A 41767-nucleotide genomic window follows, 5' to 3' on the forward strand; every position below is an offset into this window, starting at 1 on the left:
CGCCACCCGTTACGACAAGACCGCCACGTCCTACCGCGGGATGCTCGACCTGGCCACCCTGCTCATCTGGCTTTGAGGACACTCTCTAGCGGGCCGGAAGCGCGGCGCGCACCATTGCCCAGATCTCGTCACGGGCCGTGCGGGTGACCGAGAGCGCCGGAATCGTCAGGAATCCGTGGAACAGTCCGTCGTAACGACGATGGCTCACCGCGACACCGGCTTCGCCGAGTAGTCGCGCGTAGCCGTCACCGGACGAACAGGGCGGATCGAGTTCGGCGGTGATCACCACGGCGGGCGGCAGCCCGGTCAGGGAGTCCGCCCGGGTCGGGATCAGACGCGGGTCGCCGGTGCCGTGCGGTGCGTACTGCCGCCAGTACCAGCGCATCGCCGCCGCGGTGTTGTAGTAGCCGGTACCGAAGCGGCGGTAGGACTCGGTGTCGAAATCGTCGTCTATCACCGGGTACAGCAGGAGTTGCGCGGCGATCGGGGGGCCGCCTCGATCACGGGCCGCCAGCGCCACGGTGGCGGCGAGGTTACCGCCCGCGCTGTCCCCGGCCACCACCAGGGCCGCGGGGTCGCCGCCGTACTCGGTGGCGTGCTCGGCGACCCAGACCACTGCCGCGTACATGTCCTCGTGTGCGGCGGGCGCGGGATGTTCCGGGGCGAGGCGGTAGTCCACCGACACCACGACCGCGCCGACCCCCTCGGCCATCGACCGGCAGAACTCGTCGTGACTGTCCAGATCGCAGAACACGAATCCGCCGCCGTGCGCGAACACGATCACCGGGAGCGCGGACGCGTCCCGGCGGGGCCGGTAGATCCGGATCGGCAGGGCGCCGCCCGGGCCGGCGATGGTCAGGTTGTGTACATCGCGCATGGCCGGCAGCCACTGCAGCGGGGCGCGGCGAGAGCGGACGATCGCCCGCAGCTCCGGCGCGGTCAACGTGGTGACATCGGGGAATCCGCTGTCGAGGGTGGCGAGCAGAGCGGCCACCTCGGGAAGCAGTTCGGGTTCCGCGTCGCGCACGGCTCCGGATTCCATCGGCGGCCTCCTCGATCTCGTGGCCGGCGGGGCACCGGCCGCATCCCTGGTCGGGTCACCGTAGATCCGCGAGAGCGCCGGTGGAGCCGCTCCTCCCGGAGAGTGGGCCGGTCCCGGCCGGGCGGCCCGGCCCGGCCATACCGTGGGGTGATGGGTGCACCGAAGGTCTATATCGTCGATCGGATCGAGACGATGCCCGGCCGCGCACGGGAATTCGTGGACCGCTATCTCGCGGAGTACGTACCCGGTGCGATCGGGCGCGGAATGACCTTGGCGCAGATTCTGGTCGCGCCGCCGCTGTGGTTCGACGACCGGTCCAATACGATCACCGTGACCTGGCAACTCGACGGGCCCGCCGGCTGGTGGGAGATGACCTGGCAGGGCAGACCGGATCCGGAACCGGGCCGGTGGTGGGCGGAAGTGGATCATCTGATCGCGCGACGCACGCGCGAATCGGCGGCCGCGGCCGCCGATATCGAGGTGCTCGCCGATGTATGAGGTCACCCGCCTGATCCACCTCGCGCCGGGGACCGGCGCCGACGAGATCGACACCCTGCTCGCCGAGCTGCGGGCCGTCACCGGCGCCGCGTCGCGTGCGCTGGTCGAACCGACGTTGCCCGGGGTACGCAACGGTGGCGATATCCTGCTCCGCCTGAGCTGCGCCGGAACCGGGTCGGCGCACGCGATCGGGTCCCGGGTGGCCGAGGTGTGCGACCGGCCGGAGGTCCCGCGAATCGACGGGGCCGACCACGGGCCCGGTATAGGCGGGGTGGCCGAACCCCGGCACAGCGGTGCGGTGTTCCGTACCCTGCTGTTGCGGGCGGATCCGCGGGCACCGGCGGCAGCGCTCGCCGAATTCGAGGCCGACCTGCTGCGGATGCCCCGTCATATCGACACCATCCGCGCTTGGCGGCTGAGCCGGGTGGACCGGGCCACGGGCTCAGCGGAATGGACGCACGTATGGGAGCAGGAGTTCACTGATCTCGCCGGGTTGTCGGGCGCCTATCTGGCGCATCCGGTGCACTGGGGTCTGGTCGATCGCTGGTTCGACCCCGAGTGCCCGGAATCGATCGTCCGGGACCGGGTTTGCCACAGTTTCTGTGCGAGTACCGGGCCGATCCTCACCTGATCGGCGTCAACGCCGCTGTGGGTCTTCTTCCTTGACCCGCTGCTCGACCTCACGCCACCGGCCCGGGGTCGGATGTGGGTAGTCGGCCTGGTCGTCGTGTTCGGCGGCTTTCAGCGCGGTTTCGGCCGCGTCGATATCGTCGATGAGCTGCTGGGCGAGGTCGCGTTCGGAGGCGTAGTACCGTTCGGCCCACTGCAGCACGATCTGCGAATAGGCCCAGCCCGGTTCCGATTTCGCGGCGGCCGCGTCGACGGCGGCGCTGCGTTCGAGCCGTTCGGCATCGGCGATATGGTCGCGCAGGATCTCTTTGAGCCGGTCGGGTGAGCTCAGATGCCCGAACATGATCCGCAGCATCACATGGTGCTTCAGCATGGGCGGGTCGACCGGGGCGCTGTTGGTCCAGGCGGTGACGGCGGCCCGGCCGGCCGGGGTGATCCGGTAGAGGCGGCGGCCGCGCATGGCGTTGTCGGCGTCGACCCGCGAATGCGCGAACCCGTGCCGTTCGAGCTTCTTCAGCTCCGAGTAGATCTGACTGTAGGAAGGGCTCCAGTAGAAATAGCGGATACTCCAGTCGGCCCATTTCTTCAGGTCGTACCCGGAGATCTCCTCCTCGTAGGAGAGCATGGCGAGCACCGCCCAGCTGGTCGGCGGCAGATTGATCTGCGCCTGGTCGGATTCGCTCGTCGTCATTCGCCGAATGCTATCAGTGATCATATTCCGGTCCGGCATATGACTACCGCTGAGCGGGCGGGCGCGCCACGCATTCGCCACCTCAACCCAGCAGATCGAAACCCTTGTACTCGGCGGCCGCGACCTCGGCGATGATCTCGCCGTACACCCCGAAACCGCTGACGAACGGCATGAACACTCGCGGTTTGCCCGGGATGTTGGCGCCCAGGTACCACGAGTTCGCCTGGGTCATCAGCGTCCCGGCAGCCCGGTCGGCGCATTCGGCGACCCAGGCCGCCGCGGCGTCGGCCCGGGCCTCGATCCCTTTCGCGCCGCGCCCGTCGACGAAACCGATCGCTTCCGCCACCCAATCCACGTGCAGTTCCGAATGCAGCACCATATTGGCGAGTACCGACGGGCTACCCGGCCCGGTGAGGTTGAACAGGTTCGGGAAGCCGGGGATACCGAGCCCCAGATAGGTCGCGGGGCCCTCGCGCCAGGTTTCGTTCAGCGTCCGGCCGTCGCGGCCGGTGATCGCGATCTTGGCCACCGATCCCGTCATCGCGTCGAACCCGGTGGCCAGCACCAGAGTGTCCAGTGGGAAGTACGACTCCGTGGTGTGCAGTCCACCCGCGTCGATCCGGTCGATCGGCGTGGCCCGCAGATCCACCAGCCGCACGTTCTCCCGGTTGTAGGTGCGGTAGTAGCCCGTATCGGTGCAGATGCGTTTGGTGCCGATGGGATGATCGCGAGGGATGAGCAGTTCGGCCACCCGGGGGTCGTCGATCTCGGCGCGGATCTTGTCCTCCCAGAACAACCGGGCGGTGTCATTGGCATCCGGATCGGTGAGCTGGTCGGGGAAGGTCTTGCTGAACAGCACACCGCCCAGTTGCCAGCGCTGCTCATAGGCGGCGCGCCGCTCCTGCGCACTCACCTCGAGCGCCGACTGCGGGTGGGCGCGATGCGGCGATCCGCCGCCGCTGGCCATCGACAGCCGTCGCCGCTGCGCGTAGTTCGCCTTCTGCTCACGGCGGATATCGTCGTCGAGGCGGGTGTTTCCGGCCGGCACGCTGTAGTTCGCGGTGCGCTGGAACACATGCAACTGCGCGGCCTGTTCGGCGAGGACAGGTATCGCCTGGATACCGGAGGATCCGGTACCGATCACGCCGACCCGCTGCCCGCCGAGATCGACCCCGTCGTGTGGCCAGGCCGAGGTGTGCAGCAGCTGCCCGGCGAAGGAGCCCAGACCGTCGATCGCCGGGGTGTTGGCATTCGAGAGCGGGCCGGTGGCCAGCACGACGAACCGGGCTGTGACGGCGCTCCCGGTATCGGTATCGACCTGCCAGGTCATGGTCGATTCGTCGAGGGCGATACCGGTGACGCGGGTACCGAATTCGATATCGCGGCGCAGATCGAAGCGGTCGGCGACGTGTTCGAGATAGGCCAGGATCTCCGGTTGTGCGGCGTACTTCTCGCTCCAGTTCCACTCCTGCTGGAGGTCTTCGTCGAAGGAGTACGAATAGTCCACGCTCTCCACATCGCAGCGGGCGCCGGGATAGCGGTTCCAGTACCACACCCCGCCCACGCCGTCCGCGGCCTCGAACACCCGCACCGTCAGGCCACTACCGCGGAACCGGTGCAGCGCGTACAGCCCTGCGATACCCGCGCCGACGACCGCCACATCGACTCGGGTCCGGCCGGGTGACGAGGGGTTTCCGGGGTTCACAGTGCCTCCAGCTGCTCGGGTGTCCGGGGTTCTGCTGCGACGGTAGGGAGAGCTCACCCGCGCGGGAGGCCCTTCTCCCGCTGACCGGCACATTCACCTGATTCGCGGGTTCTCCCGGTGACCGGGAGAAGCGTTCGCGCGCGCCGGATACCGGACCTACCGTCGGCCTCGGCAGGTCAGCGCGAGGAGGCGGTGGAGCAGTGGTGGACTTCGACGACGAAGTGGATGTGCTGGTGGCGGGTTCTGGTGGCGGGCTCGCCGGCGCCTACACCGCGGCGCGGGAGGGTCTGTCGGTGGCCGTGGTGGAGGCGACCGACAAATTCGGTGGTACCACTGCGTACTCGGGCGGCGGCGGGGTCTGGTTCCCGTGCAACCCGGTGCTGGAGCGTGCCGGTACCGACGACACTCTCGACGACGCGCTCACCTACTACCGCGCGGTGGTGGGGGACCGGACGCCGCCCGAACTCCAGGAAACCTATGTGCGCCGCGGCCGCGATCTCGTCGAATATCTGGAGAGCGACGCGCATTTCGAATTCCAGATGTACCCCTGGCCGGACTATTTCGGCGCGGCCCCGAAAGCGCGGCTGGACGGTCAGCGCCATATCGTCCCCGTCCCGCTACCGGCCGCCGAACTCGGTGACCTGCGCGAACACCTGCGCGGCCCGCTGGACACCGATCGGCTCGGCGCCGAGCCGCCGGAGCTCCTGATCGGCGGACAGGCGCTGATCGGTCGCTTCCTGCGCGCGCTGTCGAGCTACCCGGAGGTCCGTCTGTACCGGAACGCCGCGCTGGTGGAGTTGATCGTCGAGGCCGGGGCAGTGATCGGCGCGCGGATCGAACGACCCGAGGGCACGATCGCGATCCGGGCCCGGCGCGGTGTGGTGCTGGCGGCCGGCGGGTTCGAGGGCAACGACGAGATGCGCAGCCGCTACGGCGTCCCCGGTGCCGCCCGCGACACGATGGGTCCGCCCGGAAATCAGGGCAAGGCGCATCGGGCGGGTATCGCCGCCGGGGCCGATACCGATCTGATGGACCAGGCGTGGTGGTCGCCCGGGCTCACCCATCCGGACGGGCGGTCGGCCTTCGCGCTCTGGTTCACCGGCGGGATCTTCGTCGACCAGGACGGTAAGCGGTTCGTCAACGAATCCGCGCCCTACGACCGGCTCGGCCGGGCGGCGATCGACCGGCTGCGCGACGGCACCCTGACCCTGCCGTACTGGATGATCTACGACGACCGGGACGGCGTGCGGCCGCCGGTACAGGCCACCAACGTATCGATGGTCGAAACCGAGAAGTACGAGGCCGCCGGGCTCTGGCATACCGCCGACACACTGGAGGAGCTGGCCACCGTCATCGGCGTGCCGCCCGCGAACCTGGTCGAGACGGTGCAGCGGTACAACGCGATGGTCGCCGCCGGCGCCGATACCGATTTCGGCCGCGGCGACGAGGCCTACGACCGCGCATTCTCCGAAGGGGAACTGCCGCTGGTGCCGATCGAGCGCGGGCCCTTCCACGCCGCCGCGTTCGGCCTGTCCGATCTCGGTACCAAGGGCGGGTTGCGGACCGATACCGCGGCCCGCGTGCTCGGCCGTGACGGCGCACCGATTCCCGGTCTCTACGCCGCGGGCAACACCATGGCCGCGGTGAGCGGCACCGTGTATCCCGGCGGCGGCAACCCGATCGGCGCCTCGATGCTGTTCGGTCATCTCGCCGTACTCGACATCCTCGGCCGTTGACGCCGACCATCGCGACGCACCCACCCATGGGCGGCCCGAACCGTGTGCCCCCGACCTGAACAGGAACACCCCATGCCCGAACCCGACCGTATCCGCGCGGCCGTCCGCCGCTACCTCGACGCCGTCGCCACCGGCACGGCGGCCGATATCGCCGCCCTCTACGACGAGAACGCCACCCTGGAAGACCCGGTGGGCAGTCCGTCGCACACCGGGCGCGCGGCCATCGAGAAGTTCTACGGAAGCCTGGAATCCGCGCGCCGCAGTACCGAACTGCTCAGCCTGCGGGTCAGTGGCGACAGCGCCGCCTTCGGCTTCCGGGTGGTCACCGAAACCGGTGACCAGACCATCACCGTCGAACCCATCGACGTCATGACCTTCGACGAGGACGCGCGGATCACCAGCATGCGCGCGTTCTGGTCCTCCGAGGACATCAGCTTCGGCTGAGGTCTGCAGCTCCGCGAGAAAAGAGATATCCGTGTCCCCAACCGAACAGCACTGGGATCACGAGGTGGGATTCCTGGTCGTGGGCAGTGGCGCCGGTGGCCTCACCGGCGCCCTGGCCGCCGCCGACCGGGGTTCGGACACCCTGGTCATCGAGAAGGCCGGCTACTACGGCGGCAGTACGGCGCTGTCCGGCGGCGGGGTCTGGGTACCGAACAACCCGGTGCTGCTGCGCGAAGGGTTGGGTGACTCCCGGGCCGATGTCCGCGCCTACCTGGACGCGGTGGTCGGCGACCGGGTGCCCTCGGCCAATCTCGACGCGTTCATCGACGAGGGCCCGGCCATGCTGGACTTCCTGGAGCGCACCGGTCCGCATCTGCGGTTCCAGTGGTGCACCGGCTATTCCGACTACCACCCGGAGGCGCCCGGCGGCCGTCCCGCCGGGCGTTCGATCGAACCGTTACCGGTGGACCTGAAGAAACTGGGTGCCGATGAGGCCTACCTGCGCCCGGCTGCGCTCGCCACGCCGCCCGGGTTGTTCATCACGTCCAAGGATTTCGTCCAGCTGAACATGGTGACCCGGACCTGGAAGGCTCGGTGGACCGCGTTGCTCACCGGCTTGCGCGCGGTGAAAGCCGTGGTCCTGCGCCGGAATATGGATACGCTGGGTCGTGCCCTGATCGCCCGGCTGCGCCTGGCCCTGCGCGACGCCGGGGTGCCGCTGTGGCTGAACACCCCGATGCGCTCGCTGATCACCGACGAATCGGGCGCGGTGCTGGGGGTAGTGGCCGAACGTGACGGCCGGGAGCTGCGGATCCGGGCCCGCGACGGTGTACTGCTGGCCACCGGCGGTTTCGAATACAACCAGGCGCTGCGCAAACAGCATCTACCCAGCGGCGGTCGCGACAATTTCAGCGCCGCCTCCGCCGACAACACCGGCGACGGGATCGTCGCCGGTGAACAGGCCGGTGCCGCCGTGGATCTGATGGACGACGCGTGGTGGATGCCGTCGTTCCAGCGGCCCGACGGGATCAACCAGGTCCTGGTCTCGGAACGGTCGATCCCGCGCTCGATCATCGTCGACGGCTCCGGTGCCAGGTTCACCAACGAGGCCGCGCCCTACGTCACGTTCGTGCACGCGCAGCTGGCCGGCGGCCACGATCCCGCCTGGCTGCTGTTCGACGGAAAAGCCAAGAGCCGCTATCCGATCGGCGGGATCCTGCCCGGCCAGAAGTTCCCCGCCGAATGGCTCTCCTCGGGATTGATCCGCAGCGCGGCCACCGTCGGCGAGCTCGCCGGGCAGATCGGTGTTCCGGCCGACGCGCTCGAAGCGACGTTGCGGCGGTACAACGAGTCGGTACCGGGCGGTCGCGATACCGAGTTCGCCCGCGGCGAGAGCGCCTACGACAACTATTACGGCGACCCGTCGCTGCCGCACCCCACCCTCGATTTCCTCGACCACGCCCCGTTCTACGCCCTGCGGATCCGCATCGGTGACCTGGGCACCAAGGGCGGTCTGGTGTACAACGAAAATGCCCAGGTGCTGCGCGCGGACGGGTCCGTGATCGACGGCCTGTACGCCGCCGGCAACACCTCCGCCGCGGTCATGGGCAACGACTACGCGGGCGCCGGCGCCACCATCGGGCCCGCGATGGTGTTCGGCTATATCGCCGCCCGCCACGCCGCGACGAAGGAGTGACCCGTGCAGCCCGTACAGTGCGCCAACTGCGGAAACCGAGTGCTGGTCGAGAAGTTCAGTCCCAGTCACACCAGTGTGCAATGGCTCGACGACGCCGAATCCGCCTGCCCCGAATTCGCCCGCCGGGCGGCCCTGGGCGAGCACAGCAACTGGATCCCGACCTGTCCGGCGCTGCGTGATTCGATCGAACGCGCTGTCGCCGAGGGGGATCTGGCCACCGACGGGCTCCGCCGCGAACCCGTTCCGGGCCGCCTGGGCTGAACCGGCCGCCCGACCACTCACCGGGAACGCCCGGTGAGTGGTCGGCGTGGAACTGGCAGCCTGATCCACAGAACTACGCCGAGATGGAGGTCGACGATGACATCGGAGTCCAGTACCGCGCACGAACTGCGCGAAGTCCGCACCGACGCCGGAGTGCTGCGGTACTACGAAGCAGGCGCGGGTACACCGCTGCTGCTGTTGCACGGTTCCGGGCCCGGCGTCACGGGCTGGCGTAATTTCCGCGGCAACCTCGACTTCTTCGCCGAACGCTTCCGCACCCTGATCCTGGAGTTCCCCGGGTTCGGCGTCAGTGACGATTTCGGCGGCCATCCGATGATCACCGCCCTCGACTCGGTGGTCCGGTTCATGGACGCGCTCGGTCTCGACCAGGTCGATATCGTCGGCAATTCGATGGGCGGCGGGGTCGCGCTGAACTACGCGATCGCCCACCCCGACCGGGTCGGCAAGATCGTGACCATCGGCGGGATCGGCAAGAATCTCTTCAGCCCGGGCCCGGGCGAGGGTATCCGGCTGCTCCAGGACTTCACCGAGAACCCCACCCGGGAACGGCTCATCGCCTGGCTGCATTCGATGGTCTACGACCCGGCGCTGGTCACCGAGGAGATGATCGAGGAACGCTGGGCCCAAGCCACCGATCCGGCCACCCTCGACAGCGCCCGGCGCATGTACAGCAAGGCCGCGTTCACCGGGATGGTCCGTGCCATGGAGGCTGCCGACACCCCGCCACCGTGGGCGATGCTGCACAAGGTCAAGGCACCGACCCTGGTCACCTGGGGTCGCGACGACCGGGTGAGCCCGCTGGATATGGCCCTGATCCCGATGCGCACGATCCCGCGCGCCGAACTGCACGTGTTCCCGGATTGCGGTCACTGGGCGATGATCGAGCAGAAGGCCGCCTTCGAATCTGCGGTCATGGCCTTCCTGACCCGCAAGTCCTGATGGATTCGACTCGTCAGGCGTCGGCGCGCAGATGAGCCGTCGCCTGCTCGTACCCGCCGGAGCCGAACGACTCGGCACGGCGGTAGACCAGGTGGACTACGCCCGTGGTGAACGTGGTCGAGGAGAGCAGGCGCAACGGCAGTGTCTCGCTGTTCTCGAACAGCCGCAGACCTTTGCCGACGACGATCGGGTGGATCAGCAGATGCAGTTCGTCCAGCAGATCGGCGGCCAGCAACTGGCGCACCACGGAAACCGAGCCGCTGATCGCGATATCCGAGCCCGGTTCCTCCTTCAGGGCCGCCACCGCCTCGATCAGGTCCCCGCGCAGCGCTTCCGAATTACGCCAGGTGAACTCGCGATAATGCCGCGACCAGACGGTCGGCCGATCCGAGCACAGCTTCGTTCGCCGCTTCGTACGCTTCCCCGCTTCGTACGCTTCCCCGCCTGCCTCGTCGAAGTCCATCACCCGGACCTCGGAGGCGCGTTGCACGTGACCGGGTCCGTTCAACGGTGGACAGCGCATCATTACCTACCCGGCATGCTTCCTCCATCTCGCCCTGGATCGCGCGCGCTTCCGCCAGGCCGAGACGATCCAGCGCGGGCTATCCGTATCAACTCCAGCGCGTCGGCCGCACCGACATTGCCGTCGAGACCGAGGAGTTGTCGCGCCATACCGGCCAGCACGAATGCGCAGACCGCGGGATCATCTGCGTGGCTCGCGGCTCGGGCGAGGCACGCAGCACTGCTGTGCTGTGGCCTGCTGCCCGGAGTCCCAGCTCATCGTCGCGTCGATCTCGGCTCACTGTGCGACAGCCTGGTGAGCCGAGATGCGCTGGCCCTACCGCTGGGTGCTGCCGGCGTCGACCGGGAGGGTGATCGCGGTGATGTAGCGGGCCTCCTCGGAAGCCAGGAACAGTGACGCGTTGGCGATATCGACCGGTTCCACCCACGGGATCGGCAGCATGTTCATGGTTTTCGCGGCTTCGGCGAATTCCTCACGGGTGGGGTTCTCCCGGTCCGGGCGGAACGAGCGGCGGACCATATCGTTCTGGATCATCGGAGTGTCCACGTTCGTCGGATGCACCGAGTTGACCCGGATGCCGTGCGGGGCCAGTTCCTGGGCGAGCGACCGCATCAGTCCGACCACACCGTGTTTGGCGGCGGTGTAGTGGGCTACACCGACCAGGCCGACCAGGCCGGCGATCGAACTGGTCAGGATCATGGATCCGCTGCCGCGCGCGATGAGATGCGGCGCGGTCGCCTTGCAGGTCTGCCATACGCCGGTCAGGTTGACGTCCAGCATCGTCTGCCACTGCTGCTCGGTCAGTTGCAGACCGGGTGCGCTGGAGGTGATCCCGGCCGTCGCGCACACTACGTCCAGGCCGCCGAATTCGTCCACCGCCCGATCGGCCACCTGACGCAGCGCCGCGCCGTCGCGGACGTCGACGGTGGTGGCGATGATCCGCGCCCCGGTCTTCTCCACCGCTCGCGCGGTTCGGGCGAGGTCTTCCTCGGTGGCCGGCGGAACGACCACCGTCTCCACCGGTCCGCAGATATCGAGTGCGACGATATCGGCGCCTTCCTCGGCGAGCCGGATCGCCTGCGCTCGTCCGATTCCCCGTGCTGCGCCGGTGACCAGCGCTACTTTTCCCGAAACCCGTCCCATGTCACACCTTCTGAGTAAGTCCGGCGTCGACGACGAGCTGGATTCCGGTGACGTACCGGGACTCGTCGGACGCGAGGAACAACACGGCATTGCTGATATCCACCGGCTCCACCCAGGGCACCGGCAGGATCGTCCGCTGCGCCAGTACCGCGGCAGCGTCGTCACGGGTCGGATTCGAAGCGCCCGGTACCAATTTCGCGTAGACGTCGTCGTTGAGGATCATCGGTGTCGCGACCGAACCCGGGTGCACGGTGTTGACGCGGATGCCCTGTGGGCCGAGTTCGTTGGCGAGGGTCCGGGCCAGGCCGACCACCGCGTGTTTGCTCGACGAATAGTGCGCGGCCGCGGCACCGCCCTTGACGCCGTTCGTGGATCCGACGATCACGATCGACGCGCCGTGACCGAGATGCGGCCCGGCGGCCCGGACGGTGTGCCAGACCCCGGTCAGATTGATATCGAGGGCGCGCTGCCAGGCGGCGTCGGAGAGTTCCCAGGTCGGAGCCAGATCCGCGTAGACGCCGGCGTTCGCGACCACCACATCGAGGCGGCCCAGCTGCGTTACGCCCGTGTTCACGGCTTCTTCGACCGCGAGCGCATCGCGCACATCGGCGAAACCGGTGACACACCGGCGGCCGAGCGCCTCGACCTCTTCGGCCACGGCGACCAGCTCGGCCGCGTTCTCCTCGAGGTCGAGCGCGATGATATCGGCGCCCTCCTCGGCCAGCCGGCGGCAATGGGCGCGGCCCATCCCGCCGGCCGCCCCGGTCACCACCGCTACCCGGTTCTGCAGGCGCTTCATCGCGCGCCTCCGGCGAATACCGTATCCATGCGGGCGACGCTAGGTCCGCCGGATTTCCGGTGGTCCCGTCTCTCCCGGTCACCGGTCCGTGACCGAAACCGCTCCCGCTGGATGGGAACGGTCTTGTCTCACCGGCGTGGGCGCCTCCCGCCGATGGGCGGCGCCCGGTGCCTGCCTGTCACGATGCCGAGCGCGCGATCCGGAAACCGATATCGTCGAGCCGGACCGTGGGGTGACTGCGGCGCCGGACCGAGGCGCGGCAACTCCAATGCTCGTCGAACCAGCCGCCACCGCGTAACACCCGGTAGTCGCCGTAGACGTCCGGGTCGTATCGGTCCCAGCACCACTCCCAGACCGTGCCGAGCATGTCGTGCAATCCCCATTCGTTGGGCCGCTTGGTTCCGGCTTCGGGCAGCCGTCCTCCGGAATTCGCGCGGTACCAGGCGATCTCGTCGAGCGGCCCGTAGCGCGGGCCGGTCGTGCCCGCGCGGCAGGCGTGTTCCCATTCGGCCTCGGTCGGCAGCCGGTATCCGTCGGCCGCCGCGACCCACTCCACCCGGTCGTCGTCGACCCGGTAGGCCGGTGTCAGTCCGCCGCGCTCGGACAGGGCGTTGCAGAAACGAATCGCCGCGTACCAGGAGATGCTGTCGGCGGGCAGTGCCGCTTCCCCGGGACGGCCCGAGATCAGTGCGTACTGCGACCGGGTGACCGGTAGGGCCGCCAACCGGTACGGGCCGAGGTCCACCGGCCAGCTGCGTTGTGTCCGCCGATCCGACAGCGTCACCCGGCCCGCCGGGATATCGACGAGTTCGATCCTGTCGGTACGCGCATCCACGACAACCGAACCTACCGATCGACCGGCGGCCGGGCACCCGGCACCGCCGGTCGGTCTGTTCGACCCGGCCGCGACCTCCCGGTGGTCGACGACCTCGGCGAACCCGGCCGTTCACGACCAGGTCCTGGCGCACCGGAGTCGACGTCCCGGTGGCTCCGGGAAGCCTGTCGTGCCTACGGGACGATGACCGCGCGCCCGCGCAGCGTCCCGGCGGCCAGCCGACGATACGCCTCGGGCGCGTCGTCGAGACTGAAGCGTTCGGTGGCGATATCGAGTACTCCGTCGTGTGCGAGGTCGACGAGTTCGATCAGTTCGGCGCGGGCGCCCCAGTAGGGCGAGGTGGCGGTCGCTTCGTACGGACTGACTCCGAACCCGACCCGCGCCGCCGATCTGCCGTCTCCGATTCCGACGATGGTCACATCGGAGTCGACACCGGCCACCGCCATGGCGGTATCGATGGTCGGCTGGAAACCGACGAAGTCGAGCACCAGGCTCGCCCCGGCCGGACCGGTGATCTTGCGGACGTTGCCGGCGGCCTTGTCGTCGGAGAGCACGGCCTCGTGGGCACCGACCGAACGGGCGAAGTCCAGTTTCTCTTCGTTCACGTCGAGCGCGATGACACGGGTCGAGGACAGGTGCCGGAGCAGCTGGATGGCGACATGGCCGAGACCGCCGCTGCCGATCACCACCGTCCAGGAGCCCGGCCGCAGTTTGTCCAGCGACCGTTTGATCGCGTGATAAGGGGTCAGACCCGCGTCGGTGAGGGGGACGGTGGCCACCGGGTCGAGATCGCCGATGGGTACCAGATGGCGGGGCGAATCGACGATCAGGTACTCGGCGATCGCACCCGGCGAGCCGAGCCCGGGTGGCATGATGCCCAGCTCGGCGGCCCGCGAACAGTAGTTCTCCAGACCCTGCGCGCAGAACCAGCAGTTTCCGCAGCCCCAGGGCCCGTATACGACGACATTCGTGCCGATATCGATTCCGCGCACTCCGTCACCGACGGCGGCGACCTGTCCGGCGCCCTCGTGCCCGAGGGTCAGGGGAAGTTCGATGCCGAACTGTTCGGGCGGATTGTTCATGACGAAATCGTCGGAATGACAGACCCCTGCCGCGGTCACCCGCAGCAGGACCTCCCCGGGGCCGGGTTCGGGGGTGGGGATCTCGCGGACCTCGGGCTCCGCCCCGGCGGTCACGTACTGCAATGCCTTCATAGCGCCTGTCCTCTCCGAGCCGAGCGACTGGGTGCGTGCTGGTGGGAACGTTAGCGAATGCGCATGTACTACGCTTGCCGACCAGGCTAGTCCGGTGGCGGCCCGGGCGGTGGCATCTGCGATAGGCCGGCCGCCGGCCGTCGCGACTGTATCGCCTGCGTGCCAGGCTTTCAGTCGAGCTGTTCCGTGCGCAGCGGACCGATCGCCGCTGCGTGTCCGGACCCGTCTCGCCCGCCCTACCGATGATGCCGGAGGTCCGATCGCCCCTCCTCGGCGGTGGGGTCCGGATCAGAGTGCCGAGGGCCATGGTCGAGATCCCGGAGATCCTCGTGCCGGATCGAAATGCGCCCCGGCTACCGGAAGAGTTCGAGTTCTCCCGCTGATCGAGAACTACTACCGGGGGCTACCGTGGGCGCTTCGCAGATATCGGGACGCCGCGGTCCCCGCCCGGGTACAGCCGTACCGCGCAACCGAAGTCGTACGACGAAGGTACGGTCGTCAACGGCTGATCCATCCGCACTCACTCGAAGCGCCGGCCGAAATCTCCACCCGACTGCTCCGGATCGGTGCGATGAGATTGCTGGCCGCGTGGTTCGGGCGTCGCCTCGCCCGACACTCGTGGTGGGAGTCCGAGGGGCGAGTTTTCGATATCGATCAACCGGGCATCTTCATCGGGACCCCGGTCCGCCCTGCGCGGATCGTGGGGCAGCCCGCTATCACCCCGAACTCGATCCGGAAGTGGAATGTTGCGGGCCGACACATCCGCCCCGGTGCCCGTCGGCGGGTCAGCGGGCACCGGGTGGGCGGATACCGGTGAACCAGTCGAGCAGATCGGGATCGTCGACCGCGCTGCGCTCCACCACCCGCGCCGGATCGGCACCCTGGAACAGGCGTTTGATCGGGACTTCGAGTTTCTTACCCGTGCGGGTGTGCGGAATCGCGGGCGCGACCAGGATCTCGTCGGGGACATGACGTGGTGAGACCTCGGTGCGGATGACTTCCTTGATCCGGTCGCGCAATGCGTCGGTGAGTTCGGTGCCCGGGGCCAGCACCACGAACAGCGGCATCCAGTAGCCGCCGTCGGGTTGTTCGGCGCCGATCACCAAAGCCTCGGCGACCTCGGGCAGGCGCTCGACCGCTTGATAGATATCCGCGCTGCCCATCCGGATACCGTGCCGGTTCAGGGTGGAATCGGAACGGCCGTGCACCACCACGCTGCCCCGGCCGGTGAGGGTGATCCAGTCGCCGTGACGCCAGACGCCGGGGTAGGTATCGAAATAGGCGTCGTGGTAGCGGTTACCGTCCGGGTCACGCCAGAACTGCACCGGCATGGACGGCATGGGCGCGGTCACCACCAGTTCCCCGACCTCGCCGCGGACGGGTTGCCCCACCTCGTCGAAGGCCTCGAGGGCGACGCCCAGATACGGTGCCGACAGCTCACCCGGCCACACCGGAACCGTGCGGACGCCGCCGGCGAACGCCGACACCACATCGGTACCGCCGCTGATCGAGGACACCGGCACACCGCCGGCGTTCTCGTGCAACCACAACGCCGATGCCGGCGGTAGCGAGGAGCCGGTGATACCGATCAGCCGCAGCGCCGTGAGGTCGTGCTCGGCGGCGGGTACCGATCCGGCCTTCATGCAGCCCAGCACGTAGCCCGGACTGGTGCCCAGGACGGTGGTGCGGGTGCGGGCGGCGATCTCCCAGAGGCTGTCCGGCCGCGGATGCGCGGGACTGCCGTCGTAGCAGACGATGGTGGCGCCGGCGAGCAGACCGGCGAGCTGGAAGTTCCACATCATCCAGCTCGGGCTGGTGTACCAGAAGAACGTATCGGCCGGGCCGATATCGGATTGCAGCGCTACGGCTTTGAGATGTTCCAGGATTACTCCGCCGTGGCCGTGCACGATCCCCTTGGGCAGACCGGTCGTGCCGGAGGAGAAGACGATCCACAGCGGATGCGCGAAATTCACCGCTTCGGTGGCCGGGATCGCTGCTCCGGCCGGATCCGCTGCCGCCGCCCACGAGGTGCTCCCGGGGATCTCGATGCCCAGCCGCTCGACCACGACGGTCGCCCGCAGACTGTCCAGGCCCTCGCGCAGGTCGGCGATATCCGCGCTCTTGTCGTGCGTCTTCCCGCCGTATCGGTAGCCGTCGGCGGTGACCAGTACCACCGGTTGCAGCTGGCCCAGCCGGTCCAGTGCGGCCTTCGCCGAATAATCCTGACCACATGCGCTCCAGACCGCGCCGATCGCGGCGGTGCCGAGGAAGGCCACCACTGTTTCGGTGATATTCGGCAGATAGCCGACCACCCGGTCACCGGGCCGCACCCCGAGATCGCGCAGGGTGCGCGCGAAGGCGGCGGCTCCGGCCAGCAGATCCGTCCACGACGTCTCGGTGATCTCGGCACTGCCCTCGGTCACCTGGAGGATCGCCGGACGGTCGGTTCGCGCCTGACCGGCCACTCGATCCACATAGTTCAGCGTCGTGCCGGGGAACCAGCGGGTATTGGGCATCTCCGGGCACGGCAGTACCTCATCGGCGACGGGCCCGAGGTCGAAGTACTCCCATACGGCCAGCCAGAAATCGGATAGGTTGTCGACCGACCAGCGCCACAGCGCGTGGTAGTCCGGTAGGTCGGCTCCGGTCCGCGCGACGACGAAACGGGTGAAATCGGTGATCCGGGCGTCGGCGATATCCTGTTCGCTCGGTACCCACTGTGGTTCCACCGGGTAACCCTTTCTGTCCTGTGTTCATTCGGCGCCGTCTGTGGCGGGCGGAGTGCTGCCCTGTTGCCGAACGGGCTGTCCGGGCGGGACGCGAGATCCTGTGCCCCGTGCTCATAGCTCCGGCACTCACATCGAGTTCTCCCGCCCCTGGCATTGTTCGTGGTCTCGAACGTTCCCCCGAACAGTGCGATGAAACCCACGGCGGCGAGCCGACTCGCCGGGAACCGGCCGAGTGCGGTGCTGCTTCCGGTGAGTTCTGCTGGAATGTAACTGTTTCACAGTTTTCCGTGTCGCGCGCACCGGACGGCCGATACGGACGGCTCCGGATATCGCCGGCACCATCTCAGCGGGCGACCCGATCGTCGCCCTGGGCGCGCAGGCAGATCTGTTCGGCGTGGCGCAGCAGTGGCGCGTCCACCATCCGGCCCTCATAGGCGAAAACACCGCGATGGTTCGGCGCGGCGGCGAGTACGCCACGGGCCCAGTCGATCTCGTCCGGCGAAGGCTCATACGCGGCCCGGATGACCGGGATCTGGGACGGGTGGATGGCGACCTTGACCTCGAAACCCACCGCCACCGCGTCCTCGGCCTCGGTACGCAGCCCGTCGAGATCGCGGATGTTCAGATAGACCATGTCCAGGGCCAGCCGACCGTGTGCCTTGGCGGCGAGCAGGCCGGTGCTGCGCAGGTGCAGCGCCACATCGCGATAGCTGCCGTCGGCCCGGCGGGTGCCGGTACCACCCATCGCGGCGACCAGATCCTCGACTCCGCACATCACGCCGCGAGTATTGGCGGCCGACGCGATCTGCTGGATCTCCAGCGCGCCCAGCGGCGATTCGATCAGGGCGAACACCTGGTACCCGGACAGCCTCGTCACCTGGTGGATCGACTCGGCCTTGGGCAGCATGACCAGCCGGTAGGCGGTGCGGCGTAGCGCTTCCAGATCCAGTTCGTGATCCGGGGTTCCCGCCGGATTGACCCGGACCACCGTGGTCGCAGGGTCGAGCGGAGTCTCCACCAGAGCCGTGCGGGCGGCGGGCTTATCGGCCGGGGCCACACCGTCCTCCAGGTCGAGGATCACCACATCGGCGGCAGCGGCGGCCTTGCGGTAGCGCTCCGGGCGGTCGGCGGGACAGAAAAGCCACGCCGGTCCGGGAGACTGCCAGCCGGTGTCCGGGCTCGACTGATCGGTCATTTCTCGTACCTCCTCGCGGTGCGGGCGGCGGTCGCGGGCCTCACGCCGGGTCCCCGGCCGGGCGCAAACGGATCAGCGCGTTGCGGACGGCCACCCCGACCACCGTGCCGTGCTGGTTGCGGGCAACGTGCCGGAAGGTGACCACGCCTTGACCGGGCCGGCTCTTCGATTCCCGTTTGCCCAGCACCACCGTCTCGGTGTACACGGTGTCGCCGTGGAAGAGCGGTGCCGGGAATTTCACCTCCTCGAAGCCCAGGTTCGCGACCGTGGTGCCCTGGGTCAGATGCGCGACCGCCTGACCGATCATGGTGCCCAGGGTGAAGAGCGAATTCACCAGTCGCTCGTGGAACGGCTCCTGGGCGTCGCTGAAGGCTTTGTCGATATGTAGGCCCTGGGTGTTCATTGTCAGCGTGCTGAACAGCACATTGTCGGTTTCGGTCATGGTGCGGCCGGGGCGGTGCTCATAGAGCACGCCGGTCTCCAGTTCCTCGAACCAGAGACCGGTCTGGACTACCCGTGTCAGGCCGGTGGTGTCGTGGTCGACATCCTTGGTGATCTTCTCGCCGCTCACAGCCCGAGCTCCCGTCCGATCAGCATGAGTTGTACTTCCGTGGTGCCCTCGCCGATTTCGAGGATCTTGCTGTCCCGGTAGTGCCGGGCCACCGGGTACTCGTTCATGAAGCCGTAGCCGCCGAAGATCTGGGTGGCGTCACGCGAGTTGTCCATGGCGGCCTCGCTGGCCACCAGTTTCGCGATGGCGGCCTGCTTCTTGAAGGGTTTACCGGACAGCATGAGCGCGGCGGCGTCGTAGTAGGCGGTGCGGGCGGTATGGGCGCGGGCCTCCATCCGGGCGATCTTGAAGGCGATCGCCTGGTTGCTGCCGATCGTCCGGCCGAACGCCTCGCGTTCCCCGGCGTAGCGCACGCATTCGTCCACGCAACCCTGCGCCGCGCCGACCGACAACGCGGCGATGGCGATCCGGCCCTCGTCGAGGATGCGCAGGAAATTGGCATAGCCGCGGCCGCGCTCGCCGAGCAGGTTCTCCTTGGGCACCCGGACATCGTCGAAGGTGAGCGGATGAGTGTCCGAGGCGTTCCAGCCGACCTTGTCGTAGGCGGGCTCGGCGGTGAACCCGGGGGTGTCCGCCGGGACCAGGATGGTGGAGATCTCTTTCTTGCCGCCGGTCTGTCCGGTCACCGCGGTCACGGTCACCAGGGCGGTGATATCGGTGCCGGAATTGGTGATGAACTGCTTGTTGCCGTTGATCACCCAGCTGTCCCCGTCTTCGACAGCGGTGGTACGGGTGCCGCCCGCATCGCTGCCGGCGCCCGGTTCGGTGAGGCCGAACGCGCCCAGGTTCTGTCCGCTCGCGAGGCGCGGCAGCCATTCCTGTTTCTGTTTCTCGTCACCGAAGCGGTAGATCGGCATGGCGCCGAGCGAGACACCTGCCTCGAGGGTGATGGCGACGCTCTGGTCGATTTTGCCGAGTTCCTCGAGGGCCAGGCAGAGCGCGAAATAGTCGCCGCCCATCCCGCCGTACTCCTCCGGGAAGGGCAGCCCGAACAAGCCCATCCGCGCCATCCCCGAGACGACCTCGTAGGGGAAGCTGTGCTCGGCATCGTGTTTCGCCGCCACGGGGGCGACCACCTGGTTCGCGAAATCCCGGACGGTCAGCGCCAGGTCGCGGTAGTGCTCGGGCAATGTGCCGGTGGACAGGAAATCGGTCACCTGTGCCTCATCTCGTTGTCGGGGACGGTTTCGCCGGTGCGCGGACCGGAATCAGCTCGGGGCGGGTTCGGCGGCGGCCGCAGCCGATTCGTCGCCGGTTCCGGGCGCCGGTTCCGGATGCACTCGCGCCAGCACCTCGTCCAACCGCACCGAGGTGCCTGCGGTGACGAGTACCTCGACGGTGCCGGCCAGCGGTGCGGTGAGCGAATGTTCCATCTTCATGGCCTCGACCACCAGGATCGGTTCGCCCGCGGTCACCGGCTTCCCGGATTCCGCGGTCACGGCGAGCACCGTTCCCGGCATGGGGCTGCGGATCTCGGCGTCGTGCGCGGCGGCGTCGCCGGCACGCACGGATTCCTCGGCCAGCTCGCGCAGCAGCGCCACACCCGCATCTCCGGCGACCCAGATCGCGGCCGCGGATTCCGCGACGCGATATTCCCGGCGGATACCGTCGAGGGTGAGCGTCACGGTGTGGACGACAGTCCCCGCGGGGAGTCCGGTGGACGTGGCGTACGGGCCGAGTTCGGCTGTCGCGGAGATGGATTCACCGTCCTCGACGCGTATTCCGGTATTGCCGGGGGTGCCGGTGAGATCGACGTGCACCACCCGGTCCCCGCCCGCCAGCCGGATCCGGATCGGCGCCTGCGCACCGACCCGCCAGCCGCTCGGATACGCCCACGGATCGGCCGGACCGGCCGGCCAGCGCCGCAACCACCGGTACACGGCGGCGGCCGCGAAGAGGTCGTCGGCGACCGGTGGCGCCCGGAAATCACCGGCCCGCCGGTCCAGGAGCGCGGTGTCCAACCGGCCCGCCGCCACATCCGGATCGGTCAGCAGGAAGCGCAGGAAGTCGATATTGGTCCGGACACCGAGCAGTACGGTATCGCGGAGCGCGCGGTCCAGAGTGGCCAGCGCGGTGTCGCGGTCGTGACCGTGTGCGACGACCTTGGCGAGCATGGGGTCGTAATCGCTGCCCACCACCGTGCCCACCGCGAGCCCGGAATCCACCCGGACTCCCGGGCCGCCCGGTTCGGCCAGGTCCAGGACGGTACCGCCGGTCGGCAGGAAATCGCGGGCCGGGTCCTCGGCGTACACCCGGGCCTCGACGGCATGGCCGTGCAGCCGGATATCGTCCTGCTGCAGCCGGATCCGTTGTCCGGCCGCGATCCGGACCTGGCATTCCACCAGGTCGAACCCGGTGACCAGCTCGGTGACCGGATGCTCCACCTGCAGACGGGTGTTCATCTCCATGAAGAAGAATTCGTCCGGCCGGTCGGCGGAGACGATGAACTCCACCGTGCCCGCGCCCACATAGTCGACACTGCGCGCGGTGGCGCAGGCGGCGGCACCGATCCGCGCCCGAGTGGCGGGGTCGAGCAGGGGCGACGGCGCTTCCTCGATCACCTTCTGGTGACGCCGTTGCAGACTGCATTCCCGTTCGCCCAGATGCAGGACGGTGCCGTGGGTATCGGCCAGGATCTGCACCTCGATATGCCGGGGGCGGGTGACGAAACGTTCCAGGAACAAGGTGTCGTCCCCGAACGCGGACGCTGCCTCGCGCCGCGCACTGACCAGCGCCGCAGGCAGATCCGCGGGATCGTCGACCCGCCGCATCCCTTTGCCGCCACCGCCCGCGGACGGTTTCACCAGCACCGGGTAACCGATATCGGTGGCCGCCGCGATCAGTGCGGTATCGGTCAGTCCGGGTTCGGCGATCCCCGGGACCACGGGCACGCCGGAGGCAGCGACCGTGGTCTTCGCGGTGATCTTGTCGCCCATGATCTCGATCGCCTTCGCCGGGGGACCCAGGAAGACGATCCCAGCGGTATCGAGCGCGGCGGCGAAAGCGGCATTCTCGGAAAGGAATCCGTATCCGGGATGCACCGCGCCCGCTCCGGAGCGTCGAGCGGCGTCGACGACCCGGTCGATACTCAGATAGCTGTCCCGGGCCGGTGCCGGACCCAGCCGCACCGCCGTATCGGCGGCCCGGACATGCGCGGCGTGGGTGTCGGCATCGCTGTACACCGCGACCGAGCGCAGGCCCATGGCCCGCAGTGTCCGGATGACCCGCACCGCGATCTCACCGCGATTGGCCACCAGCACCGTGTCGAAGGGCAGAGGATGGTTGGAATTCAGCATGGTGATCACATCCGGAAGATGCCGTAGGAGACCGGTTCCAGTGGCGCCTGCGCGCACACCGAGAGCGCCAGTCCGAGCACTGTGCGGGTATCGGCCGGGTCGATGACACCGTCGTCCCACAGCCGGGCCGTCGAGTAGTAGGGGTTCCCCTGCGCCTCGTATTGCCGGCGGATCGGTTCCTTGAACGCCTCCTGATCGGCCTCGCTCCACGGCCGGCCGTCGCCGTCGAGCTGATCGCCGCGCACGGTGGCCAGGACCGACGCCGCCTGTTCGCCACCCATCACCGATATCCGGGCATTGGGCCACATCCACAGAAAACGCGGTGAATAGGCCCGGCCGCACATCGAATAGTTCCCGGCGCCGTACGAGCCGCCGATCACGACGGTCAGTTTGGGCACGCGCGCGCATGCCACGGCGGTCACCATTTTCGCGCCGTGTTTGGCGATACCGCCGGCCTCGTAATCGCGGCCGACCATGAAACCGGTGATGTTCTGCAGGAACAGCAGCGGGATCTCGCGTTTATCGCAGAGTTCGATGAAATGGGCGCCCTTCATGGCGGATTCGCTGAACAGCACCCCGTTGTTGGCGACGATGCCCACCGGATGGCCGTGGATATGTGCGAAACCGGTGACCAGGGTGGTGCCGTATTCGGCCTTGAACTCTTGGAATCCGGCAGCGCCGGTGGTATCGGCGTCGACGATGCGGGCGATCACTTCGCGCACGTCGTAGGGCGTGCGCAGATCCGCGGGGACGATGTCGTAGAGCTCGTCGACCGGCGCGGCGGGTTCGCGGGCGGGCTGCATCGCCCAGGCCGGTTCCGGCCGCGGACCCAGGGTGGCGACGATCCGGCGCACCGTACGCAGCGCGTCGCGGTCGTCGTCGGCGAGATGGTCGGTGACCCCGGAGGTGCGGGAATGCAGCGCGCCGCCGCCCAGTTCCTCAGCGGTCACCACTTCACCGGTGGCCGCTTTCACCAGTGGCGGTCCGCCGAGGAAGATCGTGCCCTGGTCGCGCACGATCACCGCTTCGTCGCTCATGGCCGGGACATACGCCCCGCCCGCCGTGCACGAACCCATGACCGCGGCGATCTGGGCGATCCCGCGGGCGCTCATGGTGGCCTGGTTGTAGAAGATACGACCGAAATGTTCGCGGTCGGGGAACACCTCGTCCTGTTCGGGCAGGTACGCGCCGCCGGAATCCACCAGGTACACGCACGGCAGGTTGTTGTGCAGTGCCACTTCCTGGGCGCGCAGATGTTTCTTCACCGTGACGGGGTAGTAGGTGCCGCCCTTGACCGTGGCGTCGTTGGCCACGATCACGCATTCGCGGCCGGAGACGCGGCCGATACCGGTGATGATGCCGGCGCCGGGAGAATCGCCGCCGTACATTCCGTCGGCGGCCAGCGGGGACAGTTCCAGGAACGGGCTGCCGGGATCGAGCAGCTGGTCCACTCGGTCGCGCGGCAGCAGTTTGCCGCGGGCGATATGACGCTGCCTGGCCTTCTCCGGCCCGCCGAGCGCGGTTGCGGCGAGCCGATGGCGCAAGTGATCGGCCAGGGTGAGATTCGCGGTCCGGTTATCGGATCCGGACCGGATGGCGGGCGCTGGGCTCGCGGTGCGGGTCATCGCGTCATCCTGACGTCTGAGTTAATCGCTGATAACTGGAATTGAGGTTAATCTTGACTAACCGAGTTGTCCAGAGCTGGTGAAAGGAGTGCCGGTGACCAGTGCCGATTCTGCCACCCCGACCCGGCGCGAACTGCTGAAACAGCAGCGACGCGGCCAGTTGCTCGCCGCCGGGGCGCGGCTCATCGCCGAACGCGGATACCTCGGTATGCGCCTGGACGACCTGGGCGCCGCGGTCGGGATCAGCGGCCCCGCGGTATACCGGCACTTCCCGAACAAAGAGGCGCTGCTGGTGGAACTGCTGGTCGGGATCAGCCGCCGATTGCTGGACGGCGGCAGCGCCGTCGCCGCGGCAGCGACCGGCCCACCGGAGGCGCTGGCCGCCCTGGTGGAATTCCACCTCGACTTCGCGCTGGGTGAACCCGAGCTCATCCGCATCCAGGACCGCGATCTGGACAATGTGCCGCCCCCGGCCCGCCGGGAGATCCGGCGCACCCAGCGCCGCTATGTGGAGATCTGGGTGGAGGTGCTGTGCGAGATGACACCCGGCCTCACCGAGGAGACCGCCAGGGTGCAGGCCCATGCGGTGTTCGGGCTGCTCAACTCCACTCCGCACAGCGCCGGCCCGGTCCAGAACCGCAGCCGCGCTGTGCTGCGCTCGATGGCTCTTGCCGCGCTCACCGGCCCTTCGCCGGACTGAACCTGCGGTATCGAAGGACGAAATCGTCTGTGCCAGAAGATTTGTCCGATTGGATGATCGCCGACCGGTGGTCATAGAGTCGCCGCATGACCGAGCAGCGGTCCAACCCGCACGACGCCTACTTCCGCAAAGTGATGTCCCGCCCGACCAACGCCGCCTCAGAGCTACGCGCCGCACTACCCGAGTCGATCAGCAACCGCCTGGACTGGGCCGACCTACAGCTACAACCGGGCAGCTTCGTGCACTCCGATCTCCGCAACCGTTTCAGCGATCTGCTGTTCCGTACCCGCCTCGACGGCCATCCTGCCTACGTGTACCTGCTGATGGAGCATCAATCCAGCAGCGATCGGTTCATGGCCTTCCGCATGCTCGAATACATGGTCGCCATCTGGCGCCAGCACCTCATCGACAAGGCGGGTGCCAGAACCCTGCCCGTGATCATCCCGGTGGTCGTGCACAACACCGCCGACGGCACGCGTTGGTCACCGTCACACCCCACCGAACTCGCCGACCTGCTCGACCTCGACCCGACCACCCGCGAGGCCCTCGGTCCCCATCTCCCGCGGCTGCGATTCCTCCTCGACGATATCGCCGTGCTCGATCTCGCCGCCCTACGCGAACGCGACCTGACTCCCGCGGCCAGGGTTCTCCTGGTCCTGCAGCGCATCGCACCGAGAAACGGGCGGCTGGGACACGATATGCTGGACTGGCTCGAAGACCTCCGTGCCCTCGATACCGGCCCGGATGCACTCGGCGATTACCGGACTGTCCTGACCTACATCATGACGGTCGGCGAAACCGTCGAAGCCGACCTTGCGGCGGTTTTCGAACGGCTCGGCCCGCGAGCGAAGGAGGCCATTGTGACCACAGCAGAAATCATCGAAGCCCGCGGTGAGGCACGTGGTGAGGCCCGCGGTGAGGCACGTGGTGAGGCACGTGGCCGCGCGGCGGCGTTGCTCGAGTTGTCGACTGCGAAGTTCGGGCCGGTGCCCGAGGCGGTGGCCGATCGGATCCGCTCGGCCGATCCTGCCCGGGTCCGCGTCTGGACGGCCCGGGTGCTGACCGCCACCACTGTCGACGAACTGTTCGACTGAACCCGGGCGTCATGCGGCTGTGCCGCGCTGCCCTGCAGGCGAGAGACCGTCACCGATCGGCAGCGGTCTCGGGCCCGGCGCGTATGTGCTGATGCGAGGGGTCTACGCGGCGGCCTCGAATCGGAGATGTACCTCGATATCGGTGGGTGAGCCGGTGTAGTGGAGAGCACGCAGGCCCAGATCGGCGGCCGCTCGGCAATTGTCGGCACGGTCGTCGACGAACAGGACGCGGGTGGGGTCGTCGACGCCGGTGGCGGCGAGCGCACTCCGGTACGTGCCGGGGTGGGGTTTGTTCATGCCGAGCCGGGCCGAATAGAGGGCGTCGGCCATTGCTGGGCGCCAGTCGGATCCGTCGAGCGCGTCACTCACCGGATGGGGTGCGTTGGAGAGCAGTACCAGCGTGATCTCCGATCGCCGGAACCGGTGCAGCAGGGCGACCACGCGGTCGTCGGTCCGGGTCCACATCGCCGTGTCCGTCGTCCGCAACCGGGTGAGTAGTTCCGGGTCCGGACACCGGCCGAGGACGGCGGTCCAGAACTCCGCGTCGTCGAATTCGCCGGAATCGTAGGGTTCGCGAGCACTCCAGAAGACGCGCTGGAAATCTTCGAGCCGATCCGCGGGCCAGCCGGCGAGTTCGGCGAGCCCGCGCCAGGCGAGCGCGGTCGGCTGGAGGCCGATGACGCCGTTGTAGTCGAAGATGACCGCTACCGGCGACGGGGTCTGGGGTGCGAGTGTGGCTACCATTTGTTCTCCAGGGCTCGGGGGGCCAGTACGGCTACGCCTGCGGCGAGCAGGGCGGGTAGTACGAGAGCGATGGGCAGGGAGGTGATCGCGGCGAGGGCGCCGATGAGTGCCGGCCCCGCGAGGAGGCCCAGGTAGCCGGTCACGGTCACGGTGGCGATCCCGCGCGGACCACCGGCTCCGGCGGCACTGATCAGTGACGGGATCGTGACCGACAGGCCCAAGCCGAAGGCGGCCCAACCGGCCAGTGCGAACGGCACCTCGGCCACCGCCAGGCCGGTGACGAGCCCGATCGCGGATACGATCGCGCCCGCTCGAACCACTGTCGCCGCACCGAAATGCGCGATGAGCCGGTCGCCGATGAGACGCCCGGCGGCCATGGCCGCGCTGTATCCGGCGTACGCGGCCGCACCGGTCGCGGCGGATGCGTGCAGCACAGTGAGATGGACTGCCGACCAGTCCGCGGCGGTACCCTCGCCCAGCAGACATCCGGCGGCCAGCAGACCCAGCAACCACAGCCGGCCCCGCGACAGTTCCGGCCGGGTTTCTCGCGCGGTCGTTTCCACCGGATCGGGGTTCATGGCCGCCGATCCGATACAGCGGGTGGCCGGTGCCACCGCGACCGCGGCCACGATGACCGCGGCCGCCGTGACGCCGAAAACGTAGGTGTGTGAACATTGCGCGGCGAGGACGGCGAGTACCGCCCCGCCCAGCGCGCCGAGACTGTAGGCCGCGTGCAGGCCGGACATGATCGGGCGACCGTAGGCCTGCTGGCACCGGACCGCCGCGACATTGAGACCGACGTCCAGCACACCGTGCGCCGCCCCGAAAAGCATTGCCGCGGCCGCGAGTACGAGCGCTGATCGGCAGGTACCCAGCAGGGCGAGACTCGCGGCGAGAGAGATCGCGCCGCCGCTCAGCAGGTGGGGGAGCCGGGTGGGCTCGGCCAGCAGACCACCCGAGCGGAGGCCGGCGACCATGCCGACCGCGGAGGCGAGCAGAACCACGGCCAGCCCCGCGGTATCCAGCCCGGCGGCCTCTTGGACTGCCGGGATGCGGGTCCCCCAGACGGCCATGACCACACCGAGGCCGACGAAGTATCCCGTCAGCAACCCGCGGCTGCGCGCGACAGTGCCGGATAGCTGTTCTCGGTGTTCCGAAATCGGTGGCGCGCTCGTATATGCCATGAGAACTCCATGAGAAATATCGCCGAATTCATCGGTCGGAAGCGACCGTGAATTCGGCTGCGGAGTATGAGAATTCCAGCCTGTTTCCACGACGAAAGAGGTGGATGAACCGTGGATCAGGAGAATGGTCCGCGGGTACGAAGTCGGATGTGATGCGACGCTGCACGAACAAGCTGAAAGATATCAGTGGGAATGGTTGCGTACCACTCGGGAAGGGGCTCGGTGATCTGCTCCACAGCGACATGTCCGAAGCTCTCACCGGAAGGGAAGCCGGAACCGTGCCCGACGCCGGACATACGCTCGGCCAAAAGGATCCGGCTCCCTGGCCTACCCACCCGCCGGCCCGGGACCGCGGCCGCGGCATGTTCCGGTCGACGGTGTCGGTTGCGCTCACCGGCCGAGTCCAGGGCCGAGGCCCGGATGGAGTCAGGGTTCCGGCGATCGCCGGACCTCGGTCATCTCGATGACGGTGCGATCGGTCACGGAATCGTGGAAGCGTCTCGTGATATCGAATTCGGATTCGGGTCGAAAAGCCACCTCGAGTTCGAACGGACGTTGCGAGATCCGCGAGATATCCTTGCCCGAGAGGCTGTTGATCCGCATCTCCACATTCGCTGATTCGGCTATCCCGGCCGGTATGGCCGAAAGGCTTCGGGCAGCCGAAGTGACGGCCGCCTCCTTTACCCGGTGCCCCTCTTGATATCTGCTCAATTGCCCGTCGTCCAATGTTGTGAGGCGGACGACGGGCCCCTCGTAATCCGGCAGTTTGGACAGAGCGGTATCGACATTCGCGATGTGGGCGAGCTCGTCCGCGTCGAGCTCCATGGTTCCGTCGGCGGCTTCTCGCATCATCCAGTTGAAGTCTTGATAGAGATTCGAAACATAGCCGCCGATGCCGACGTGGGCCTCTTCCCGGCTCAGGATCTGGGCGAACTCGATATGGCGACGTCCCGACGAACCGGCTTGTGCTGTATCGGCGATATCGGGCCGGGCCCCGGCGTCGTAAGGGCTGCCCACCTGCGGCTCGAACGGCCGGGGGTACCAATCGGCGAGAGTCGGGTCCGGTAGACCGGCATCCTTGTTCAGTGCCGCGAACTGGGGAGAGGATGCGAAATCCGGTATCTCGTGGGGTCTCAGGTGGGGCGCCGGATGCCTGCTCATGATGTCCGGCAGACTATTTCGGAGCGAATCGTGCAGATCCAGCTCCCGCATCTCAGCTTCGGTGAACCAGCCCGCATCGACGGTCTCGTAGCCATCGATACGCGGGTGGAACCGCGACGGTGCGTCCGCCGTGTATGTCACATACGTCCAGTCGTGCCGGGGATGCCGGAAGACATGCTGCCCGGTCAACCTGATCCGGTTCATGTACGGCTGGGAAAGGCCGGTTTCCTCGGCGAGTTCGCGCGCAGCGGCCTGTACGGGTGTTTCGTGTGACGATCTCGCGCCGCCGGGAAATTGCCAGTTCTCCTGCGAATAGCCCCGTCCCGCCCGGACCAGGAAGTAGCGGGGAACGCCGTCGTCGCCGACATTTCTGAGCATGACACCCGCGCCCCCGAAGGGTCCCGCCGGCCCGAACCCGTCGACGCTTCCTTCGCCGGGGTCGCCGTTCGCGGGGTCCATGAAGCGTGGGTATCTCTCGTTCCGGTTCGGGAGGATCTGAAAGGGGCCGGCATCGAGACCGAACCGCCTGTCGGCGGCGCGATGCGTGGTCGCCGATGACCGGAGAAAATCGGAGCAGGACCGGACATCTCCTGCGTCCACGCGCGAAACGTCACGAATGGAAAGGTATGCCAGGCGATCTGTCAATTCGGTCAAGACCCCGGTGAGGCGCACCACTCCCGCAGCTCCTCTGAATCCTCTCGAAAACTACTGTGACCCTATGCGGTTCGCTGCGTATCTCCATTGGTGGGATTCGAACAGCGCAGCGGCGTGCCATCGGGTCCGATCTCGTCATCGGGGGAGTGCCGCGTCGGCGCGGGCCGCGTCGGCGCGATCGATATCGGCCAGATCGAACCCTTTGGTCTCGCGTGCGAACAGCACCGCCACCGCCGTCACCGCGGCCGCTGCCGCCAGGTACAGCGCGATGGGCACGGCCGAATCGAAGACCTCCAGCAGTTTCACCGCGATCACCGGAGCCAGTGATCCGGCGACGATCGAGGTCACCTGGTAGCCCAGCGACACCCCGGAATAGCGCATCCGGGTCGGGAACATCTCTGCCATGACGGCCGGTTGCGGGGCGTACATGCCCGCGTGCGCGAGCAGACCCAGCATGATCGCCGCGGTGATCACCCACCCGTTGCCGGTGTCCATCATCGGGAACGCGAAGAAACCCCAGGCGCCGGCCGCGACGGTACCGGCCAGGTATACCGGTCGCCGCCCGATCCGGTCGGTCAGCGCCCCGGCCAGCGGGATGGCCGCGAAGTGCACCGCGTGCGCGGCCAGCAGCCACCAGAGGATGTCGTCGGTGGCCAGATCCTCGCGCACCTTCAGATAGGTGATGGTGAACGTGACAACCAGGTAGTACATGATGTTCTCGCCGAAACGCAGACCCATCGCGGTGAACACCCCCCGCGGATACCGCTTCAGTACCTCCACGGCACTGAACGACGAGGATCGCACCCGCTCGGCCTCCTGTCGGGCGGCGGTGAAGATCGGTGCGTCGCTCACCTTGGTGCGCACGTAGTAGCCGATGAGGACGACCACGGCCGACAACCAGAACGCGATCCGCCACCCCCACGACAGGAACGCGTCGTCGGACAGTGTCGAGGTCAGCGCGAGCAGGGCCAAGGTGGCCAGCAGATTCCCCCCGGGCACGCCCGCCTGCGGCCAGCTCGCCCAGAAACCGCGGCTGCGGTCGGGGCTGTGCTCGGCCACCAGCAGGACCGCCCCGCCCCATTCACCGCCGACCGCGAAACCCTGCAGGAACCGCAGCACCACCAGCAGTACGGGTGCCAGATAACCCACCTGTCCGTAAGTGGGCAGGCAGCCCATCAGGAAGGTCGAGGCCCCCACCAGCACCAGGCTGAACTGCAGCAGCCGTTTGCGGCCGTAGCGGTCGCCGAAATGCCCGAATACGATGCCGCCGAGCGGGCGGGCGGCGAAACCCACCGCATAGGTGAGGAAGGCCTTCAAGATCCCGTCGAGTTCGCTGTCGGACGCGGGAAAGAAGATCTTGCTGAACACCAGCGTCGCGGCCGTGCCGTAGAGGAAGAACTCGTACCATTCGACCACGGTTCCCGCCATGGACGCGGCGACCACCCGGCGCAACCCGGACCGGTCCGGAGACGGAGTTCCACCGGCCTTTTCCGACCTGCCCACCACACTCATCGCCGACTCCTCACACGCGGTGGCCCCCGAGGACGGGCGCCACGGGGAGTATCTCCCGGCGAAGGCCGCGATTTCGGGGTTTCGCGGCGAGGACCGGGGCGTTGTCCGGTCAGTGGGAGTGGGTTGTCCGTGGTGACGCGTCCTGCCCGGGTATACGGCGGCGGTCCGATCCGGGGTGGACAGCCCTTCGCCGCCGTGTTCCCCGGGTCAGCGGGTCAGTTGCAGGATCAGAGTGGCGACGATCGGCACGAGGTACAGCAGCGGGAACACCGCGGTCTTGTACGAACGGGCCCGCAGCGCGGTCGCCGTCGCGCCGAGGAAATAGACGATCAGCCCGATGGCGGCGGCCACACCGACAGGCGGAAGGACGAACCCGGCGAGCAACCCCAGCGCCCCGGCGGTCTTGGCCAGCGCCAGCGGGTTCCACCACGACCGCGGCACCCCGTACTGCTCGAGCGGTTCGACCACGAACTGCTGTTTCGAGAACAGCGCGTAACCCGAGAATCCGACCCACAGTGCGGTCAGGACCGTGACGATGTAATAGGCGACGTCCATGACGAACCTCTTCTCTCCGACCGGTGCAATCCCGGTGTACACAGGGTCGACGAAACGGGGCGTACGGGTGTGACATCGTCACGGCTGTGTCGGCCGCGCGCCGCCACCGCCCGGGTTGCGGTCGGCCCACACCGGTGGCCGCGGCCGACAGGCCCGCTCCTCCCCGCCGAAGGCCGGGACAGGAAATACCATGACCGTCATGGCCTCACTTTCCGATCCCAAGGTGCGTGAATTTCTCAGTTACGGAACCCGAACCGCGAAGGTCGCCTATACGGCCGCCGACGGGCGTCCGCTGGTCACTCCGGTGTGGTTCCTGCTCGACGGCGACGAGATCGTGTTCAACACCGGCAAGGAGACGGCGAAAGGAAAGGCGCTGCGGCGCGACCCCCGGATCGCGCTCGTGGTGGATCTGGAGGAGCCGCCCTTCGCGGCGGTGCAGATCCAGGGCACGGCCACCTTCTCCGAGGACCCGGCCGACCTGCTCCGGTCGGCGACCGCGATCGGCGGCCGCTACATGGGGACCGCTCGCGCGGACGAGTTCGGACGCCGTAACGGTGTCCCCGGCGAACTGCTGGTCCGGGTGCAGCCGACCAAGGTCATCGCCTTCTTCGACGCTGTCGGCTGATCCGGCCGGTCGCCGCGGCATCGGTGACGTCCGATCATCGCGCACCCGGCCGGCCACGCGGGCGGGTGGTCGCACGACGGCCCGGCCACCGCCGCTGCCTACACTCGACCCATGACGGTGCACTTCATCGGAGCCGGGCCCGGCGCTGCGGATCTGCTGACGGTGCGTGCGGTGGAGTTGCTGCGGCAGAGCCCGGTCTGCCTGTATCCGGGGACCTACCTGGACCCTGCCGTGCTCGAGCACTGTGCGCCGACGACCGAACTCATCGATACCCAGCGACTCGACCTGGACGAGATCACCGCGCATATGGTGCGCGCCACAGCCGCGGGTCGCGCGGTGGCCCGGCTGTGTTCGGGTGATCCGTCCCTCTATTCCGCGCTCACCGAGCAGACCCGCCGGCTCGATATCGCCGGGGTGCCCTGGGATATCACCCCGGGTGTCCCCGCGTATGCCGCCGCCGCGGCGGTGCTGGGTACCGAACTGACCGTGCCCGAGGTCGTGCAGTCGGTGGTACTGACCCGCACCCGGGCGCGGTCGACCGCGATGCCGGAGACCGAGGCGTTGGCGGAATTCGCCCGGACGCGCGCCACGCTCGTATTGCATCTGGCGATCACCCGCATCCGTGAGCTCGCGGCGGAGCTCGTGGCGGAATACGGGCCCGGTTGCCCGGTCGCGGTGGTCTATCGAGCGAGCCAACCCGACGAGATTGTGCTGCGCGGCACACTGGCCGATATCGCGGATCGAGTCGAGGCGGCGGGGCTGACCCGGGCAGCGGTCGTCCTGGTCGGACGGGCCCTGGCCCCCGGAGTCGACTGTGCGCAATCGCACCTCTACGACCCAGCCCGCGACCGGAGCCACCTGAGCGGATAGGCACAGGACGGCCGGGCTCTCCGAGAGGGAACGGAAACCGCCCCGCGACCGGTCGAACCGTCGCCGAACCCGGTTGGTGCCACGGCCGCGCTTCGGTAGATTGGGTCGGTGGTCAGGAGTCGACGCCCGGGTGCGGTGGCACGGTGGCATGGGGTACCGGGTGTGCCGGGCGATACGGGGCGCCCGATGTAACGGCCCTGGCTTCACAAACGGATAACTCCGATGGACATTTCTACCTGAGCAAACGAGAAGTGGGCCTGGAACCGCGGATGCCGAGCTGTCGGCGCGCGCGTCGCAATCCGGGTGTTGACGGGAAGCGCACGCGTGCGTTCCGGAAGCGAGGTTACGGTTGGACCGGCTGGACAACGGCGGGAACGGTACGGACAGTGGCGCAGCAGCCACGGACGGGAGTCTGTTCCCCCTGTCGCCCGCGCAGCTGGGCATCTGGTACGCGCAGCACCTGGACCCGCAGGTTCCGATCAATATCGCCCAATACGTCGAGCTGCGCGGCCGGCTCGACATCGATACGCTGACCCGGGCCGTGCTGGCCGCCTCCCATGAGGTGGGCTCCTCCTTCCTGCGGATCGTCGAACGCGACGGGGAGCCGATGCAGTGGGTGGACCGTTCCATCGCCGACCACGAGCAGGTCGGCCATGTCGATCTGCGTGCCGAAGACGATCCGGTCGCCGCCGCTCAGAACTGGATGCACAGTGAATACAGTCGTCCCCTCGAGCTGACGCGGGACCGGCTGGCCGTCTTCTACGCCCTGCAACTGGGCGACGAACACTGGTACTGGTACTCGCGCGTCCATCACATCGCGATCGACGGTCTGGGCGCGATGACTGCCGTGAACCGGGTCGCCGAGCTCTACACGGCCTACCGCACCGGTACCGAGGCGGCGCCGTCGAAGGCCGCGGCCCTGGAGGCCCTGTACGAGCAGGAGCTCGCCTACCGCGACAGCGCTCGCTTCGAATCGGACAAGCAGTACTGGGCCGAACGCGTATCGGGGCTCGAGGAAGGTAACGGCCTCACCGGCCGGACGGCCGCGCCCGGCGCACGCAAAGTGGTGCGGCGCGCGGCGCTGGGGGACGAGCGGCAGGCTTTGCTCGACGCGGCCGTGGCCCGGCGCGAGTCCACCCCGGCCCAGGAACTGCTGGCCGCCTTCGCCGCCTATCTGGCGCAGAACAACGGCGCCGCCGATGTGATCTTGAGCCTGCCCGTCACCGCCCGGGTGACAGCGGTCATGCGCCGCTCGGCCGGCGCGCTGTCCAATATCGTGCCGCTGCGGCTGCACACCGGCTACGACACCACGGTCGCGGAGCTGTTGAAGCAGGTGCAGCTGGAAGTGGCCGGCGCCCTGCGCCACCAGCGCTACCGCAGCGAGGATATCCGCCGCGACGCCGGCGGCACCGTGACATCGTTCGGCCCGCTGGTCAACATCATGCTGTTCGACGACGAGATCGTCCTCGGTGAGATGGTCGGCACCCTGCAGGTTCTGACCACCGGCAGTATCGCCGATCTCAGCGTCAACCTCTATCAGTCCGAACGCGGCGCCCGCCTGCATCTCGACTTCGAGGCCAACCCCAACCTCTACTCGACGGCCGAGGCGGACCGGCACCACACGCGTTTCCTGGAATTCTTCGACCGGTTCCTCGCCGCCGGAACCGATACCGCGGTGTGGGAGCTGGACCTCACCACCGCGACCGAGCGCGCCCGAACGCTGGTGGAGTGGAACGATTCGGCGCGGTCGATACCGAATGTCGTCCTGCCCGCCCTGCTGGACGAACAGGCGGCCCGGACGCCCGATGCGATCGCGGTGACCGCCGAGGGCCGGTCGCTCAGCTATGCCGAATTGAGCGACCGGGTCAACCGGCTGGCGCGCCACCTCATCGACGCCGGGGTCGGACCGGAAACGCCGGTGGCGATCGCGATACAGCGGTCGATCGAATTGGTCGTGGCGATCCACGCGGTGGTCACCGCCGGTGGTGCTTATGTGCCACTGGATCTGGAGCAGCCCGCCGAGCGGATCGACTATGTCCTCGATACCGCACGACCCGTGTGTGTTCTGACGAGCCGGGCGGCCGGACTGACCGCGACCGGTCGTCCGGCGGTTCTGGTCGACGAGATCGATCTGTCCGCGTACGCGGGGACCGTGGTGACGGATACGGATCGGCGCGCGCCGTTGCGGGCGTCGAATACCGCGTACGTGATCTTCACATCGGGTTCGACGGGTCGCCCGAAGGGGGTGGCTGTTCCACACGGCGCGATCGTGAACCGCCTGGTGTGGATGCAGTCGGAGTACGAGCTGGGTGATTCGGATGTGGTGTTGCAGAAGACACCGGCGACATTCGATGTGTCGGTATGGGAGTTCTTCTGGCCGTTGCAGGTCGGTGCCCGTCTGGTGATGGCGAGGCCGGACGGTCATCGGGATCCCGGCTATCTGGCGGAGGTCATCGATACCGAGAGTGTGACGGTGGCGCATTTCGTGCCGTCCATGCTGGGTGTGTTCGTGGCCGCGCTGCCGGGAGTATCAGCCGGATCCGGTGCGGCGCACTGTGCTTCGTTGCGGATGGTGTTCGCCTCCGGTGAAGCGCTGACCGCGCAGCCGGCGCAGCGGTTGCGGGAGTTGACCGGGACGGCTGTGCACAATCTGTACGGTCCGACCGAGGCCGCGGTCGATGTGACGTATCACGAGGTCACGGACGCGGATACCGGTGCTGTCCCCATCGGCGCGCCGGTGTTCAACACCCGGTTGTACGTCCTGGATGCCCGGTTGCGGCCGGTGCCGGTGGGTGTCGCGGGTGAGTTGTATCTGGCGGGCGCGCAGTTGGCGCGTGGGTATGTGGCGCGGCCGGATCTGAGCGCGGATCGCTTCGTGGCGAACCCGTTCGATGCGGCGGAGCGGATGTATCGCACGGGCGACCTGGTGCGTTGGACGGCGGCGGGTGAGCTGGAGTATCTGGGTCGTACCGATTTCCAGGTGAAGTTGCGTGGTCTGCGGATCGAGCTCGGCGAGATCGAAGCCGTACTGCAGGCGTATTCCGCAGTCCGGCAGAGCGCCGTGCTCGTGGTCGACACGGCGACCGGTCAGCATCTGGTCGCCTATGTGGTCGGTGCGGCCGGTCGCGTGGTGGAACCCGCCGAGCTGACGCGTTTCCTGAGCACGAAACTGCCCGCCTACATGGTGCCGACCGCTATCACGGTGCTCGACGAGCTCCCGCTGAGCCCCAGCGGCAAACTGGACCGTCGCGCCCTGCCCGAGCCGGTGTTCTCCGACGCTGATGTGGATTTCCGGGCTCCGCGTAATCAGACCGAACAGCTCGTGGCGGGGATCTTCGCTCAGGTCCTCGGCGTCGAGCGGGTCGGTATCGACGACGATTTCTTCGCCCTCGGCGGTAATTCGCTGATCGCGACCCAGGTGGCCGCCCGCCTCGGTGCCGCGCTCGATATCCGGGTGCCGGTACGAATGCTGTTCGAGGCGCCGACGGTGGCGGCATTGGCGGTGCGCGTCGAATCGCATTCCGATACGGGCGCCCGGCTGCCGCTGGTCCCGCAGCCGCGTCCCGGACATGTCCTGCCGACCGGCGAGGTCGTCGAGCGGGTGCCGCTGTCGCTCGCGCAGCAACGCCTCTGGTACATCAACCAGTTCGATCCCACGATCCCGGCCTACAACGTGCCGTTCGTCATCCGCATGCACGGCCGGGTGGATGTGGCGGCACTGCAGGCCGCTCTGCACGATGTGATGGAACGCCAGCAGACGCTGCGGACCGTCTACCCCGAATCGGAAGACGGCGGCTACCAGCTGGTGCTGCCGATCGATCGACTCGAAACGGATGCTCCGGTCGAGCTGATCGATGCGGCGGAACTGCCCGCCGCGCTGGCCGAATTCGCCGCTGTCGGTTTCGATGTGACCCACGAACTGCCGTTCCGCTGGCGGATCTACGAGGTTTCGGCCGGCCGCGCCAACGGGAGCCCGGAATACGCGGTCGCCTTCGTACTGCACCACATCTCCGCCGACGGCTGGTCGATGGGACCGCTGTCGCGCGAATTCGCTGCCGCGTACCTGGCCCGCGCCGCCGGCACGGTTCCGGAACTGCCGGAGCTGCCGGTGCAGTATCTGGACTACAGCATCTGGCAGCGCGAGATGCTGGGTTCGGAATCGGATCCGGATTCCGTCGCCGCCCGCCAGATCGCCTATCACCGGGAACAGCTGGCGGGTCTGCCCGACCAGCTGGAGCTGCCCACCGACCGGCCGCGTCCCCCGATGCAGAGCTTCCGCGGTGGGCGGGTCTCCCTCGATGTGGACGTCGAGATGCATGCCCGGCTGGACGCGCTGGCCCGGGAACAGGGCGCCACCCTGTTCATGGTGTTGCACGCGTCGCTGGCGGTACTGCTGGCCCGGCTGTCGGGCAGCGACGACATCGGCGTGGGCACCCCGGTCGCCGGCCGCGGTGAGGCCGCCCTCGACGACCTGATCGGAATGTTCGTCAACACCCTCGTCCTCCGCTCCGAGGTGGACGGCAGCCGGACGTTCACCGAGTTGCTCGCCGATACCCGCAAACGGGATCTCGCGGCGTTCGCGAACGCGGATGTGCCGTTCGAGCGGATCGCGGAACTGGTGAACCCGTCGCGTTCACAGGCCGCGCATCCGCTGGTGCAGGTGATGCTGTCGTTCCAGGAGCTCTCGCACGCGGCCCTGGAGATCCCGGGACTGTCGGTGAGCGCGGCCGAGATCGAACTCGATATCGCCAAGTTCGACCTGGTCTGGACGATCACCGAGAAGCGCGGTACCCGCGGCGAGCCGGCGGGTATGGATCTGGTGCTCTCCTACGCCAGCGATCTGTTCGACGAATCCACCGTGCGATCCTTCGTGACCCGCTGGCAGCGTCTGCTGTCCGTGATCGTCGCCGAGCCGCAGATCCGGGTCGAGCACATCGAGATCATGGACCGGGCCGAGCACGCCGAACTCACCACCCGCAGCGGTGGCCCGGCCGAAACGCCCGAAACGCTGGCGGAACTCCTGAGCGCCGCCGCACACCGCGATCCCGACGGTATCGCGGTGATCGCCGACTACGAGTCCTACACCTACGCCGAACTGGACACCGCGTCGAATCAGCTGGCCCGGGTCCTCATCGAGCGGGGCGCCGGGCCGGAGGTCACGATCGCCCTGGCGCTGAGCCGTTCCTGGCGCTACCAGCTGGTCCTGTGGGCCATCGCCAAATCGGGCGCGGTTCTGGTACCCATCGATCCGGCCTATCCGGCCGATCGGATCATCCATATGATCACCGATTCCGGTGTGGCGCTGGGTATCACCGAGGATGCCGAACTCCCCGACCTGCCCGAGCTGGCGGGCGGCTGGATCGATCTGGACGATCCGGAATTCGCGGCCGAGATCATGGTGAGTTCGGCGGCGCCGATCACCGATGCCGATCGGCGCGCGCCGCTGCGCACCGCGAATACGGCGTACATGATCTACACGTCGGGATCGACCGGCGTGCCGAAGGGTGTCGCGGTCACGCACGCGGGTCTGCGCAACTTCAGCGCCGAGCAGGTGCAGCGTTTCGGCTCGGACTCCTCGACCCGGGCACTGGCCTTCGCTTCGCCGTCGTTCGACGCCTCCGTGCTGGAACTGCTGCTGGCCGTCGGCGCGGGCGGCACCATGGTCATCGTGCCGCAGATGATGTTCGGCGGTGCCGAACTGGCCGACCTCATCGAGACCACGGGGGTGACCCACGCCTTCCTGACACCGTCTGTGCTCGCCTCGCTCGATCTCGACGCGATGTCGGAAGTGCGCGTCGTCGTCACCGGCGGCGAGGCGGTGCGGCCGGAACTGGCTGCCCGATGGGCGGCGACACCGGACCGCTCGCTCTTCAACGCCTACGGACCCACCGAGGCCACGGTCGCCACCAATATCAGCGACCGGCTGCGCCCCGGCGACCCGGTGACGATCGGCGGCCCGGTGCGCGGTATGCGGGCACTGGTGCTCGACAGCCGGTTGAACCCGGTGCCGGAGGGTGTCACCGGAGAACTGTATGTCGGTGGTATCCAGCTGGCCCGCGGTTACCATGCCCGGCCCGCGCTGACCGCCGGCCGGTTCGTCGCCGACCCGTACGGTACGTCCGGCGACCGCCTGTACCGCACCGGTGACGTCGTGCGCTGGCGGCGTGACCGGGCGGGTGCCCTGGTGGTGGAGTATGTGGGCCGCAACGACTTCCAGGTCAAGATCCGTGGTTTCCGGATCGAGCTCGGTGAGATCGACTCCGCGCTGAGCTCGCACGACACCGTCGACTTCGCGGTCACCGTCGGGCACGAGAATGTCTCCGGTGCCGTATCGCTGGTGTCCTATGTCGTTGCTGTGCAAGGGAACTCGGTCGATATTCCGGCGTTGAGCGCGCACGTCCAGGACCGGCTGCCCGCCTATATGGTGCCTGCGTCGATCATGGTGCTCGACGAGATCCCGCTGACCCCGGCCGGCAAACTGGATCGCCGGGCGCTGCCGGCGCCCCAGTTCCAGTCGCACACCTTCCGCGCCCCGGTCACCCCGATCGAGGAGATCGTGGCCGATATCTTCGCCGAGGTGCTCGGCGTCGAGCGGGTCGGTATCGACGACGACTTCTTCGAGCTGGGCGGTAACTCGCTGATCGCGACCCAGGTCGCCGCGCGGCTCGGCGCCGCCCTCGATACCCGGGTGCCGGTGCGGACCCTGTTCGAGGCCTCGACCGTCATGGCGCTGGCCGCGCGAGTCGAATCGCATGTCGGTGAGGGCGCCCGCCAAGCGCTGGTGGCACGCAGCCGGGAGGGGGAAATTCCGCTGTCGCTGGCGCAGCAGCGGATGTGGTTCCTCAACCGGTACGACACCGAATCGGCGGTCAACAACATCCCGATCGCGATCCGGATGTCCGGTGACCTCGATGTGGCAGCCCTGCAGGTGGCGTTCATCGATGTGATCGACCGGCACGAATCGCTGCGGACCGTGTTCCCGGACACCGGTCGTGCGCCCGTCCAGGTGATCCTGGACGCCGCCCAGGTGGTCCCGGATCTGACTCCGTTCCGGATCCGCGAAGACAAACTGATCGATCATCTGATCGATCTGGCGACGATGGCTTTCGACGTCACCGCCGAAGTGCCACTGCACGCCCGGCTCTTCGAAATCGACGAGACCGAATACGTACTCGGTATGGTCGTGCACCATATCTCCGCCGACGGCTGGTCGATGGGACCGTTGGCGCGAGATGTGATGGCCGCCTACGCGGCCCGCATCAGCTGGGAGCCCCCGGCATGGGTGAACCTTCCGGTGCAGTACGCGGATTACGCGTTGTGGCAGCGTGAGGTGCTGGGTTCGGAGGACGATCCGGATTCGCTGATCTCCGGTCAGGTCCGGTACTGGAAGCAGGAGCTGGCCGGACTGCCCGACGAGCTCGTCCTGCCCGCCGACCGGCCGCGACCGGCGGTCGCGTCCTACCAGGGTGGCGTCCATACGTTCGTGATCAGCCCGGAGATCCGCCGCCGGGTGGCGGAACTGGGTCGCAGGCACAATGCTTCGCCGTTCATGGTCGTGCACAGCGCACTGGCCGTATTGCTGGCGCGAATGACCGGAGAATCCGATATCGCCGTCGGTACACCGGTGGCCGGCCGCGGCGACGCCGCGCTGGAGAATCTGGTCGGCATGTTCGTCAACACCCTGGTGTTGCGCACCGAGGTCAGCAGCGAGATGACCTTCACCGAACTGCTCGCCGCCGTCCGCAATACCGATCTGCAGGCATTCGCGCACGCCGACGTACCTTTCGAACGCCTGGTGGAGGTGCTGAACCCGGCACGTTCACAGGCCCGGCACCCGATTTTCCAGGTCTCGCTGTCGTTCGAGAACCTGCCGGACCGGCGTTTCGAACTTCCGGAGCTGCGGGTGGCTCCGGTCGATTTCGAATCAGGTCTGGAAAAGTTCGATCTCTCGCTCAATTTCCGTGGCATGGGCGAGGACACGGACGCCGGTATGCTCGGCGAACTCTCCTATTCCCGAGATCTGTTCGATCACGCCACGGTCGAGGGTTTCGCGGATCGGTTCGCGCGGTTGCTGCGTGAGATCGTGGTCGCCCCGGAGACCGCTGTCGGTGATCTGGAGATCCTGGCGCCGGCCGAGCGTGATCGGGTGCTGGCGGCGTGGAACGCGACCGAGCACGCGCTTCCGGCCGGGTTGCTGCTGGACGGGTTCGATGCCGCGGTGGCGGCGTATCCGGATCGGGTGGCTGTCTCGTTCGAGGGGACGAGTCTGTCCTATGGTGAGTTCGCGGGTCGGGTGAACCGGTTGGCGCGGCATTTGATCGCGCAGGGTGTGGGCCCGGAGACGCTGGTCGGGTTGTTGATGTCGCGGTCGCTGGACCTGGTCGCGGGTATGTATGCGGTGGTGGCGGCGGGTGGTGCGTATGTGCCGTTGGATCCGGCGCATCCGGCGGAGCGGATCGGTTACATTCTCGATACGGCGTCGCCGTTGTGTGTGTTGACCACGACCGCTGATTCCGGTGCGGTGCCTTCGGATTCGAATGTGCCGGTGCTGGCGTTGGACACCGCGGATGTGTCGGGTTACCTCGATACCGAGGTGAGCGATGTCGATCGGTCGGCGCCGGTGCGTCCGTCCAACACTGCGTATGTGATTTTCACGTCGGGTTCGACGGGTCGTCCGAAGGGTGTGGCTGTTCCGCATTCGGCGATCGTGAATCAGGTCGCGTGGATGCTGTCGGAGTACCCGTTGGGTGCTGATGATGTGTATCTGCAGAAGACGGCGACGACGTTCGATGTGTCGTTGTGGGGTTATTTCCTGCCGTTGGCCGCGGGTGCGCATCTTGTTGTGGCGACTCCGGACGGTCATCGGGATACCGAGTATCTCGCACGCACGATCGCCGAGCGGCGGGTGACGGTGACGGACTTCGTGCCGTCGATGCTGGGTGTGTTCGCCGCGCATACGCCTGCGGGTTCGATTCCGTCGCTCGAGCATGTGTTCGTGATCGGTGAGGCGTTGCCGCCGGAGACGGTGTCGGCGATGCATGCGATTTCCGGTGCGGCTGTGCACAACTTGTATGG

The 41767-nt window shown here is 67.9% G+C and carries 31 protein-coding genes; 12 read left to right on the forward strand and 19 right to left on the reverse strand.

The features are described from left to right. Positions 1-85: 85 nt before the first annotated feature. Positions 86-1042: an alpha/beta hydrolase gene (locus ACWCPQ_RS29935; RefSeq protein WP_449905094.1), complete on the reverse strand. Its 957-nt coding sequence runs from the start codon at positions 1040-1042 to the stop codon at positions 86-88. A 150-nt stretch (positions 1043-1192) separates the two neighbouring features. Between ACWCPQ_RS29935 and ACWCPQ_RS29940 the strand changes: the two genes are divergently transcribed. Beyond that, positions 1193-1540 (forward strand): hypothetical protein, encoded by a 348-nt coding sequence (locus ACWCPQ_RS29940; RefSeq protein ID WP_449905096.1) that lies wholly within the window; start codon positions 1193-1195, stop codon positions 1538-1540. After that, positions 1533-2171, forward strand: a complete 639-nt coding sequence (locus ACWCPQ_RS29945) for a Dabb family protein (RefSeq protein ID WP_449905098.1) — start codon at positions 1533-1535, stop codon at positions 2169-2171. The genes ACWCPQ_RS29940 and ACWCPQ_RS29945 overlap by 8 nt, the downstream gene beginning before the upstream one ends. A 6-nt stretch (positions 2172-2177) precedes the next feature. Here ACWCPQ_RS29945 and ACWCPQ_RS29950 read toward each other — a convergent pair whose 3' ends face one another. Together ACWCPQ_RS29950 and ACWCPQ_RS29955 are read right to left on the reverse strand one after the other, a co-directional pair. Next, entirely contained in the window at positions 2178-2861 is a 684-nt protein-coding gene (locus tag ACWCPQ_RS29950) for a PadR family transcriptional regulator (RefSeq protein ID WP_449905099.1), read from the reverse strand. An 82-nt stretch (positions 2862-2943) separates the two neighbouring features. Then, positions 2944-4566, reverse strand: a complete 1623-nt coding sequence (locus ACWCPQ_RS29955) for a flavin-containing monooxygenase (RefSeq protein ID WP_449905101.1) — start codon at positions 4564-4566, stop codon at positions 2944-2946. 200 nt (positions 4567-4766) lie between these two features. Between ACWCPQ_RS29955 and ACWCPQ_RS29960 the strand changes: the two genes are divergently transcribed. The 5 genes from ACWCPQ_RS29960 to ACWCPQ_RS29980 all read left to right on the forward strand — a co-directional run bounded on the left by ACWCPQ_RS29960 (position 4767) and on the right by ACWCPQ_RS29980 (position 9663). After that, a complete protein-coding gene (locus ACWCPQ_RS29960) occupies positions 4767-6302 on the forward strand; it encodes an FAD-binding protein (protein ID WP_449905103.1) in 1536 nt (511 codons plus the stop codon). Between the two features lie 72 nt (positions 6303-6374). Then, positions 6375-6746 carry a nuclear transport factor 2 family protein gene (locus ACWCPQ_RS29965; RefSeq protein ID WP_449905105.1) on the forward strand — a complete coding sequence of 124 codons (372 nt, stop codon included), beginning with the start codon at positions 6375-6377 and terminating at the stop codon, positions 6744-6746. A gap of 31 nt (positions 6747-6777) precedes the next feature. Continuing rightward, entirely contained in the window at positions 6778-8442 is a 1665-nt protein-coding gene (locus tag ACWCPQ_RS29970) for an FAD-binding protein (protein WP_449905106.1), read from the forward strand. A 3-nt stretch (positions 8443-8445) separates the two neighbouring features. After that, positions 8446-8703, forward strand: a complete 258-nt coding sequence (locus ACWCPQ_RS29975; protein ID WP_449905108.1) for a hypothetical protein — start codon at positions 8446-8448, stop codon at positions 8701-8703. 96 nt (positions 8704-8799) lie between these two features. Next, positions 8800-9663: an alpha/beta fold hydrolase gene (locus ACWCPQ_RS29980; protein ID WP_449905110.1), complete on the forward strand. Its 864-nt coding sequence runs from the start codon at positions 8800-8802 to the stop codon at positions 9661-9663. 13 nt (positions 9664-9676) lie between these two features. Here the strand turns inward: ACWCPQ_RS29980 and ACWCPQ_RS29985 are convergent, their stop codons facing one another. From ACWCPQ_RS29985 to ACWCPQ_RS30035, 11 genes are all read right to left on the reverse strand, one after another. Further along, positions 9677-10153, reverse strand: coding sequence for a dihydrofolate reductase family protein (locus ACWCPQ_RS29985; RefSeq protein WP_449905112.1), 477 nt, complete (start codon positions 10151-10153; stop codon positions 9677-9679). A 348-nt stretch (positions 10154-10501) separates the two neighbouring features. Then, positions 10502-11329, reverse strand: a complete 828-nt coding sequence (locus ACWCPQ_RS29990; protein ID WP_449905114.1) for a mycofactocin-coupled SDR family oxidoreductase — start codon at positions 11327-11329, stop codon at positions 10502-10504. Position 11330: 1 nt separating this feature from the next. Further along, entirely contained in the window at positions 11331-12128 is a 798-nt protein-coding gene (locus ACWCPQ_RS29995) for a mycofactocin-coupled SDR family oxidoreductase (protein ID WP_449905116.1), read from the reverse strand. A 178-nt stretch (positions 12129-12306) separates the two neighbouring features. Further along, entirely contained in the window at positions 12307-12963 is a 657-nt protein-coding gene (locus tag ACWCPQ_RS30000; RefSeq protein WP_449905118.1) for a formylglycine-generating enzyme family protein, read from the reverse strand. A 173-nt stretch (positions 12964-13136) separates the two neighbouring features. Continuing rightward, a complete protein-coding gene (locus ACWCPQ_RS30005) occupies positions 13137-14177 on the reverse strand; it encodes an NAD(P)-dependent alcohol dehydrogenase (protein WP_449905119.1) in 1041 nt (346 codons plus the stop codon). A gap of 785 nt (positions 14178-14962) precedes the next feature. Further along, positions 14963-16906, reverse strand: a complete 1944-nt coding sequence (locus ACWCPQ_RS30010) for an acetoacetate--CoA ligase (protein WP_449905121.1) — start codon at positions 16904-16906, stop codon at positions 14963-14965. Between the two features lie 343 nt (positions 16907-17249). Beyond that, complete coding sequence (locus tag ACWCPQ_RS30015; RefSeq protein ID WP_449905123.1) at positions 17250-18101, reverse strand: HpcH/HpaI aldolase/citrate lyase family protein; 852 nt, start codon at positions 18099-18101, stop codon at positions 17250-17252. Between the two features lie 40 nt (positions 18102-18141). After that, entirely contained in the window at positions 18142-18672 is a 531-nt protein-coding gene (locus tag ACWCPQ_RS30020; RefSeq protein WP_449905125.1) for a MaoC family dehydratase, read from the reverse strand. Continuing rightward, complete coding sequence (locus ACWCPQ_RS30025; protein ID WP_449905127.1) at positions 18669-19829, reverse strand: acyl-CoA dehydrogenase family protein; 1161 nt, start codon at positions 19827-19829, stop codon at positions 18669-18671. Before ACWCPQ_RS30025 ends, ACWCPQ_RS30020 begins: the two co-directional genes overlap by 4 nt. Positions 19830-19880: 51 nt before the next feature. Continuing rightward, a complete protein-coding gene (locus ACWCPQ_RS30030; RefSeq protein ID WP_449905148.1) occupies positions 19881-21968 on the reverse strand; it encodes an ATP-binding protein in 2088 nt (695 codons plus the stop codon). 5 nt (positions 21969-21973) lie between these two features. Continuing rightward, positions 21974-23593, reverse strand: coding sequence for a carboxyl transferase domain-containing protein (locus ACWCPQ_RS30035; RefSeq protein ID WP_449905129.1), 1620 nt, complete (start codon positions 23591-23593; stop codon positions 21974-21976). A gap of 94 nt (positions 23594-23687) precedes the next feature. On the opposite strand from ACWCPQ_RS30035, the gene ACWCPQ_RS30040 reads away from it, so the two are divergent. Together ACWCPQ_RS30040 and ACWCPQ_RS30045 are read left to right on the forward strand one after the other, a co-directional pair. Then, the gene (locus tag ACWCPQ_RS30040; protein ID WP_449905131.1) at positions 23688-24293 is read left to right on the forward strand and encodes an SACE_7040 family transcriptional regulator; all 606 of its coding nucleotides are present in this window, start codon (positions 23688-23690) and stop codon (positions 24291-24293) included. An 86-nt stretch (positions 24294-24379) separates the two neighbouring features. Further along, entirely contained in the window at positions 24380-25387 is a 1008-nt protein-coding gene (locus ACWCPQ_RS30045) for an Rpn family recombination-promoting nuclease/putative transposase (protein WP_449905133.1), read from the forward strand. 102 nt (positions 25388-25489) lie between these two features. Here the strand turns inward: ACWCPQ_RS30045 and ACWCPQ_RS30050 are convergent, their stop codons facing one another. The 5 genes from ACWCPQ_RS30050 to ACWCPQ_RS30070 form a co-directional block, all read right to left on the reverse strand. Then, entirely contained in the window at positions 25490-26131 is a 642-nt protein-coding gene (locus ACWCPQ_RS30050; RefSeq protein ID WP_449905135.1) for an HAD family hydrolase, read from the reverse strand. After that, positions 26125-27315 (reverse strand): MFS transporter, encoded by a 1191-nt coding sequence (locus ACWCPQ_RS30055; RefSeq protein ID WP_449905136.1) that lies wholly within the window; start codon positions 27313-27315, stop codon positions 26125-26127. The genes ACWCPQ_RS30050 and ACWCPQ_RS30055 overlap by 7 nt, the downstream gene beginning before the upstream one ends. 426 nt (positions 27316-27741) lie before the next feature. Next, positions 27742-28935, reverse strand: a complete 1194-nt coding sequence (locus ACWCPQ_RS30060; protein ID WP_449905137.1) for an NUDIX domain-containing protein — start codon at positions 28933-28935, stop codon at positions 27742-27744. 330 nt (positions 28936-29265) lie between these two features. Beyond that, the gene (locus ACWCPQ_RS30065; protein ID WP_449905139.1) at positions 29266-30642 is read right to left on the reverse strand and encodes an MFS transporter; all 1377 of its coding nucleotides are present in this window, start codon (positions 30640-30642) and stop codon (positions 29266-29268) included. Positions 30643-30849: 207 nt separating this feature from the next. Further along, positions 30850-31197: a DoxX family protein gene (locus ACWCPQ_RS30070; protein WP_449905140.1), complete on the reverse strand. Its 348-nt coding sequence runs from the start codon at positions 31195-31197 to the stop codon at positions 30850-30852. A gap of 199 nt (positions 31198-31396) precedes the next feature. Here ACWCPQ_RS30070 and ACWCPQ_RS30075 point away from each other — a divergent pair, with 199 nt between their 5' ends. From ACWCPQ_RS30075 to ACWCPQ_RS30085, 3 genes are all read left to right on the forward strand, one after another. After that, positions 31397-31822, forward strand: coding sequence for a PPOX class F420-dependent oxidoreductase (locus ACWCPQ_RS30075; RefSeq protein WP_449905142.1), 426 nt, complete (start codon positions 31397-31399; stop codon positions 31820-31822). A gap of 111 nt (positions 31823-31933) precedes the next feature. Further along, the gene (gene cobM, locus ACWCPQ_RS30080) at positions 31934-32692 is read left to right on the forward strand and encodes a precorrin-4 C(11)-methyltransferase (RefSeq protein WP_449905144.1); all 759 of its coding nucleotides are present in this window, start codon (positions 31934-31936) and stop codon (positions 32690-32692) included. Positions 32693-33041: 349 nt separating this feature from the next. Further along, positions 33042-41767: amino acid adenylation domain-containing protein (locus ACWCPQ_RS30085; RefSeq protein ID WP_449905146.1), on the forward strand; the 8726-nt coding region annotated here is incomplete at its 3' end.

This window comes from Nocardia sp. NPDC001965 (assembly GCF_053594175.1).

Excerpts from the sequence above, each read along its gene's own strand:
- ACWCPQ_RS29935 (WP_449905094.1), bottom strand. The coding sequence starts at position 1,042 with ATGGAATCCGGAGCCGTGCGCGACGCGGAACCCGAACTGCTTCCCGAG.
- ACWCPQ_RS29940 (WP_449905096.1), top strand. The coding sequence starts at position 1,193 with ATGGGTGCACCGAAGGTCTATATCGTCGATCGGATCGAGACGATGCCC.
- ACWCPQ_RS29945 (WP_449905098.1), top strand. The coding sequence starts at position 1,533 with ATGTATGAGGTCACCCGCCTGATCCACCTCGCGCCGGGGACCGGCGCC.
- ACWCPQ_RS29950 (WP_449905099.1), bottom strand. The coding sequence starts at position 2,861 with ATGACGACGAGCGAATCCGACCAGGCGCAGATCAATCTGCCGCCGACC.
- ACWCPQ_RS29965 (WP_449905105.1), top strand. The coding sequence starts at position 6,375 with ATGCCCGAACCCGACCGTATCCGCGCGGCCGTCCGCCGCTACCTCGAC.
- ACWCPQ_RS29980 (WP_449905110.1), top strand. The coding sequence starts at position 8,800 with ATGACATCGGAGTCCAGTACCGCGCACGAACTGCGCGAAGTCCGCACC.
- ACWCPQ_RS29990 (WP_449905114.1), bottom strand. The coding sequence starts at position 11,329 with ATGGGACGGGTTTCGGGAAAAGTAGCGCTGGTCACCGGCGCAGCACGG.
- ACWCPQ_RS29995 (WP_449905116.1), bottom strand. The coding sequence starts at position 12,128 with ATGAAGCGCCTGCAGAACCGGGTAGCGGTGGTGACCGGGGCGGCCGGC.
- ACWCPQ_RS30005 (WP_449905119.1), bottom strand. The coding sequence starts at position 14,177 with ATGAAGGCATTGCAGTACGTGACCGCCGGGGCGGAGCCCGAGGTCCGC.
- ACWCPQ_RS30015 (WP_449905123.1), bottom strand. The coding sequence starts at position 18,101 with ATGACCGATCAGTCGAGCCCGGACACCGGCTGGCAGTCTCCCGGACCG.
- ACWCPQ_RS30030 (WP_449905148.1), bottom strand. The coding sequence starts at position 21,968 with ATGCTGAATTCCAACCATCCTCTGCCCTTCGACACGGTGCTGGTGGCC.
- ACWCPQ_RS30035 (WP_449905129.1), bottom strand. The coding sequence starts at position 23,593 with ATGACCCGCACCGCGAGCCCAGCGCCCGCCATCCGGTCCGGATCCGAT.
- ACWCPQ_RS30045 (WP_449905133.1), top strand. The coding sequence starts at position 24,380 with ATGACCGAGCAGCGGTCCAACCCGCACGACGCCTACTTCCGCAAAGTG.
- ACWCPQ_RS30050 (WP_449905135.1), bottom strand. The coding sequence starts at position 26,131 with ATGGTAGCCACACTCGCACCCCAGACCCCGTCGCCGGTAGCGGTCATC.
- ACWCPQ_RS30055 (WP_449905136.1), bottom strand. The coding sequence starts at position 27,315 with ATGGCATATACGAGCGCGCCACCGATTTCGGAACACCGAGAACAGCTA.
- ACWCPQ_RS30060 (WP_449905137.1), bottom strand. The coding sequence starts at position 28,935 with ATGGACCCCGCGAACGGCGACCCCGGCGAAGGAAGCGTCGACGGGTTC.
- ACWCPQ_RS30065 (WP_449905139.1), bottom strand. The coding sequence starts at position 30,642 with ATGAGTGTGGTGGGCAGGTCGGAAAAGGCCGGTGGAACTCCGTCTCCG.
- ACWCPQ_RS30070 (WP_449905140.1), bottom strand. The coding sequence starts at position 31,197 with ATGGACGTCGCCTATTACATCGTCACGGTCCTGACCGCACTGTGGGTC.
- ACWCPQ_RS30075 (WP_449905142.1), top strand. The coding sequence starts at position 31,397 with ATGGCCTCACTTTCCGATCCCAAGGTGCGTGAATTTCTCAGTTACGGA.
- cobM (WP_449905144.1), top strand. The coding sequence starts at position 31,934 with ATGACGGTGCACTTCATCGGAGCCGGGCCCGGCGCTGCGGATCTGCTG.